General features: G+C 60.0%; 58 protein-coding genes and 3 tRNA genes (2 of these 61 running past the window's edge). 27 read left to right on the top strand and 34 right to left on the bottom strand.

All coding sequences use genetic code 11. The annotated features are described in order from the left end of the window. Positions 1-312, top strand: the 3' portion of a protein-coding gene (locus tag ACQZ60_RS09775) for a histidine phosphatase family protein (RefSeq protein WP_020812237.1). Its footprint begins 276 nt before the window's first position; only the last 312 of its 588 coding nucleotides appear in the window; the start codon falls outside the window, past its left edge; its stop codon occupies positions 310-312. Positions 313-544: 232 nt separating this feature from the next. Here ACQZ60_RS09775 and tuf read toward each other — a convergent pair whose 3' ends face one another. Further along, complete coding sequence (gene tuf / locus ACQZ60_RS09780) at positions 545-1,720, bottom strand: elongation factor Tu (protein WP_003525183.1); 1,176 nt, start codon at positions 1,718-1,720, stop codon at positions 545-547. Positions 1,721-2,122: 402 nt separating this feature from the next. Here tuf and ACQZ60_RS09785 point away from each other — a divergent pair, with 402 nt between their 5' ends. Beyond that, complete coding sequence (locus tag ACQZ60_RS09785) at positions 2,123-2,755, top strand: TerC family protein (RefSeq protein ID WP_035263395.1); 633 nt, start codon at positions 2,123-2,125, stop codon at positions 2,753-2,755. A gap of 472 nt (positions 2,756-3,227) precedes the next feature. Here the strand turns inward: ACQZ60_RS09785 and ACQZ60_RS09790 are convergent, their stop codons facing one another. Together ACQZ60_RS09790 and ACQZ60_RS09795 are read right to left on the bottom strand one after the other, a co-directional pair. Further along, a complete protein-coding gene (locus ACQZ60_RS09790; protein ID WP_035263393.1) occupies positions 3,228-3,596 on the bottom strand; it encodes an MliC family protein in 369 nt (122 codons plus the stop codon). A 628-nt stretch (positions 3,597-4,224) separates the two neighbouring features. Beyond that, complete coding sequence (locus tag ACQZ60_RS09795) at positions 4,225-4,674, bottom strand: hypothetical protein (RefSeq protein ID WP_035263391.1); 450 nt, start codon at positions 4,672-4,674, stop codon at positions 4,225-4,227. Positions 4,675-4,991: 317 nt separating this feature from the next. On the opposite strand from ACQZ60_RS09795, the gene ACQZ60_RS09800 reads away from it, so the two are divergent. Next, positions 4,992-5,318 carry a BA14K family protein gene (locus ACQZ60_RS09800; protein ID WP_035263389.1) on the top strand — a complete coding sequence of 109 codons (327 nt, stop codon included), beginning with the start codon at positions 4,992-4,994 and terminating at the stop codon, positions 5,316-5,318. Between the two features lie 129 nt (positions 5,319-5,447). Further along, positions 5,448-5,642 (top strand): hypothetical protein, encoded by a 195-nt coding sequence (locus ACQZ60_RS09805; protein ID WP_035263387.1) that lies wholly within the window; start codon positions 5,448-5,450, stop codon positions 5,640-5,642. A gap of 177 nt (positions 5,643-5,819) precedes the next feature. Here ACQZ60_RS09805 and ACQZ60_RS09810 read toward each other — a convergent pair. Together ACQZ60_RS09810 and ACQZ60_RS09815 are read right to left on the bottom strand one after the other, a co-directional pair. Beyond that, positions 5,820-5,893, bottom strand: a tRNA-Gly gene (locus tag ACQZ60_RS09810). Between the two features lie 25 nt (positions 5,894-5,918). Next, positions 5,919-6,003: transfer RNA gene (locus tag ACQZ60_RS09815), tRNA-Tyr, on the bottom strand. 209 nt (positions 6,004-6,212) lie between these two features. Here ACQZ60_RS09815 and rlmB point away from each other — a divergent pair. Together rlmB and ACQZ60_RS09825 are read left to right on the top strand one after the other, a co-directional pair. Beyond that, complete coding sequence (gene rlmB, locus ACQZ60_RS09820; RefSeq protein ID WP_035263385.1) at positions 6,213-7,100, top strand: 23S rRNA (guanosine(2251)-2'-O)-methyltransferase RlmB; 888 nt, start codon at positions 6,213-6,215, stop codon at positions 7,098-7,100. 76 nt (positions 7,101-7,176) lie between these two features. Then, positions 7,177-7,569, top strand: coding sequence for an acyl-CoA thioesterase (locus ACQZ60_RS09825; protein ID WP_035263398.1), 393 nt, complete (start codon positions 7,177-7,179; stop codon positions 7,567-7,569). A gap of 83 nt (positions 7,570-7,652) precedes the next feature. On the opposite strand, the gene ACQZ60_RS09830 is transcribed toward ACQZ60_RS09825, so the two are convergent. Continuing rightward, on the bottom strand, positions 7,653-8,312 hold the full coding sequence (locus tag ACQZ60_RS09830) for a glycosyltransferase family protein (RefSeq protein ID WP_183044079.1): 660 nt from the start codon (positions 8,310-8,312) through the stop codon (positions 7,653-7,655). Between the two features lie 340 nt (positions 8,313-8,652). Between ACQZ60_RS09830 and ACQZ60_RS09835 the strand changes: the two genes are divergently transcribed. Together ACQZ60_RS09835 and ACQZ60_RS09840 are read left to right on the top strand one after the other, a co-directional pair. Further along, complete coding sequence (locus ACQZ60_RS09835; protein WP_448735147.1) at positions 8,653-9,057, top strand: DUF2946 family protein; 405 nt, start codon at positions 8,653-8,655, stop codon at positions 9,055-9,057. Between the two features lie 47 nt (positions 9,058-9,104). After that, positions 9,105-10,469 carry a PepSY-associated TM helix domain-containing protein gene (locus ACQZ60_RS09840; RefSeq protein ID WP_448735148.1) on the top strand — a complete coding sequence of 455 codons (1,365 nt, stop codon included), beginning with the start codon at positions 9,105-9,107 and terminating at the stop codon, positions 10,467-10,469. 67 nt (positions 10,470-10,536) lie between these two features. Here ACQZ60_RS09840 and ACQZ60_RS09845 read toward each other — a convergent pair whose 3' ends face one another. Continuing rightward, a complete protein-coding gene (locus tag ACQZ60_RS09845; RefSeq protein ID WP_448735149.1) occupies positions 10,537-11,013 on the bottom strand; it encodes a nuclear transport factor 2 family protein in 477 nt (158 codons plus the stop codon). 12 nt (positions 11,014-11,025) lie between these two features. Further along, the gene (locus ACQZ60_RS09850; RefSeq protein ID WP_448735150.1) at positions 11,026-11,637 is read right to left on the bottom strand and encodes an NAD(P)-dependent oxidoreductase; all 612 of its coding nucleotides are present in this window, start codon (positions 11,635-11,637) and stop codon (positions 11,026-11,028) included. A gap of 154 nt (positions 11,638-11,791) precedes the next feature. Between ACQZ60_RS09850 and ACQZ60_RS09855 the strand changes: the two genes are divergently transcribed. After that, positions 11,792-12,175 carry a winged helix-turn-helix transcriptional regulator gene (locus ACQZ60_RS09855; RefSeq protein ID WP_059759567.1) on the top strand — a complete coding sequence of 128 codons (384 nt, stop codon included), beginning with the start codon at positions 11,792-11,794 and terminating at the stop codon, positions 12,173-12,175. A gap of 17 nt (positions 12,176-12,192) precedes the next feature. Here the strand turns inward: ACQZ60_RS09855 and ACQZ60_RS09860 are convergent, their stop codons facing one another. Both ACQZ60_RS09860 and ACQZ60_RS09865 read right to left on the bottom strand, forming a co-directional pair. Continuing rightward, a complete protein-coding gene (locus ACQZ60_RS09860; RefSeq protein WP_448735329.1) occupies positions 12,193-12,615 on the bottom strand; it encodes a GNAT family N-acetyltransferase in 423 nt (140 codons plus the stop codon). Positions 12,616-12,722: 107 nt separating this feature from the next. Further along, positions 12,723-13,076 carry a DMT family protein gene (locus ACQZ60_RS09865; RefSeq protein WP_003507620.1) on the bottom strand — a complete coding sequence of 118 codons (354 nt, stop codon included), beginning with the start codon at positions 13,074-13,076 and terminating at the stop codon, positions 12,723-12,725. Between the two features lie 268 nt (positions 13,077-13,344). On the opposite strand from ACQZ60_RS09865, the gene uvrB reads away from it, so the two are divergent. Beyond that, positions 13,345-16,311 (top strand): excinuclease ABC subunit UvrB, encoded by a 2,967-nt coding sequence (uvrB, locus tag ACQZ60_RS09870; protein WP_425647115.1) that lies wholly within the window; start codon positions 13,345-13,347, stop codon positions 16,309-16,311. An 83-nt stretch (positions 16,312-16,394) separates the two neighbouring features. Here the strand turns inward: uvrB and ACQZ60_RS09875 are convergent, their stop codons facing one another. Next, positions 16,395-17,171 (bottom strand): hypothetical protein, encoded by a 777-nt coding sequence (locus tag ACQZ60_RS09875; RefSeq protein WP_448735151.1) that lies wholly within the window; start codon positions 17,169-17,171, stop codon positions 16,395-16,397. Between ACQZ60_RS09875 and ACQZ60_RS09880 the strand changes: the two genes are divergently transcribed. Further along, on the top strand, positions 17,170-18,138 hold the full coding sequence (locus tag ACQZ60_RS09880; RefSeq protein WP_448735152.1) for an alpha/beta hydrolase: 969 nt from the start codon (positions 17,170-17,172) through the stop codon (positions 18,136-18,138). The genes ACQZ60_RS09875 and ACQZ60_RS09880 overlap by 2 nt on opposite strands. Positions 18,139-18,173: 35 nt before the next feature. On the opposite strand, the gene ACQZ60_RS09885 is transcribed toward ACQZ60_RS09880, so the two are convergent. After that, entirely contained in the window at positions 18,174-18,599 is a 426-nt protein-coding gene (locus ACQZ60_RS09885; RefSeq protein ID WP_059759580.1) for a DUF1801 domain-containing protein, read from the bottom strand. A 141-nt stretch (positions 18,600-18,740) separates the two neighbouring features. Between ACQZ60_RS09885 and ACQZ60_RS09890 the strand changes: the two genes are divergently transcribed. Beyond that, complete coding sequence (locus tag ACQZ60_RS09890; RefSeq protein ID WP_065655866.1) at positions 18,741-19,196, top strand: PRC-barrel domain-containing protein; 456 nt, start codon at positions 18,741-18,743, stop codon at positions 19,194-19,196. 159 nt (positions 19,197-19,355) lie between these two features. Beyond that, positions 19,356-19,964, top strand: a complete 609-nt coding sequence (locus ACQZ60_RS09895; RefSeq protein WP_448735153.1) for a DUF922 domain-containing Zn-dependent protease — start codon at positions 19,356-19,358, stop codon at positions 19,962-19,964. Positions 19,965-19,972: 8 nt separating this feature from the next. Here ACQZ60_RS09895 and ACQZ60_RS09900 read toward each other — a convergent pair whose 3' ends face one another. Continuing rightward, entirely contained in the window at positions 19,973-20,575 is a 603-nt protein-coding gene (locus ACQZ60_RS09900) for a J domain-containing protein (protein WP_003522436.1), read from the bottom strand. Between the two features lie 396 nt (positions 20,576-20,971). On the opposite strand from ACQZ60_RS09900, the gene ACQZ60_RS09905 reads away from it, so the two are divergent. Beyond that, the gene (locus ACQZ60_RS09905) at positions 20,972-21,325 is read left to right on the top strand and encodes a nuclear transport factor 2 family protein (protein WP_003522435.1); all 354 of its coding nucleotides are present in this window, start codon (positions 20,972-20,974) and stop codon (positions 21,323-21,325) included. 90 nt (positions 21,326-21,415) lie between these two features. Here ACQZ60_RS09905 and ACQZ60_RS09910 read toward each other — a convergent pair whose 3' ends face one another. Both ACQZ60_RS09910 and ACQZ60_RS09915 read right to left on the bottom strand, forming a co-directional pair. Continuing rightward, the gene (locus ACQZ60_RS09910) at positions 21,416-21,985 is read right to left on the bottom strand and encodes a hypothetical protein (RefSeq protein ID WP_003522434.1); all 570 of its coding nucleotides are present in this window, start codon (positions 21,983-21,985) and stop codon (positions 21,416-21,418) included. A gap of 264 nt (positions 21,986-22,249) precedes the next feature. Beyond that, positions 22,250-22,325 (bottom strand) — tRNA-Thr (locus tag ACQZ60_RS09915). 213 nt (positions 22,326-22,538) lie between these two features. Between ACQZ60_RS09915 and ACQZ60_RS09920 the strand changes: the two genes are divergently transcribed. Further along, positions 22,539-24,278, top strand: coding sequence for a GGDEF domain-containing protein (locus ACQZ60_RS09920; RefSeq protein ID WP_035263364.1), 1,740 nt, complete (start codon positions 22,539-22,541; stop codon positions 24,276-24,278). 30 nt (positions 24,279-24,308) lie between these two features. Here ACQZ60_RS09920 and ACQZ60_RS09925 read toward each other — a convergent pair whose 3' ends face one another. From ACQZ60_RS09925 to ACQZ60_RS09945, 5 genes are all read right to left on the bottom strand, one after another. Next, complete coding sequence (locus ACQZ60_RS09925; RefSeq protein ID WP_003522405.1) at positions 24,309-25,418, bottom strand: endonuclease/exonuclease/phosphatase family protein; 1,110 nt, start codon at positions 25,416-25,418, stop codon at positions 24,309-24,311. Between the two features lie 215 nt (positions 25,419-25,633). Beyond that, complete coding sequence (locus ACQZ60_RS09930; RefSeq protein WP_035263362.1) at positions 25,634-26,662, bottom strand: ABC transporter ATP-binding protein; 1,029 nt, start codon at positions 26,660-26,662, stop codon at positions 25,634-25,636. Then, the gene (locus tag ACQZ60_RS09935) at positions 26,650-28,344 is read right to left on the bottom strand and encodes an ABC transporter permease (protein ID WP_448735154.1); all 1,695 of its coding nucleotides are present in this window, start codon (positions 28,342-28,344) and stop codon (positions 26,650-26,652) included. The genes ACQZ60_RS09930 and ACQZ60_RS09935 overlap by 13 nt, the downstream gene beginning before the upstream one ends. Before the next feature lie 9 nt (positions 28,345-28,353). Beyond that, positions 28,354-29,337: an ABC transporter substrate-binding protein gene (locus tag ACQZ60_RS09940; protein WP_035263358.1), complete on the bottom strand. Its 984-nt coding sequence runs from the start codon at positions 29,335-29,337 to the stop codon at positions 28,354-28,356. Between the two features lie 329 nt (positions 29,338-29,666). Further along, positions 29,667-30,911 (bottom strand): aminotransferase-like domain-containing protein, encoded by a 1,245-nt coding sequence (locus ACQZ60_RS09945; RefSeq protein WP_448735155.1) that lies wholly within the window; start codon positions 30,909-30,911, stop codon positions 29,667-29,669. A gap of 273 nt (positions 30,912-31,184) precedes the next feature. Between ACQZ60_RS09945 and ACQZ60_RS09950 the strand changes: the two genes are divergently transcribed. Then, entirely contained in the window at positions 31,185-31,637 is a 453-nt protein-coding gene (locus ACQZ60_RS09950; RefSeq protein ID WP_137453007.1) for an RbsD/FucU family protein, read from the top strand. Positions 31,638-31,745: 108 nt separating this feature from the next. After that, positions 31,746-32,777 carry an endonuclease/exonuclease/phosphatase family protein gene (locus tag ACQZ60_RS09955; RefSeq protein ID WP_448735156.1) on the top strand — a complete coding sequence of 344 codons (1,032 nt, stop codon included), beginning with the start codon at positions 31,746-31,748 and terminating at the stop codon, positions 32,775-32,777. 74 nt (positions 32,778-32,851) lie between these two features. On the opposite strand, the gene ilvC is transcribed toward ACQZ60_RS09955, so the two are convergent. From ilvC to ACQZ60_RS09970, 3 genes are all read right to left on the bottom strand, one after another. Further along, positions 32,852-33,871 carry a ketol-acid reductoisomerase gene (ilvC, locus tag ACQZ60_RS09960; protein WP_003495030.1) on the bottom strand — a complete coding sequence of 340 codons (1,020 nt, stop codon included), beginning with the start codon at positions 33,869-33,871 and terminating at the stop codon, positions 32,852-32,854. A 49-nt stretch (positions 33,872-33,920) separates the two neighbouring features. Further along, positions 33,921-34,574 (bottom strand): TetR/AcrR family transcriptional regulator, encoded by a 654-nt coding sequence (locus ACQZ60_RS09965; protein WP_448735157.1) that lies wholly within the window; start codon positions 34,572-34,574, stop codon positions 33,921-33,923. Positions 34,575-34,984: 410 nt separating this feature from the next. Continuing rightward, positions 34,985-35,893, bottom strand: a complete 909-nt coding sequence (locus ACQZ60_RS09970; protein WP_448735158.1) for an AraC family transcriptional regulator N-terminal domain-containing protein — start codon at positions 35,891-35,893, stop codon at positions 34,985-34,987. A 190-nt stretch (positions 35,894-36,083) separates the two neighbouring features. Here ACQZ60_RS09970 and ACQZ60_RS09975 point away from each other — a divergent pair, with 190 nt between their 5' ends. Further along, complete coding sequence (locus ACQZ60_RS09975) at positions 36,084-37,130, top strand: NAD(P)-dependent alcohol dehydrogenase (RefSeq protein ID WP_425647107.1); 1,047 nt, start codon at positions 36,084-36,086, stop codon at positions 37,128-37,130. Positions 37,131-37,355: 225 nt separating this feature from the next. Here the strand turns inward: ACQZ60_RS09975 and ACQZ60_RS09980 are convergent, their stop codons facing one another. After that, positions 37,356-38,621: an NAD(P)/FAD-dependent oxidoreductase gene (locus ACQZ60_RS09980; RefSeq protein WP_425647106.1), complete on the bottom strand. Its 1,266-nt coding sequence runs from the start codon at positions 38,619-38,621 to the stop codon at positions 37,356-37,358. A gap of 72 nt (positions 38,622-38,693) precedes the next feature. Next, a complete protein-coding gene (locus ACQZ60_RS09985) occupies positions 38,694-39,449 on the bottom strand; it encodes a pyridoxine 5'-phosphate synthase (protein ID WP_448735159.1) in 756 nt (251 codons plus the stop codon). Positions 39,450-39,685: 236 nt separating this feature from the next. Between ACQZ60_RS09985 and ACQZ60_RS09990 the strand changes: the two genes are divergently transcribed. Further along, a complete protein-coding gene (locus ACQZ60_RS09990) occupies positions 39,686-40,384 on the top strand; it encodes a MerR family transcriptional regulator (protein WP_080851513.1) in 699 nt (232 codons plus the stop codon). Positions 40,385-40,390: 6 nt separating this feature from the next. Here ACQZ60_RS09990 and ACQZ60_RS09995 read toward each other — a convergent pair whose 3' ends face one another. Next, the gene (locus ACQZ60_RS09995; protein WP_003522390.1) at positions 40,391-41,518 is read right to left on the bottom strand and encodes an ATP-dependent DNA helicase; all 1,128 of its coding nucleotides are present in this window, start codon (positions 41,516-41,518) and stop codon (positions 40,391-40,393) included. A 124-nt stretch (positions 41,519-41,642) separates the two neighbouring features. On the opposite strand from ACQZ60_RS09995, the gene ACQZ60_RS10000 reads away from it, so the two are divergent. Further along, on the top strand, positions 41,643-42,929 hold the full coding sequence (locus ACQZ60_RS10000) for an SDR family oxidoreductase (RefSeq protein WP_448735160.1): 1,287 nt from the start codon (positions 41,643-41,645) through the stop codon (positions 42,927-42,929). Then, on the top strand, positions 42,929-43,411 hold the full coding sequence (locus tag ACQZ60_RS10005) for a DUF2269 family protein (RefSeq protein WP_174039463.1): 483 nt from the start codon (positions 42,929-42,931) through the stop codon (positions 43,409-43,411). The genes ACQZ60_RS10000 and ACQZ60_RS10005 overlap by 1 nt, the downstream gene beginning before the upstream one ends. 18 nt (positions 43,412-43,429) lie before the next feature. Here ACQZ60_RS10005 and ACQZ60_RS10010 read toward each other — a convergent pair whose 3' ends face one another. Both ACQZ60_RS10010 and ACQZ60_RS10015 read right to left on the bottom strand, forming a co-directional pair. Beyond that, the gene (locus ACQZ60_RS10010; protein WP_448735161.1) at positions 43,430-43,900 is read right to left on the bottom strand and encodes an SRPBCC family protein; all 471 of its coding nucleotides are present in this window, start codon (positions 43,898-43,900) and stop codon (positions 43,430-43,432) included. Continuing rightward, positions 43,897-44,256 carry an ArsR/SmtB family transcription factor gene (locus tag ACQZ60_RS10015; protein ID WP_020810226.1) on the bottom strand — a complete coding sequence of 120 codons (360 nt, stop codon included), beginning with the start codon at positions 44,254-44,256 and terminating at the stop codon, positions 43,897-43,899. Before ACQZ60_RS10015 ends, ACQZ60_RS10010 begins: the two co-directional genes overlap by 4 nt. Before the next feature lie 141 nt (positions 44,257-44,397). Here ACQZ60_RS10015 and ACQZ60_RS10020 point away from each other — a divergent pair, with 141 nt between their 5' ends. From ACQZ60_RS10020 to ACQZ60_RS10030, 3 genes are read left to right on the top strand one after another with little or no spacing between them, the layout of a single operon-like run. Then, entirely contained in the window at positions 44,398-44,778 is a 381-nt protein-coding gene (locus ACQZ60_RS10020; protein WP_078051963.1) for a COG4315 family predicted lipoprotein, read from the top strand. Beyond that, on the top strand, positions 44,762-45,319 hold the full coding sequence (locus tag ACQZ60_RS10025; RefSeq protein ID WP_020810224.1) for an RNA polymerase sigma factor: 558 nt from the start codon (positions 44,762-44,764) through the stop codon (positions 45,317-45,319). The genes ACQZ60_RS10020 and ACQZ60_RS10025 overlap by 17 nt, the downstream gene beginning before the upstream one ends. Next, positions 45,316-46,104, top strand: coding sequence for an anti-sigma factor family protein (locus ACQZ60_RS10030; RefSeq protein ID WP_020810223.1), 789 nt, complete (start codon positions 45,316-45,318; stop codon positions 46,102-46,104). The genes ACQZ60_RS10025 and ACQZ60_RS10030 overlap by 4 nt, the downstream gene beginning before the upstream one ends. Before the next feature lie 6 nt (positions 46,105-46,110). On the opposite strand, the gene ACQZ60_RS10035 is transcribed toward ACQZ60_RS10030, so the two are convergent. Continuing rightward, entirely contained in the window at positions 46,111-46,704 is a 594-nt protein-coding gene (locus ACQZ60_RS10035; RefSeq protein ID WP_020810222.1) for a LysE family translocator, read from the bottom strand. Positions 46,705-46,868: 164 nt separating this feature from the next. On the opposite strand from ACQZ60_RS10035, the gene ACQZ60_RS10040 reads away from it, so the two are divergent. After that, positions 46,869-47,714, top strand: coding sequence for an aldo/keto reductase (locus ACQZ60_RS10040; RefSeq protein WP_020810221.1), 846 nt, complete (start codon positions 46,869-46,871; stop codon positions 47,712-47,714). 173 nt (positions 47,715-47,887) lie between these two features. Here the strand turns inward: ACQZ60_RS10040 and ACQZ60_RS10045 are convergent, their stop codons facing one another. The 4 genes from ACQZ60_RS10045 to ACQZ60_RS10060 all read right to left on the bottom strand — a co-directional run bounded on the left by ACQZ60_RS10045 (position 47,888) and on the right by ACQZ60_RS10060 (position 51,409). Beyond that, on the bottom strand, positions 47,888-48,418 hold the full coding sequence (locus ACQZ60_RS10045) for an SRPBCC family protein (RefSeq protein ID WP_031233869.1): 531 nt from the start codon (positions 48,416-48,418) through the stop codon (positions 47,888-47,890). Beyond that, positions 48,411-48,779: an ArsR/SmtB family transcription factor gene (locus ACQZ60_RS10050; RefSeq protein WP_031233868.1), complete on the bottom strand. Its 369-nt coding sequence runs from the start codon at positions 48,777-48,779 to the stop codon at positions 48,411-48,413. Before ACQZ60_RS10050 ends, ACQZ60_RS10045 begins: the two co-directional genes overlap by 8 nt. Positions 48,780-49,023: 244 nt before the next feature. After that, positions 49,024-49,596, bottom strand: a complete 573-nt coding sequence (ilvN, locus tag ACQZ60_RS10055) for an acetolactate synthase small subunit (protein ID WP_003522378.1) — start codon at positions 49,594-49,596, stop codon at positions 49,024-49,026. A gap of 19 nt (positions 49,597-49,615) precedes the next feature. Continuing rightward, on the bottom strand, positions 49,616-51,409 hold the full coding sequence (locus ACQZ60_RS10060) for an acetolactate synthase 3 large subunit (protein ID WP_035239227.1): 1,794 nt from the start codon (positions 51,407-51,409) through the stop codon (positions 49,616-49,618). Between the two features lie 382 nt (positions 51,410-51,791). Between ACQZ60_RS10060 and ACQZ60_RS10065 the strand changes: the two genes are divergently transcribed. Then, positions 51,792-53,801: an ATP-binding protein gene (locus ACQZ60_RS10065; RefSeq protein ID WP_448735162.1), complete on the top strand. Its 2,010-nt coding sequence runs from the start codon at positions 51,792-51,794 to the stop codon at positions 53,799-53,801. Positions 53,802-53,810: 9 nt separating this feature from the next. On the opposite strand, the gene miaA is transcribed toward ACQZ60_RS10065, so the two are convergent. Beyond that, positions 53,811-54,707 carry a tRNA (adenosine(37)-N6)-dimethylallyltransferase MiaA gene (gene miaA / locus ACQZ60_RS10070; protein ID WP_448735163.1) on the bottom strand — a complete coding sequence of 299 codons (897 nt, stop codon included), beginning with the start codon at positions 54,705-54,707 and terminating at the stop codon, positions 53,811-53,813. On the opposite strand from miaA, the gene serB reads away from it, so the two are divergent. Next, on the top strand, positions 54,706-54,728 hold the start of the coding sequence (gene serB / locus ACQZ60_RS10075) for a phosphoserine phosphatase SerB (RefSeq protein WP_020812045.1). It continues 868 nt past the right edge of the window; only the first 23 of its 891 coding nucleotides appear in the window; it begins with the start codon at positions 54,706-54,708; its stop codon lies off the right edge, out of view. The two genes, miaA and serB, sit on opposite strands and share 2 nt — an antisense overlap.

Raw genomic sequence — 54,728 nt, forward strand, 5'->3', positions numbered from 1 at the left:
GACGGCATGACGGATTACGAGATCGATTATGAATATCCCGGCATGCGCGACGGGCTGGATCGATACGAATGGTTCTTCCACGCGCCGGGCGGTGAGACGTTCGAAAGAATGACAAGCCGAGTGGCCCGCAGCCTGGAGACCATTCAGCAGAGACAGGCTCGCGATGCGATCGTCATCTGCCACGGCATCACCAGCCGCCTGTTGCGCGGCGTCTATGCGAACCTTCCAAAGGAGGAAGCATTGCGCCTCGATGTGCCGCAGGACGCATTCTTCCATCTCAAGGATGGCGACATCGTCCGCATCGACTGCTGAGAGTCCGTTTGGAAACTCGGCGGCGGAGAGCCGGCAGGTGATTTTTGTGTCTGGCAAGAAGAAGATCGAAGGCGATATCCGATGATATCGTCAAGATTTTCGACGCAGCCAGACGCAAAAAGCATCGCCGGATCGACCCGTCCGACGTTTTCAAACGGACTCTGACCCTTTCGGGCAATAAAAAACCCCGCTGTCTCCAGCGGGGTTTTCTCAAATCCCTTGCGGGAAAAGATTACTCGACGATCGAAGCCACGATGCCTGCGCCGACGGTACGGCCGCCTTCGCGGATAGCGAAGCGCAGCTTTTCTTCCATCGCGATCGGAACGATCAGCTCGACGTCAACGGTCACGTTGTCGCCAGGCATAACCATTTCCGTGCCTTCCGGAAGCGTAACGATGCCCGTTACGTCCGTCGTGCGGAAGTAGAACTGCGGACGGTAGTTCGTGAAGAACGGCGTATGACGGCCGCCTTCTTCCTTCGTCAGGATGTAGGCTTCAGCCTTGAACTTCTTGTGCGGCTTAACCGAACCCGGCTTGCACAGGATCTGACCACGCTCGACGCCGTCACGGTTAACACCGCGAACCAGTGCGCCGATGTTGTCGCCGGCCTGGCCCTGGTCGAGCAGCTTGCGGAACATTTCAACGCCGGTAACCGTCGTCTTCGAGGTCGGACGGATGCCGACGATTTCGACTTCTTCACCAACCTTGACGATACCGCGCTCAACGCGACCCGTCACAACCGTACCACGGCCGGAGATCGAGAACACGTCTTCGATCGGCATCAGGAACGGCTGGTCGATCGGACGCTCAGGCGTCGGGATGTAGGCGTCAACCGCAGCCATCAGCTCGCGGATCGCGTCTTCACCGATCTTCTTGTCGGAATCTTCAAGAGCGGCAAGTGCCGAACCCTTGATGATCGGGATATCGTCGCCCGGGAAGTCGTAGGACGACAGAAGTTCGCGAACTTCAAGCTCGACGAGCTCGAGAAGCTCGGCGTCGTCAACCTGGTCGACCTTGTTGAGGAACACGACGATCGCCGGAACGCCAACCTGACGGGCAAGCAGGATGTGCTCGCGGGTCTGCGGCATCGGGCCGTCAGCAGCCGAGCAAACCAGGATCGCGCCGTCCATCTGGGCAGCACCGGTGATCATGTTCTTCACGTAGTCGGCGTGGCCGGGGCAGTCGACGTGCGCATAGTGACGGGCAGGCGTTTCGTATTCAACGTGTGCCGTCGAAATCGTGATACCACGGGCCTTTTCTTCAGGCGCGGCGTCGATCTGGTCATACGCCTTGAATTCGCCGAAGAACTTCGTGATCGCTGCCGTCAGCGACGTCTTGCCATGGTCAACGTGACCGATCGTGCCAATGTTGACGTGCGGCTTATTGCGCTCAAACTTGCTCTTTGCCATGTGAATTGCTTCCTGTGAACGTGAAGTAGTTTCCCCGGCGTACCGGTTTGGTGTCGCCGTTTAAGGCTTTGTAAGCGAATGCGCAAGACTTAATTGTGAAAGCGTCTTCGCGCGCGCCCTAAGCGTGCCTTGAGGCCCGTATATGGTATCTGATTTGCGACATTCAAACCCTCGCGAGGGCGAAGCGGGCAACGGCCCAACGACCCCCTCCTCCGGAATGGCCGATCACTAAATAAGATATTTCTATCACAACTTCTTTACCTGCACCGGCATGATGGCTTAAGGACATTTCATCGCCGGGGGGAGACGGGCGACTGGAATCCGGCGTGGACGCGCCATCCCAAGCCATATCTCGATCCGTCGCTTCCCTCGCGACCTCTCTATCCGTTTCAGGACCATCCCATGGAAATCTTCACAGCCGCCGGTTTCACGGCATTCTTACAGGTCATCGCAATCGACCTCGTGCTGGCGGGCGACAACGCCATCGTCATCGGCCTTGCCGCTGCCGGTCTGCCCGCTCACCTCCGCCGCAAGGCGATCCTGGTCGGCATCATCGCCGCCACGGTTCTGCGCATCGGCTTTGCCGCCGTCACCGTGCAGCTTCTCGCCATTGTCGGCCTGCAATTGTTCGGCGGCCTGCTGCTCGCCTGGGTGTGCTGGAAGATGTGGGTCGAACTGCGTGAGGCCGCAGGCTCCATCGAAGACGAGGTGACGGACGAAGAGGCCGACCTGACCAAGGGTCACAAGACCTTCTTCCAGGCCGCGACCCAGATCGTCATCGCCGATGTTTCCATGTCGCTGGATAACGTCCTTGCCGTCGCCGGCGCCGCGCAGGAACATGTGACGGTGCTCATCATCGGCCTCGTCGTTTCGATTGCGCTCATGGGTCTTGCTGCCAACTTCGTCGCCAAGCTGCTGCACCGCTATCGCTGGATTTCCTATCTCGGCCTGATGGTCATCATCTATGTCGCCCTCAACATGCTGTATCACGGCACCCTCGAGGTTCTGCCCTATCTCCAGCCCTATCTGAGCTGAAACGACCAGCAGACACGCTTCTCCAGAAGGCCCGGAAACGCCAGTTTCCGGGCCTTTTTCATGGCCTGCGCCCATCAGGTCCCCTCACCCGATATGCCGTCGCAGGACAGGAAGAATCAATCGCCGCGCTTGCTGCAACATCGGGAGAAGACAGGGAAATCGTGAATTTTCGCCGATGGATTCTGACAATTGAGGTCAGCCACGGGCAAGCCTAGGGAGCTAGTCAATAAGTCATAATAATAAAAAGAAAGGTAAAGCTGCCAATGGCTTATGACTGGAGCGGCGGTCGTACCCGCCGCCTTCGCAGGGTGAGGCTCGGTGTTGTCGCCAGCTCTCTTATCCTGCTGGCGCTTCTTGCGTCGCTCGTTCTTGGCTGAACGCGCCGCGCGCGCACTCCCACGCTGACCGGCGGCATGGCAAGGTTTTCAAAAACCGCCCTGCCGCCGCTCCTTTGCGGTAAAGCTCCCGACGATCAGGACTTCTTCGCTTCCACGCAATGAACCGGCTTTTTCATCTCCGGATCCGCCATCAGATCGTAAAGATCCGCCTCCTCGCCCTTCGACCACCACACATAAATACCGCCCTGATATTTCGCGCCCGAGCCGGAAATGACATTTGCGGCAACGGTGACGCCATCCTTCAGCCCCAGCCGCACGAGGCTGATCTCACCGGCACTGAAATAGACGGCCTCCACCTTGTCGGCGGCGCATTGGTAGACGGTCTCCACCTTTTCAACCGTCGTGTCATTCGGAAGCGGAATCACCAGCTCTTCAGCCATGGCGCCGGTAACGACCGACATGGAGAAAGCTACAAGGCATGTCGCGGCAACGGATTTTTTCATGATGACCCTTTCCTGATTTCACCGAACCATAAGGTCACGCCAGCAAAGCCGAAATGGGGCGGCCGCCTCTCACCATATCAAATTTTCGGGAATATCGGCCTCGCAGGCATGTGGCAGCTTTATCGCCGCACAGGCCCTGCGGCACTTTCATTCAGGCCGGCAAGCTGTGATAAAACCTATCGAAACAGCCAATAAACGACGCCAAGGATCACCGTCCACATCAGCAGCGATATGGCCAGCACGGTGAGATAGTTTCGAAATCGTCTGGTCATCCGCCCACATTGCCGGCGAGCCGTCATCGGACAGCCGCAGCCGTTGAATTGCTGGATGCGGATCAAGCCGCAGGGTCAAGTCTTTCTATCAAGAGACTGAATCGCAAGCCATTCGCAGATTTTACCCGCCGGAAAACGGGGTTGCCCCATACCCCGCGTTTCCACCCATCAGGAAACGGACTCATCCGCGACCAAATCCTGATCGCGGATAGGAAGCGATATCCGCATCTGCCGGCGAATGGCGGCAAGGGGAAAAGGGGCCAAGGGCAAACGATCACGGTCGAATCGGCTCACGCGTTATCCGAAACCATGTCGGATAACGCGCCAGCGCCGGAGGTAATCCGCCCCTGCCTGTCTCAGCTCTTCAGGGCCGTGTTGCACAGGCTCCAGTAGCCGCCGCCCTTCTGGATCCATTTCAGATCGCCGAGCGTGCCGTCATTCTTGTTCTTGTGATAAGAGTCGACACAGGTTTTCAGGCGGGCCTTTGCGGGCGTCTCGCTTGAATATTTCTTATCGACAGCACTCGGGAAAGCGACGCCCTTCGGGGCCTTTGTCGTCGCTTTTGCGGGTTCTTTTTCGGTGGTGGCCGCGACCTGCTTGTCGTCGGCCGCATCCTCGGCTGCCGCCTCGCTGCCGCAGAACTTGGCGCGATAGTCGTTCCACTTGACGTCCTTGGCCGACCCGTCGGCTTTCGCCGCCTGATATTTCACGCTGCACTCCTTCATGGTGAGTGCGGCTGCGGGGGAGACAAACGCCGCCGATGCCAGCAGCGCAAAGGATGAGAGAATGACAACCCTGTTAAACATTGAAGACTCCCGTTTGCATGATTGCCGGCCGACTATCTGACCGGATTTTCCGCTTGTCAACGAGCAGTGCGAAAGGACGGAAAGTGAAGCAGGTGGGAATGGAACTTGCTTGCCGGACACACCGTCTTCCCGGTGAAGGCAGCATCGCACCGTCATCATGAAAGCCGCCGCAGGACGGAGAGCACCCCGAGATTGCCGCTTCAACCGCCTCCTGCGCCCAGCCCGGAGAATCACGTGTTCGTGTGACGTCAACCCTTCACCGGAACGAATTTCCTAAGTTTTCGTTAGCATACCGAACGAATAACGAGGATTTATCGATGTTGAGGATGCCGAAGACCATCTCCGCGCTCGCTCTTGGCGTCGCGATATCTGCCGCTGCTGTCGTGCCCGCCCAGGCGTTGAGCCTCATACAGCCGGCCTACGAAACACAGGCGCAGGCGCAGAATTCAGATCAGCGAGGTTACCCCGCGTCTGCCTTTGCGGCAGGGAAAGGCGAAGAAGCCACGCCCAACGGCTACGCCCTGTCTCAAGCCGAAATCGACCATATAAAATGGTGTGCAGCGCGTTACACATCCTACCATCCCACCGACAACAGCTATATGGCCCCTGCCGGCACGCGGACGCAGTGCCGCTCACCCTATTGATTCGGCTGAGGCCCGGGGAGCATCTCCAGCCCGGGCCGTCGCCGACAAGATAAAATTTACCTTAAATTCTACTGATCTGAACCTTTTGCCCGGCCAGCCGTTTGAAGGCGTGCCAACGGGGAAAACGCGATGTTTTGGAATCTGGAAAAGCTTGAACAGGAGCGACTTGATCTGATCGAGGTCATCACGGCCCTGCGTCGCGTGGAGCGCCTGTCGAAAACGGATCGCACCTCGATCTTTGAGGAAATCACGGCGCATATGGGAAGGCTGAGCGAACTGGACGCGGAGAAACTGCGGATCCAGTCGGCGCTGGAGCCATCCTGAAGACGCGTTCTGCATGGTGTGCCCCCCACAGACGCAGTCAGACCTCATAACAAGGCGCTCAGGAAGAACGCCCTTCCTACAGGTGGAAAAATGCCAGAAGACGGCAGCATGTTTCCGCCGAGGAAAAAGGCGGCAAAACAGCGCTAAAGAAACTTATTGATGATATTGGGGAGAAGGTGGAGCGGGTAGCGGGAATCGAACCCGCGTATTCAGCTTGGAAGGCTGCTGCTCTACCATTGAGCTATACCCGCGGTGGTGATTTCGATCCGTGCAGAATGGTGGAGGGAGTTGGATTTGAACCAACGTAGGCGTAGCCAACGGATTTACAGTCCGTCCCCTTTAACCACTCGGGCATCCCTCCAGCTTTCTGCTAGGATCGAGCGACCAAGCTCTTCAGATTTCGCTGCGGCGAAGCGCCGTTGCGTCGTCTGTGGCGCGTATATGACGGCCTCGTTCGTTTCTGTCAACACGCCCTTTCACGAATTTTCGGGAAAAAATTCAAACCTCTTTACGGCCCTGTGGATTATCGCGGGGGCTGGTGCGCGCCTTCCGGCAGAGATATAAGGCGCCATGAGCAAAGACGATCCCAAGAACAAATCCACCCGCGACACGCACTATGCCAACCTGCGCCGCGCCGTGCGCGACGCCAAGCGCGAGCGTGGCGAAATTCCGACCCCGCAGCAACAGAAGCGCAAGAACCGCGGCGCGGACGACTGGAAGCCGCCGCAGCTTGCGCCGGATCAGGTGCATCTTTACGGCCTGCATACCGTGCGTGCGGCACTCGCCAATCCCGAACGGCAGATCGTCAAGCTCTCCGTCACCCAGAACGCCTTTGCGCGTCTCGATATCGGCGAGGCCGATGCCCAACCCTTCCCAGTCGAGATGGTTTCGCCGCAGGATATCGACCGTGTGCTCGGCCCCGAAGCCATCCACCAGGGCGTGATGCTGGAAACCCGGCCGCTGCCGGTCAAGCGTCTCGGCGCGCTGAAGGACAGCCCGCTCATTCTCGTGCTCGATCAGGTCACCGATCCGCACAATGTCGGCGCCATCATGCGCTCGGCGGTCGCCTTCAACGCCGGCGCCGTCATCACCACCATGCGCCACAGCCCGACCGAGTCGGGCGTGCTGGCGAAATCGGCTTCCGGTGCGCTGGAACTCATTCCCTATATCCAGATCACCAATCTGGCCGATGCGCTGGGCGAGCTGCACAAGCTCGGCTTCTTCTCCGTCGGTCTGGATTCCGAAGGCCCCGCCCCCATCGAGCAGACGTTCAGCGGTGAAAAAATCGCGCTGGTGCTGGGCGCCGAAGGCAAGGGCCTGCGCCAGAAAACGCGCGAAACCGTCTCGGCGCTCGCCCGTCTCGATATGCCCGGCGAGATCAAATCGCTCAACGTTTCGAATGCGGCAGCGATCGCCCTTTATGCAACGCAGCAATTTCTGGGCAAAGCGTCGTCCTGACGCTTCGCCTTCCTTGCGAAATCGCAAAGCGCAACGCATGCTGCGCCTTTATCATTCGCACGGAGCAAATCTCAACATGACCGACCAGACCATCAAACCGACCGGCGAGCTGACGCTCAGAACGCTCGCCATGCCGGCCGACGCCAATCCGGCCGGCGATATTTTCGGCGGCTGGGTCATGTCGCAGATGGACTTGGCGAGCGGCATCCGTGCAGCGGAGCGTTCCCGCTGTCGCGTGGTCACCGCGGCGGTCAAGGAAATGGCCTTCGAGTTGCCGGTGAAGATCGGCGATACGCTGTCCATCTATACCGACATCGCCCGTGTTGGCCGCACCTCCATCACGCTGACGGTGGAAGCCTGGGCGCAGCGGTCGCGTTATGACAAGCTGGAAAAAGTCACCGCCGGAACCTTCATCATGGTGGCGATGGACGAAACCGGACAACCCACGCCCATTCCGGCAGCGGAATAAGCGCGCTGCGGCGCTGGGCTCCAGCGCCGCTCTCCATTTAGCATATATCCGGCAAACAACGTCGGCCCACCCGCGTTGCCGGATCATTCTTCGCGGGAAAGCCGGGGTTGCGGGAAGGCAGCGCAATAGACGCCGATATTGGCTTTGAACCGCTCCGCAAAATGCAGGGTGAATGAATTCTCGAGCGGAAACGGGCTTTGCAGCACCTGCCACGGCAGTTGCTTGAAGAGACCAGACTGGCCGTATTTCGGCAAGATGTTAATCGCGAAACTGCCCTGCTCATAGGCTGCTCCCGCCCACCGCGCATCCCTGCACCGCCAGCCGTTCTCGTGCTTTTCCCATTGATCAGGCTGATACAGTGCCGCCCATTCGAGCATAAGGTCCAGCGCTATGATCCCCTTGCACATGAATACGCCTGCATTGAAGGGACTGCGCCAGACAGGATTGTCGGACGCGTAGATGAAAACTTCATCGCCCGCGAAAAACCGGGTGACCGGTATCGCAAGATCGTGGACGACCGCGTCGGTATCCAACCACAATACAATATCGTAGCCGGATTTCAGATAGAACATCACGACATGGGGCTTTGCCCAAAATGGCGGAATTTCCATCCCCAACTGGTTGACGAAAAAGTGCTCATAACCGTGCTGTCTTGCATAGTGCGAATTGCGGACGATCAATGACGCAAGAAACCCAAGCGTATCGAGTGGACGGCTATCGAACTGCACCACGGCTATTTTCATGAAAGATACCCTGCGACCGCCATTTATTGCCTCACAAGGCGCGCCGAATTGAAGAAATCGCTGATCACCATCACTGCATGGAGTGAAGCACATATGAATTAATTCTGAAATTTACTTTCTTAAGTGAAATAAAATAACATAATAATATTCTTTATTATCAAATAAAAAATACAGATCACGAGTGAAATACACGGATTCTCACTTGTGAGTCCAATTAAAATCGAAAGTAATTGGACAATATAAACATACAACTGGGATCAGGGTGCGCGCGCTTGTTGCCCCTCCCATCCCGTCATTGTGTCGCGGTGACATTTCGCCGCAAATATGACATTCCGGTTGCATGGGATTCATTCGCAGGATCATGCAGGACAGAAGTTCGGCTGGCGCCATCGCCATGCTGGCGGTTCTGCTTTTCCTTTTGCAGGGTCTCGCCAACGGCCTGACCAGCGGCAATATGGCGATGGCCACGCTGGCGGCGGATGAAATCATCTGTTCCAGCCATATGCCGGAAGGCGGCTCCGGCAAGCAGAACCCGGCCGGCAAGATCGCCGATGACTGTTGCGGCACGCTCTGCCGTCTGGCCTCGGCCACGGCCGCCGCTCTTCCGGTTATTCCCATCGAGCGCGCGGACAATATTCTCCCCGCGGTCGAAGTCGCCTTCCTGAACGTCGACGCGGTATTGCCGCCATCGCCGCCCAATCTGGAATCGCGCCCACGCGCACCTCCCTCCGCTCCGCAGCGCTAGAACACTGTCCGGCCTGCCGGAAAATCAATTCTCTTGCGGAGACATCCATGTCCGTTACGACCTCTTTCGAGGGCGAGCGTGCGCCTGCGCATTCCTCGTCCGCAAATCTTTACCGTGCCGTATGGCGCTGGCATTTCTACGCCGGTCTGCTCGTCCTGCCCTTCATGATATCGCTCGCCGTCACCGGTGCGCTTTATCTCTTCCGGGACGAGTTCGATAATCTCATCCATTCAGACCTCAAGCGGATCGAAGTGGTGCAAAATGCGCCGAAAGCGCTGCCTTCCGAGATCGTGAGTGCAGCTCTTGCGGCCGTTCCCGGCACAGCCGTCAAATATACCACACCCGCCGATCCCGGCGCGTCGACGGAAATCACCGTCAATACGGCGGATGGAAAGCGGGCCGTCTATGTCAACACCTATACCGGAGAGGTAGCGGGCTCCCTGCCGGATCGCGGCACCGTCATGTGGACGATCCGCTATCTCCACAGCCTGAAATATTTCGGTACCTATGCCCGCTATCTGATCGAGATCGCTGCCGGCTGGTCCATCCTTCTTGTCGCCACCGGCATCTATCTCTGGTGGCCGCGAAAGCAGACCGGCGGTGTCGTGACCGTGCGCGGCACGCCGAAAAAGCGGGTGTTCTGGCGCGACACCCATGCCGTCACCGGCATTTTCGTCGGCTTTTTCATCGTTTTCCTTGCGGTCACCGGCATGCCCTGGTCGGGCGTCTGGGGTGCGAAAATCAATGAATGGGCGAATGGCAGCAACTTCGGATATCCGGCGGGCATCCGCACCGATGTTCCGATGTCGGGCGAACATCTCGATCACGTGGCGAAGACGAGCTGGTCGCTGGAGCAGGCGAAAATACCGGAATCCACTCATTTTGCCGAAGGCCAGCCAATCGGGATCGACGAGGCGATAGCGCGTTTCGACGCGCTCGGTCTTGCCGCCGGTTACGCTGTCTCCTTGCCGGGAAAACCGACGGGCGTTTATAGTGGCTCCGTCTATCCCGACGATCTGGCGCAGCAACGTGTCGTCCATCTCGATCAATATAGCGGCGAGCCGCTGATCGATATGAGCTACGCCGATTACGGCCCGCTCGGCAAAGCGCTGGAATGGGGCATCAACGTGCATCTGGGCCAGCAATATGGCCTCGCCAACCAGATCGTGCTTCTGGCGACCTGTATCGGCATTGTGCTGCTTGCCGTGTCTGCCGGCATCATGTGGTGGAAACGCCGTCCGAAAGGGTCACTCGGCGTGCCACCCCTGCCGCAGGAAAAACGCGTCCTGCACGGTCTGCTCGCCATACTCGCCATCGGCGGCATCATTTTCCCGCTGGTGGGCGCGAGCCTGCTGGCCATGCTGGTGCTGGATTTGATCGTACAGTCCCGCCAGAAACGACGTGCAATCTGAAAATGAAAACAGCCGGGCGAAAATCCCGGCTGTTTCCCTGTTATCAGCAATGCGACGGCGACAGCCCTCAGAACATCGTATTGTTGTTCGCCGCCTTTTCCGGCACCTCCTGGATCACGTCCCAGTGCTCGGTGATCTTGCCGTCGGTGACGCGGAAGATATCGACGATGGCCCTGCCGCGATCGCCTTCATTTTCCGTCGAATGGATGTGCAGATAGACTAGATCGCCATCCGTGGCGCTACGCACGATCCGCGCTTTCGACTGCGGATTCTCCTTGAAGAAGCCGGTAAAATAATTGACGAACGGCGCCTTGCCGTCCGGCACCATCGGGTTGTGCTGCTTGTAGCTGTCGACGAGGACGGCGGCGCCCTTCGCCACATCATGCTTGTTGAAGACCGTGTCGTAAAACTCGATCACCAGTTTGCGATTGGCTTCTTCCTGCGCGAAATCCCGCGTTGCGGTTTGCGCCAAAACCGGTGCGGCCATCAGCGCGGGTGCAAGGGCAAGGGTGGCGACGGCAAGACGGCGTGTTACGAAATTCATGGGTGATACCTCTCAATAACCGACGGTGAAACGCTGGCGGGAATGCTGCGGCTTCTCGATTTCATCGACAAGCGCGATGGCATAGTCTTCGAAGGAAATGCGGCTGCCCTCATCGTTGCTGAGGAGATTATCCTTGCCGATGCGGAATTTGCCCGTTCTTTCGCCCGGCACGAATTCGGCGGATGGCGACAGGAAGGTCCAGTCGAGCTGCTTTTCCTGTTTCAGCCGGTCCAGCAACTCCGCACCCTTGGTAGCCTCAGCCTTGTAGGCGGCCGGGAAATCCGGCAGGTCGACCACACGCTGGCCCGGCGCGATTTCAAGGCTGCCGGCGCCGCCGACGACGAGATAGCGCTGAACGCCGGAGGCGCGCACGGCCTCGATCAGCGTTGCCGGATCGCTGGCGGTGAAATGCACCGAGCTGATCACGGCATCGTGACCCTTCAGCAGTTCCGAAAGCCCTGCCTGATCGAAAACATCGCCCTTCTTTGCCACCACATTCGGCAGGCTGGCGATCTTTTCGGGATTGCGGGCGATTGCCGTCACCTGATGTCCCCGGTCGGAAAGTTCCTTCAGAATACGGGACCCGGCATTGCCGGAAGCGCCGATGAGCGCGATTTTAGCCATGGCTTCTTTCCTCTTGTCACTATCGTTACCGGTCTAGATTATAGACCGCAAAGAAGAGCTATGGTATCGCAGCCGTAGCCGCAAGAAGTCAGCGGCGGCTGATCTGGTCACATGGCGATGACCTGCAAGGGTAAAAAGGGCAAGGGGTAAGAACATGGCGGATACGCAGACGAAAGAGGTTTTTGCCTTCGACCAGCCCTGCCCCATCCGCGACGTGCTGGACCGTATCGGCGATCAATGGAGCCTTTTGGTTCTGGAAGCCCTGCAGGGCGGCGTGCTGCGCTTCAACGAGTTGAACCGCAGGATCGACGATATTTCCAAGCAGATGTTGTCCCGCACGCTGAAACGGCTGGAAGAAGATGGCTTCATCCGCCGCACGCTTTATGCCGAGGTGCCGCCGCGCGTGGAATATGAACTGACCAATCTCGGCCGCTCGTTTCTGGTGCCGATGCAATTGCTGGTGCAATGGGCTGACGAGAACCACGTTCGCATCTGCAAGGCCCGCCTGCAATATTCCGAAAACGACAGTCGCGGCTGACCGGAAGCAAACCGCGTCTAGCCCAGCCGGTAAACCTTGCAGACCAGCCCCGCCGGCTGGCGATAGGTCATAAATCCCATGGCTTCGTAATAGCTTTGCCCGAGCATGTTGTCCGCGCCGATGCTGGCGTCGATATTTTTAAGGCCACGCGCCTCCGCCGCCCTGCGCGTTGCCGCGAAGAGGGCGGATCCCACACCTCTTCGCGCCGCCTGCGGGCTGACATGGGTGCCGATGATGCCCCAGCCTTCCGCCACGCCATAGGGATTGTCCGTCCGCGCATAACGCAGCGACTGGAAGCCCAGGATACGCCCGTCGTCATCCTCGGCGACCGAGCATTCGATACGGTCGGCGTGCTGGATGTAATTCTCCAGCACCGCCATAATGTCCGTTGGCGCTTTTCGGAGGCCGGCCGAGAATATCTCGTTCTGAACCGCCGCCATTCCGGTTGCATCGTCAACTGTCGCAGGCCGTATTTTCATCGATACATCACCTCATATCCGTTGCGACTGGTTCCGGGCCGGCAAGACGCCGGGGTATCTATTCCTTTTCAGGAGCGGAAAATGAAGGAAGCGCCGAAAGCGATCAACGCAAAACCGATCACGTGATTGATGGTGATGCTTTCCTTCAGCCAGAAGATCGAAAACAGCGCGAAGACCGCGAGCGTGATGACTTCCTGAATGGTCTTGAGCTGCGCGGTGGAATAGACCTCCGAACCGATGCGGTTCGCGGGAACGGCAAGCACATATTCGAAGAAGGCGATGCCCCAGCTTGCGACAATCGCCAGGAAGAGCGCGCTGCCCTTGTGCTTGAGGTGGCCGTACCAGGCGAAGGTCATGAAAACATTGGAGGCGATAAGCATCAGGACAGGCCAGATATGGGCAGGGCTGATTGAGAACGGCATGATGGGTCCTGGAAAAAAGGGAGGGATGTCATGAAATGCGGCAGGAGAAGGCAGTCAGAAGGGAACCCTCATTCCGCCCGTATGGATTTGCTCTAGCGCATCCGCCCGAAAACCGGAATCGATTTCCTACGGATTTGAACAAAGCTGTCTTCAGCCGCTACGCAACGCATCCGGCCGAATTTTGTTCCGCACGCTTCGTTTCCTTTTTGTACTCATTTTTTCACCGCATCCCCTTCCCTTTATGCGTGACTCCCTCCATATTTCGCCCATGGCCAGATCACCGAAAAACTCCACCTCCTCGCCCTCGGGCTTCGAGGAAGCTCCGCAATCGTCCTTCGAAGGCGCGCCGCTCAGCGGCAGCGTCGCCGATTGGGTGAAGCAGCTTGAGGCGGAAGCGGAGGCGTCCTCCGTGGAAACCCAGCGCGAAATCGCCTCGAAGGCAGGCAAGCACCGCAAGAAGATCGAGATCGAGGCGCGCAAGGAGGCCCAGAAAGCCCCCCCGAAGACGGCCAAGAACACCACGGCCTCCAAGACTGCACGCGGCGTTTCCATCGGCGCATCGAGCGATCCGAAAACCCGCGCCGCCGCCGGTCTCAATCCAGTCGCCGGCATGGACGTATCGCTGGAGGATGCCGCCAACCTCGCGCCGGGCGCCGTCACCGCAACGGTGGACGCGCTGTCGAAACTGATCGAGAGCGGCAATCCGCTGTTCAAGGACGGCAAGCTGTGGACGCCGCACCGGCCCGCCCGGCCACCGAAATCGGAAGGTGGCGTCGCCATCCGCATGGCCTCGGACTACCAGCCCGCCGGCGACCAGCCGACGGCCATCAACGACCTTGTGGAAGGCATCAATTCCGGCGAACGCAGCCAGGTGCTGCTCGGCGTCACCGGCTCGGGCAAGACCTTCACCATGGCCAAGGTGATCGAGGCGACGCAGCGCCCGGCTGTCATCCTCGCCCCCAACAAGACGCTGGCCGCGCAGCTCTATTCGGAGTTCAAGAACTTCTTCCCCGACAATGCGGTGGAATATTTCGTCTCCTATTACGATTATTACCAGCCGGAAGCCTATGTGCCGCGCTCCGACACCTTCATCGAGAAGGAATCCTCGATCAACGAACAGATCGACCGGATGCGCCACTCCGCCACCCGCTCGCTGCTGGAACGCGACGACTGCATCATCGTCGCCTCGGTTTCCTGCATCTACGGTATCGGTTCGGTCGAGACCTATACGGCCATGACCTTCCAGATGCAGGTGGGTGACCGGCTGGACCAGCGCCAGCTTCTGGCCGACCTCGTGGCCCAGCAATACAAACGCCGCGACATGGATTTCCAGCGCGGCTCGTTCCGCGTGCGCGGCGATACCATCGAAATCTTCCCCGCCCACCTTGAAGATGCCGCCTGGCGCATCTCGATGTTCGGCGACGAGATCGATTCCATCACCGAATTCGACCCGCTGAGCGGCCAGAAGACCGGCGAGCTGCAATCCGTCAAGATTTACGCCAATTCGCACTATGTCACCCCGCGCCCGACGCTCAACGGCGCGATCAAGTCGATCAAGGAAGAATTGAAGGGCCGCCTCGCCGAGCTGGAAAAGGCCGGACGCCTGCTGGAAGCCCAGCGGCTGGAACAGCGCACCCGCTACGATGTGGAAATGCTGGAGGCGACCGGCTCCTGCGCCGGCATCGAGAACTATTCGCGTTATCTCACCGGCCGCAATCCCGGCGAACCGCCGCCGACCCTGTTCGAATATATCCCTGATAACGCATTGCTGTTCATCGACGAAAGCCACGTCTCCGTCAGCCAGATCGGCGGCATGTATCGCGGCGACTTCAGGCGCAAGGCGACGCTGGCCGAATACGGCTTCCGCCTGCCCTCCTGCATGGATAACCGGCCGCTGCGCTTCGAGGAATGGGACGCGATGCGCCCGCTCACCGTGGCGGTTTCGGCAACCCCCGGCTCATGGGAGATGGAACAGTCCGGCGGCGTCTTTGCCGAACAGGTCATCCGCCCGACCGGCCTCATCGATCCGCCGGTGGAAGTGCGCTCCGCCCGCAGCCAGGTCGACGACGTTCTCGGCGAAATCCGCGAGACCGCCGCCAAGGGTTACCGCACGCTCTGCACCGTGCTGACCAAACGCATGGCCGAGGACCTGACCGAATATCTGCATGAACAGGGCGTCCGCGTCCGTTACATGCACTCGGATATCGACACGCTGGAGCGCATCGAGATCATCCGCGACCTGCGCCTCGGCGCTTTCGACGTGCTTGTCGGTATCAACCTCTTGCGCGAGGGTCTCGATATTCCCGAATGCGGTTTCGTCGCCATCCTCGATGCCGACAAGGAAGGCTTCCTGCGCTCGGAAACCTCGCTGATCCAGACCATCGGCCGCGCCGCCCGTAACGTCGACGGCAAGGTTATCCTTTATGCCGACAATATCACCGGCTCGATGAAGCGGGCGATGGAGGAAACCTCCCGCCGCCGCGAAAAGCAGATGGCCTATAATGCCGAACACGGCATCACGCCGGAATCGGTCAAGGCGAAGATTTCCGACATTCTTGATTCTGTTTATGAGCGCGATCACGTAAGGGCCGATATTTCTGGCGTTTCCGGCAAGGGCTTCGCCGATGGCGGCCATCTGGTCGGCAACAATCTGCAGGCCCATCTCAACGCGCTGGAAAAATCCATGCGCGACGCCGCCGCCGATCTCGACTTCGAAAAAGCCGCCCGCCTGCGCGACGAAATCAAACGCCTCAAGGCCGCCGAACTGGCGACCATGGACGACCCGATGGCCAAGGAGGAGGCCCGCGCCATCGAAGGCGGCGGAAAAAACAACAGACGCAGCCACTTGTCGATCTCCCCGCCGGAGGGTGAGACATCCGGCAGGACGGAGGCGGGCACCGCAGCGAACGAAAGCGGCAAATCCCTCTTCGCCAAACCCTCGCTCGACGAAATGGGCCCCGGCTCGGATGCGGGAAAACCGCTTTTCCGCAGGAACACGCTGGACGAGATGACGGTGGGCAGGACCGAAAAACCCGTGCGCGGCGCAGTGCCCGACAAGCCCGAGACCGAGCCCGGCAAACGGTTCTCACCGTTGCTGGAGGGGCAGCCGGAGCGCGCGACGGACGATCCGCGACCGCTGGTGCGCGGCAAGATCGGCGCGGGTTCCTATGAGGATGCCGGCGAGCAGAAGCGCAAGAGCCGAACCAAGGGCAAGACGGGCCGGCCGGGGCGCTGATACACGCATCGGCGATATTCGACGCCAGGCATGTCTATTGCGAAAAACATGACCGGAGCACCCGCGCGCTCCGGCAACGGCGATCAGCTTTCGCACTGCCTGAGCCGCGCTGCGACCTGGCCCGCACCAAAAACTTTCACCAGATCGGCATCCAGGGCCATGGCAATGTAGTCCTCATTTTCCGCCGGCTTGATGTAAGTCGAGAAATAGATCGGCCCGGTCCGGAGGACGCCCGCGACACAGGCGCGCAATATCTCGATCTCCGTGCTTCCCCTGATGCGTGGCCCCTCGATGCGGGAACGGCGCACCTTCTCCTGCAAGGTTGTAAGCCTTGAAACCTCCTCGGGCTTTATTCTCCACACGCTTGTGGCGGTTCCCGCCCGCTTTTCCGCGTGGAACTGCGCGCGGGCAGCCGCGTCTGCATCCTCGATCAACGCAAATGTCTCGACAGTCTCGCCCCTTACGCCATCTGTAGCGCTGCGAATAATCATCACCGCATCACCGGAACCTAACGACAGATGGGCAGGAAGCTGCAGCCCCACCCGCACATGCTCGAAATTCATTGTCAGAAAATCGAGCCGCATGAGCTTGGGAATGCTGGAAATCGGCACTGTCATGCAGCCGGAAAGAAGCAGGAGCAAAACAAGCAATCGTGTGAAATGCAATAATATCAATTTTATCATGATCAAAACCTGAAAAGCTGCAGCGATGCGGAAGGGCCGCCGGATCGGGTTTTCCGAAGCCGTTGCATCGCGCGCAAACTTGCGCGGGCGACATTGCCGCAACATTACGGGTTCCGGAACGCCCAGTGCGCGCGCACGTTGATATGTTCTGGAAATGGCAGCAAGGAGCGACCGCATGTATCGAAAAAATATGGCGACGTTCTGCCTCCTCGTCACCTGCACCCCGGCCTTTGCCGGACAGATCGAGGATGCGACCTTCCATAGTCCCGCCCTGAACGCGCCGCTTCCCGTCAACATCTATCGCCCGGACGGCGCGCCGCCGGAAAACGGCTGGCCGGTGCTTTACCTCCTGCACGGCCATGATGGCGACCAGAACAGCTGGCGCGATCTCGGCAATATCGAAAAGACGCTCGATACGCTCATCGCTGCCGGTGCCATCCGCCCGCTGGTTGTCGTCATGCCGGGCGTCAAGAACAGCTGGTATGTGGATTCCGCCGCTGTCGGCGGCCCCGGCGATTACGAAACCGCCCTGACCGGCGATCTGCGCCACCAGATCGAAAAAACGCTGCCGGTGCGGAAAGATCGGGAAGGCCGCGCCATCGCCGGCCTCTCCATGGGCGGTTTCGGCGCCCTGCATCTCGCCTATGGCCATGAAGACCTCTATGGCGCCGTCGCCAGCCTGTCGGGCGCCATCTGGCAGAATGTCCCCGCCTCCGATCTCGACAAGACACCCGCCGAACTCAAGCTCATTCAGGACAGCGCCTTTTTCCACCGGGTCGACCGCACCACCGTCACCAGCGGCATCGTGCTTCCCTCAACCGGCGACCATTTCTCCGGCGCCTTCGGCACACCTTTCGATGCAAGGCTCTTCAACGAAAAGAACGTCTTCACCCTCGTGGCGCAGCATGTCGCCGAAAGCCAGGATTTGCCCGCCACCTACCTGACCGTCGGCGACGATGACGGCTTCTTCCTCTGGCGCGGCGCCATCGCTCTGCACGAGACGCTGCAAGCCGACAAGCGCAAATCCGAGCTGCGAGTGACCGACGGCGATCACGTCTGGTCGGTGTGGAAGGTCTCGATTATCGACGCGCTGAAGTTCATCGATGGGGAATGGGACAAGGCTGCCGACAAAGCCAAGGATTGAGGCGTGGGCCTCTTTCTCGTCGCCGGATAGATCCATTACTTTCCGGCCCGCTTTTTCCCGCTCTTCCCCACCGCGTTCAACGCCACCGCCGCCCGGATCAGCGCCGCCAGCGCCTCCTCATCCACGACATCCCCCTCGTGGAAATCAATCGCCCGCCGCATATTGCCCTCAAGGCTCGAATTGAACAGCCCCGCCGGGTCCTCCAGCGAGGCTCCCTTGGCAAATGTCATCTTCACCGCGCTCTTGTAGGTTTCGCCGGTGCAGAGGATGCCCGCATGCGACCAGACCGGCACGCCGCGCCATTTCACCTCTTCCACCACCTCCGGATCGGCCTTCCTGATCACCGCGCGAATATGCGCGAGCGTCTCGCCGCGCCAGTCGCCGAGCTCCGCAATCTTCCGGTCGATGAAGTCCGCTGGTGCGGTCTCCTCCGCATCTTTCGTCACCGTGTTTTTCGCCATGGCATCCTCCCGATTTCGACGCACGTCTGTTCCTTTTTTCAGCATAGACGAAATTTTCCTGTCCTCCCATGAGGAACCAAATCCGCCTCCCGTCGTTTCCTCCCCGAACGCAACGTTCAGCATACAAAGGGAAGAAACATCATGAAAATCAATGTCATCGCTCTCGCTGCGGCAGCAGCGCTCTCCTCTTCCGTGGCTTTTGCCCAGACGGCCACTACTGCTCCTGCTGCTGGCGCGGACGCCACTTTGTCCGGCCCCGGCATTACCATGGGCACCAAGGCCAGCGGCCCGCTGAAGTTCGTCAATGTCCAGAAGACCGACCTCACCGCCTCCCAGCTCGATGGCATGGACATCTATAACGCCCAGAACGAAAACATCGGCGAAATCGAGGATGTCGTCATCGGTGACGGCAAGTCGGTGATCGGCCTTGTGGCCAGCGTCGGCGGCTTCCTCGGCATCGATAAGAGCTATGTGGTGCTCGACCCGGCTTCCGTCGCGGTCCACAACGACAACGGCACCTGGAAGGCCTATGTCGACACCACCAAGGAAGCGCTTCAGAACGCCCCGAAGCTCGATTACGACAAGCTGGACGACTGATTACCCCTGCAGTCCGCAAGCTTGTCCCCCCGCGCCCTGTCGCGGGGGTTTTCATATGTGGCGACCTATCGGAAAACCCGGCACTCCCCGCCGGAGGGCCCTTGCCTGACGGCGCGCCTCTCGCCTATCTTCGGCGCGCAAATCACCAAGGATCGCTGCGTGCCCGCCAATAGCCTCTTTTCCTTTGCCATCAGCACCGCCATCGCGCTCAGCGCCCTGCCGCTGTCAGCGCAGGCGGCCGACTGGAAACCGGCCGAGCAGATAAAAACCTATGCCATCAGCGGCAATACGGGCGGTGCGCTTTATCAATCGATTGGCGAGCGCGGTCCGACCGCCGGCGTGCAGGCCATTGCCCACACCACCTTCAAGCTGACATGGCGGCGGGATTACCGTCCGCAGCCGGATGGCGCCTGCGTGCTGGCCACCGCGAAGCCCAATCTCACCATCATCTACACCTGGCCGAAAGCGCCAGCCAATCTGCCGTCCGCCGTCGCCGCCAGCTGGAAGACATTTATCTCCGGCGTGGAAACCCATGAACGCGTCCATGGTGACCATATTCTCGACATGGTGAAAAAGATCGAAGCCTTCAGCATCGGGCTGAGGGCGGAGAACGATGCCAAATGCCAGAAGGTGCGCGCCGTTCTGCAACAGCGTCTGGGTGAGCTTTCCAACGAGCAGCGCCAGCGCGGCCGCGATTTCGATCGGGACGAGCTTTCCCCCGGCGGACGGGTGCATCAACTCATCCTCGCCCTCGTCAACGGCCCCTGAACGGCCGCCTATTCCGCCGCCTCGCCTTTCAGCAAAGGCTCGGCCAGCGTCACGCTTTCCAGCTCATAGGAATAACCTTCGAGCATCGTATAAGCCTGTTCGATTGCCTCGATCTGGGCTTCGGCGTTACGGATGGCTTCGGCGATGGACTGGCTGCGGGCGCGCAGCATCGAACTCAGCACATCGGTTTCCGGCTTGCGGCCCAGACGGTCCATATGTTTGCGAACCCGGGTGCGGTGCCGTTCCAGCTCGAGAATATGGAAACGGCTTTTCAGAATATCGTCGGTCAGCTTGCGGCGCATGGCGGCCACGGGGTCGAAACTGCCGGGTTCGCGTTCGTCCAGAATGAATTCATTCACCAGCGTTTCCAACATCAGCAGGCCCTTGAGGTCCTTGGCGTCGGCAAGCTGCGGATCGTAGCCGGTATCGTCGAATACCTTACGGCGCACCGGATCTTTCAGCAGCTCATAGGCCGTCTGCAGGCGCGCGAATTGCTCGGCATCGCCGCCGCTATCGGGATGCGCGGCCTTGGCCACCTTGCGGTAGGCCGACTTGATCGCCGCCTCGTCGGCATCGCGCTCCACGCCAAGCAAAACATAGGGATCAATCACAAAAACACCTTCAAACGCAAACTGTTACCCGCATGCCCAACACCGCTCCCGTCTGGCACGCGGGCGGATCATAGGCCAATTCCGCCCGGCGCGGCACCCCGCCCGGGCGGTTAAACCGGCAAAGCCCACACAAAGCCTCGCGGCGCGCCGCATCAAAACGGGCGGAAAAGCCCTTGATGCCGAAATTTGTCGGACCCAAGGCGACTATAATGACAGGCAGGACAAAATTGTGGAAAGCGGCGGCAAAACATGCCGCACGGTTTCGCACAGCGCCTGCCGCAGCCGGCGGGAAAACACCGCAGGAAGAAGCGTAACCAGCGCGTTTTCAGGGGGTTATGGTGGAAAGACGTCAACGGGTGTAAGCTTGGCCTTTGGATTAGAAGGGAGGATGATCCGATGCCGCAAACGATTACCCAGACCGTCACGGACTATGTCCATGCCATGGCCTATGCGGATGAGAGCCTGATGCGTGACGTTTTCGACCCACGCGCCAGCATCGTCGGAACCTTCGAAGGCGAAATCGAATGGCTGTCACTGGAGGACTTTGTCGACCAGATGCGCAAAAGCGAACGCGGCCTCCCCGATCACGATCCCGCTTTTGAAATCATGGGCATCGACAAGGAAGGCGACAGCGCCTCGGTGAAGCTGACGACCCGTTTCGACGGGATGGATTTTTACGAATATCTGTCCCTGCTGGAACGCGACGGCAACTGGTCTATCGTGCACAAGCTCTATCACATAAAACCGTAGGCGATCATCGAAACCGCCACCCCGCATTGTGCGCTTGCGCGTTCCACTCGCAGCCTCGGCTCGCGATCCGGTTATTTTGCCGCTGAGGAGCTAGAACAGGTCGCTGTAGATCGCCGTTATCCAGAGCGCGTTAAAGAAGAGCCAGATAACACCGAGCCACATGATTTTGCGGCTGCTATCGGTTCTCATCGCCACAATCGCGATAAGCAGACCGCCGACGATCCTTGCCAGATACCATGGCCCGAGCTGTTCGAAGTGTTCCCTGCCCTTGATGTAGGTGTCCACCAGATCGAAGACGAACGAGGCGGCAAACAGGGCAAAGAACGCATGTCGCCTGCGCACGAAAAAACTTTCCCGTTCGGACAATTCCTGAATGTGATCGGGATAAAGCAACGTCGACATCAAAAAGAACAGCGACGTGTAGACCAGAACGAAAATGTAAATCCAGAAATTCCAGTTGTGGATGAGCCGCAAGGCAAACTCCCACCACCAGAAATGCACCGCTCCGAGAAGCAGGACAATCGACCAGACGATCTGCGCGTGCATGCGGTCGGTTTTCTGCGGCTCCTGCAGCCTTCTGGAAAGACCGGACAACACCCTGGTAATGGCCAGGCCGAGGATGAGGCTTACCAATATCCGCAAATGACCATATGCATCCATTGAAAGCGCCCGCTGTTGCTCAACTTATCCGCCGAACAATATGCTTAAACCTTCGGGCTTTACAACTCTGGCGGATGCCACGCCCTTCCCGATCTCGCCTTCTAGTGGGCTGAACCGGCTTCCCAATGCGAAAGTTCCCCGGGCTGGCAGGCCGAAACCGGTCACTCCAGTTTCATCAGGGCTCAACCGAAGGCAGCGGCAGACACAAAGCGTCAACCGGTGCATTCAACCGAATAGATTTCAGGATTAAGCGATTGATTTTACTGGTGCCCCCGGCAGGGTTCGAACCCGCGACCCCCTGATTACAAATCAGGTGCTCTACCAACTGAGCTACAAGGGCAAGCCAGTGCCTTGCCAACTATCAGATTCTGACTTGGTGTAAAGCAAAAACTAACGCCGCGGCATCCACAGACCGCTTTTCCACACCGTGGCCGGCCGGGCTGTCCGCATGATCGCAATTGTAGCAAAAGGCCCGGAAAATAAGCGAAGTATTTACGCAGCACCAATAGAATGGCGATGAAACATAACCATTCCAGTGAGAACAACGCATCATATGCGCGCGAGCATACAGAAAATCCAGCTGACGGGCACGATCATCATCGCCGTAAGCTCCATCCTGCTGGCAACCCTTGCCGCGCTGCCCAGCGTCTACAATTTTCTGCGTTATCGCACCAATGCCGCGCAGCTCACCCGCTTTGAAACCGCTCTCCAGTCCGCATGGCTGGTGTCGGCCGAGCGAGGCCCCGCCAATAATCTGATGGGCGCATCTGTGCCGGATGCTAGGCTGGCCGAAGGGCTTGCCGCCGCGCGAAAGGCAACGGACGACAAGCTGTCAGAGCTGGAGAAATCCTTCGCCGACGATATCAGGACACAGCCTGAACTGGCGAAGTCACTTGCTGAAACCCGCCAGAAGCTCGAGCAATCGCGGGAGCTGGTCGATCAGGTTGCCGCGCTCCCCCCTGACGCGCGTAACCACGGCGCAATGTCCAACGCGATTTCATCGATGTTCAAGGCGGCGGACAGTGTCAATCTGCTTCGCGGCAGGGCCGCACGCGCCATCATCAAGGTGACACCCGACGTGGCGATTGACATCGCACTGACGGGCACGGCGGGCGTGATGCGGGACCGTATCGGCCGCCTCGGTTCCTATGTGATCATGAGTCTCAAGGCGAACAGGCAGGAAAAGCTCGGTTATCGCACCAAATTCGATACCGAAATGCAGAGCCTGCTGTCACTAAGGGCATCGCTGATCAATTATACCGCCGCTTATCTCTCGACGCCGCAACTGGACGAGGCATTGCGCGATCTCGAAACCTATTATTTTGGCCAGGCTTTGCGTTACGCGCAGAACACGATCGTAATGGCCGTGCCATCCGCCCAACCAAGCGCACTTGAATTCTCCAGAAACTATATCGACGGCATGCGGTCGTCCGACACCCTGCGCGACCTTATTCTGTCCGAAACGCGCGCGCGGATCGAAAAGAAAAAGCAGGAGGCCCTGATCTACGGCGGAACCTCGCTCTTTCTCGCCGGCATCGCGGTTCTGGTGCTGTTGCGGCTGACATCCGTTTACAAAACCGCGCTGTTCCGTCCCATGCAATCCGTCCAGGCGCAGATCGCCGCCATCGCCGGCGGTGATCTTTCCGAGAGCAATCATGAGGACAGGGTTGCTCCGGAAGTGAAGAAGATGTTCGAGGAACTGGATTTCCTGCGTGAACAGCTTCGCCAGAAGGGCGAAATGGAAAACCAGCAGCGTGCGCTGGCCGAACAGCTGCGCACCCTTTCCGAAACCGATGCGCTGACCGGCGTCTTCAACCGCCGCGCACTCGAAAAGGCGGTTCGCTCCATATTGACGGGCGAGGAGCAATGTCAGTCGCTCGGCGTGATGATTGTCGATATCGACCATTTCAAATCGATCAACGACCGTTATGGCCATGCCATGGGTGACATCGCGCTTCAGAAGACCGCGGGCCTGTTGCGCAGCGCATTGCGCAAGGACGACATTCTTGCCCGATATGGCGGTGAGGAATTCGTCGTCGTGTTGCAGGATGTCAGCCACGCCACGGCGACGGCCACGGCCGACCGCCTTCGCCGCCTGATCGAAGCCCAGACCATCGACGAGCAAAGCAGCCTTTCGCTGACGGCAAGTTTCGGCGTGGTCTGGCAGGAAGCGCGTGCGATCAACAGCTGGGACGAATTGATCGCCATCGCCGACGACCGGCTTTACGAAGCCAAGCGTGCGGGCCGCAACCGGGTCTGGGCAACCTATTTCCCGAAGGTCGCGAACGGCTAAGAACATCGCCGGCGGCGGACTTCGCCTCGACTAGATCAAATCCAGCGTCATGACCACGGGGCAATGATCGGAAGCCTTCGGGCGATCCCAGCCGGTGCGGGGATAACGTTCGACCTCCTGCCCCGGTGGGAATATCGTCCGGAAAGGCTGTCCATTGCGAATGATTTCGGGAACATGCGTGGCGTTCGTCTCCGCCAGACGCGGGGACAGCCAGATATAGTCGAGCTGGCACAGATGCTGCTCCTGCGGCCCGCGTGAATGGTAGAGCGTCCAGCGATCCATGACATCACGGCGCATCATCGGATTGACCACGAAACCATCCGCCGAGAGGATATCGAGCGCGCTGCGCTCCTCCTCGACGGGCGTGAAGCTGTAACCGCTGCGCCTGTCGCCGGAAATCGCGACGCGCTCCTGATAATCGTTCAGATCGCCGCAGATGGCGAAATTCTTATTGCGGGTATTGCCCACACCCCAGCGGTTCTCAATGATACGGCGCACGGCCATGGCTTCCGCCTCGCGGATCGGCATGGTGGCGATGCGGGCGTCGACCGCATCGCGGGCATTGGTCATGGATTTGAAATGCGTGACGTAAAGCGTCAGCGGCTTGCCGCCGATCCTCAAATCGATTTCCAGGCAATCCCGTTTGAAGATCTTGTCGTCGATCTGGTTTGTGGCGGCAAGCGCGGGATTGAAGAGATCGAGATTGCGATAGGTCAGCGCCGCATGGCTCTTGATATCGACCACCTCGATCCTGTCGCCGTCCCGCGTCTCCTCGCGCATGACAACGGCGACATCGATACCGCGGCTGTCATTGCCCTCGACCAGATATTTCTGCAGGTAGCCATTGCCGACCATGCGATAGAGATAGCCATATTCGAACGCCTGCAGCGCGGCCATGTTGTCCACTTCCTGCAGGCAGAGAATATCGGCATCCGCATCCGCGATGGCGAGCGCCGACAGCTGGCGCGTATCGTCGGTGGAAGACACCATCCGCGCGCTTTCCAGCGCCTGATAGGTCGCCTCGTCCCTGATATCGAAAAGCTGGATCGCCCTGTCGCGCCGCGTCTGGTTGCGAAAGCCGGTGAAATCGAAACGGGTGAGGAGATTTTCGATATTGAAGGTGGCAAGCCGAAGCGACATGAATCAATCCTATTGCTACAGGGGAAGCTTAGCCGGTGTCGCGCCACCTCGCCAGTAGCGAGGGCCACGTCCTTTACCCTCCCTCATTCCTGTGCTTGTCACAGGAATCCAGTCAGCCCAAGTCCTTGGGCTAAAAGGACTCTTTTCGCCGCGCAGACGCGCGTCGGCTGGATCCCTGTGACAAGCACAGGGATGAGGGAAGTACACTTATCGCACTAAAGCCGCCACGCCGCGCGAATGACCACTGGCAGACGGTCTCCGACGTCAACCGCTTCGCGCGAATAGGCTCTGAGCGCCTGCCCATCCGGCAGGTCGAGACGCAGGGCATAACGCTCGCCCTCGTAGAGAACCGAGGTGACGGTGCAGGCAATGCCCTCCGCATCCCGCACCACATCCTGCGGCCGCACGAGAATATCCGCCTGCGGCAATCGCCTGCCGCTCTCCATCGTTGCCCGAAGTTCTGCCCAATCAAGGTCGCGCGAAGTCCCTTCCGGCACCGGCAAGGTCAAGATCGCCCCCTGCCCCACCAGCGAGCCGACCAGCCTGCCTTCGGGCCGCGCATAAAGCGCCGCCGGTGGCGCGACCTGCAACAGCTTGCCCTGCGACATCACGGCGACATCGGTTGCCAGCGCCATGGCTTCCGCCTGATCATGGGTGACATAGATCATCGTTGCGCCCGAGCGAATATGGAACTCGCGGAATGTCTCCTCCATCTCCTGCCGCAGATGCCGGTCGAGATTGGCGAGCGGCTCGTCGAGCAGCACCACGTCGGGCTCGGTAACGAGGCAGCGGGCGAGCGCCACGCGCTGCCGCTGGCCACCGGACAATTCAGCGGGACGGCGATCGGCGAAGCTCTCGAGGCGGACGGCGGCAAGCGCCTGGCGCACCTTGTCACGATATTTCTCACCCGAAATACCGCGCACCTTCAAGGGATAACCGGCATTGTCGGCAACCGACATATGCGGCCACAGCGCATAGGACTGGAACACCATCGCCATGTTGCGCCGCTCCGGCGGCACCATGCTGCCGGCATCGGCCAGCACCCGCTCGCCGAGCAGGATGGAACCGTCAGTCGGCTGTTCGAAACCGGCGATCATGCGCAGCACCGTCGTCTTGCCGCAGCCGGAAGGGCCGAGCAGAGCGAGAAAACCGCCTTCCCGCACGGTGAGCGACACATCGTCCACGGCGGGTTTCGAACCGGCACCGAAACTCTTCGACAGGCGGTTGAGGATCAGTTTCGCCAAGGGACCACTCCTTTCGGTAGATAGCGCCCCAGAATTTCCAGCAGAGCCATGAGGAAAATCACCATGATGACGACAAGCACCGAAAGTGCCGAGGCAAGATCGAAGCTGCCGCTGTCATCGAGATTGTAGATAAGCACGCCGAGCGTCTGGGTGCCGGCCGACCACAGCAGCGCCGAGACCGTCAGCTCATTGCAGGCGATGAGGAAAACAAGGATGACCGATGCCCCCGCCGCAGGCCCGACCAGCGGCAGGATGATATCCTTCAACCGTCGCCAGAAACCGGCACCGGAGAGTCTTGCCGCCTCTTCCAGCGACGGATCGAATTGCAGGAAGGCGCTGACCATCGGTTTCAGGCTGACGGCGAAGAAGGAGGAGAAATAGGCGAGCAGAATGATCCAGATCGTGCCGTAAAGCGTGATGCCGACAAGCGGAATGGGAGCCGCGAAAAGCAACACGAAGGAGACGGAAATCACCACCCCCGGCAGCGCATAGGGAATATCGACCAGCGCCGAAAGCAGGAACATGAAACGGCTTTTGCCGCGCACCAGAAAATAGGCCGTCAGCACCGTCACTGCCAGCAGGCAAAGCGAGGTGGCGGTCGCCAGAAACAACGAGTTGCGGAAGGCGGTACGCGTCACGCTCTGGCGGTAAAGCAATTCCTCATAGGCATGCAGCGTCGCCGTCTTGAGGCTGAGCGGCACGCCATAGGCAGGCGCGAGCGAGCTTGCCACCAGCGCCGTCAGCGGCGCCACCAGCATGAAGAAAAGCACGAGCCACAGGGCAAGCTCCGCCGGCACCCGCCACAGCCCAAGCCGGAAGGTCGCCGCTTTGCCGGAAAGGCCGATGATGCGATAGTCCCTGCCCTTCATCGCCCGTTCCTGAAGCGCAAGCCCGGCGACGGAGATGATGGCGATCATGGTGGAGAGGATGGCGATATCGCCGAAGGTGCTGGTGCCGAAACTGGCAAAACGGCTGTAGATCAGCGTCGGCAAGGTGAAGATCGAGGCGGGAATGCCGAGGATCGCCGGAATGCCGAAATTGCCGACACTGGACACGAAGGAAATTGCCGCCCCGGCGATCAATCCCGGCGTCGACAGCGGCAGGATGATATCGAACAGCACACGGCGCGGCGAAACGCCTGACAGCTTGGCCGCCTCGATGCCGTCCTGCGGCAAGGCCAGCAGACCGGCGCGCAGCGACAGATAGACGAGCGGAGCATGCTGCACGCCGAGCAGAAGCGCGATGCCCGCAATCGAATAAAGCGGCTGCGGCGATCCCATCGGCGGCGCAAGGCCGGTGGCCTTCAACAGCGTGCTCGACGGGCCTGTCATGCCGATCCACGACAGGGCCGTCACCTGCGGCGGGATCATCATCGGCAGCATGAACAGGAAGCTTAAGATCGACTTGCCGCGGATGTCGCAAAGCGTCAGCGAAAGCGCGAAAGCGCCGCCGATCAAAAGCGAAATCAGCATGCCGAAAAACGATGTGGAGAGCGTGTTCAGCGCCGCGTCCCAAAGGGCCGGATCGGCCAGAAGCCGCCATATGTCACCGTTAAGTGACGAGATGATACCGGTATAGGCGAGCCGCCCGAGCGGCAGGGCGCTGAGCGCAAAAACAACGCTGACCACAAAAGGAAACAGCCAGCGCGGCTGGCTGCTTCCATAGGCATTGGAACGGGACATGCCGCTATATCAGCCCTTGGAGCCGAAGGTATCGGAGAAGGTCTTCAGGTCCTGTTCCGAATTCTTCAGCGCATCGGCAGCGTTGAGCGGCAGAACCTTGATCTTGTCGCGAGCCGGGAAACCTTCCGGCATGCCGGCATCGGCACGAACCGGGATGTAACCGAGCTTGACGAAGCCCTGCTGGCCCTTTTCGGACAGCACGTAATCGACGAACTTCTTCGCCGCTTCCTCATGCTTGGTGCCCTTGATGATCGCGACCGGCTCGGTGACGGCCGAAACGCCCTCTTCCGGGAAAACGAACTCAACCGGCGCGCCCTTCGCCTTTTCGCGGATCGGCATGTAATCGACGACCACGCCATAGGCCTTTTCGCCCGATGCAACGGACTTCAGAACCGCACCGTTGCCGCCGCCGGCAATGGCTTCATTGGCCTTCAGCTGCTTGTAGTAATCCCAGCCGAGGCCGTTTGCGGCGGCAAGCGTCTGCGCATGGATCAACGCCGCACCGGACGTCAGCGGGCTTGGCATGGTCACCAGACCCTTGGCTTCCGCCTTGGCCAGATCCTTCCAGCTCGTCGGCTTCATTGCGGCGGCAGTGTTATACATGATGCCGGTGGTGATGAGCTTGGTGGAATAATAGAAGCCGTCCGCATCGTAGAGCGAGGCATCGATGTTCTTGGCTTCCGCGGACTTGTAGGCGAGAAGCTGGCCAGCCTGCTTCATGCGCTCCAGCGTCACGGTGTCGGCGATCAGCAGCACGTCGGCAACCGGATTGCCGGCATTGATCTCCGCCATCAGCTTGGCCATGATCTTCGGCGTTCCGTCACGCACCCATTCAACCTCGAGACCGGGATTGGCGGCCTTGAAACCATCAACGGTCGCCTGCGCGTCCTCGTTGGGCTGGCTGGTGTAGAGCACCAGATCGGCGGCATTGGCGGCGGTGGCGATGAAGCCGAGCGACACGATGGCGGTGAAAGCGGAGAGCAGCGTTTTCATGGGTCCAGTCCCTGTTGTTTGGTGGGACCGCTAAAACATGATTGCATAACATGTATGTGACAGGCAGGATTTTTGGGTGTGATCTGTTGGGGCCATCGCGGTTAGGAGTAACAATGCCCCTTGGCGCTTGCGGTTTACCCCCTCTGCCCTGCCGGGCATCTCCCCCTCAAGGGGGGAGATCGGCAAGAGGCGCTGACACCACTTCGGTCTCAAACATCGAGATGGGCGAAACCTGCCCGCGAGTCGATCTCCCCCCTTGAGGGGGAGATGTCCGGCAGGACAGAGGGGGGTGAAACCGCACCCTCCGTCAATACCGTAAGCCGCCGCCCTCAAATCGCCGGCAGCGCCTCACCCGTTTCCGCCTGCGCCGTCGCGATCAACCGGCCAAGCCGCTTCATGCCTTCCTCGATCATCGCCTCATTGGCGCAGGAGAAGCTGATGCGCAGCGTATTCGTGCCGGAGCCATCCGCGAAGAAAGCGCGACCAGGAACGAAGGCGACCTTTTCCGTGGCGATGGATTTCGCCAGCAGAGCTGCGCCATCCATTCCCTCAGGCAACGTCACCCAGATGAACATGCCACCTTCCGGCTTCGTCCAGCGCGTGCCTTTCGGCATGTATCTGTCGAGCGCGGACAGCATCGCGTCGCGGCGGGCGCTGTAAGCGGCCTTGATCTTGGCGACCTGCTTGTCGAAGCCGCGCGAGGCGACACGTTCGATGGCGATCTGGTTGATGGTCGAGGAATGCAGATCGGCGGCCTGCTTCATCAGCACCAGTTTGCGGATGACCGGCGCGGAAGCGACGATGTAACCGACGCGAAGGCCGGGTGCGAGCGTCTTCGAAAAGCTGCCGCAGTAGATGGTGCGGGTGTTCTCGATGCCGCCCGAGCGGGCGATGTCCAGCGCCATGATCGGCGGAACAGCCTCGCCATCGTAACGCAGCGACTGATAGGCGGCGTCTTCGATGACGGCGATATCGAGTTCATCGGCCAGCGCCAGAACCTTTTCGCGGCCGGCCAGATCGACGGTTTCGCCGGTCGGATTGGAGAAATCGGCTGAAAGATAAGCGAATTTCACTGCACCGCCGAGCTTGGCGGCATTCTCACGGTAAGTCTCGGGCGTGCGGTTGCCGCCGGGGTTCAGCTGGTCGTAATTCGGCTCATAGGCGTTGAAGGCGGAAAGTGCGCCGAGATAGGTCGGCCACGTCACCAGCGCCGTATCCTTCGGCGACAGGAACAGCTTGCCGAGATAATCGAGACCCTGCTGCGAACCGGAAACGATGAAGACGTTGTCGGCGGTGCAGTCGATGCCGATCTCGGCCATTTCGCCCGCCAGCCATTCGCGCAGCGGCTTGTAACCTTCGCTCACCGAATATTGCAGCGCGGAGTTGACCTGCGAACCCGAAAAAATTTCCGCATAAGCCTGCTGGAACTCCTCTGCGGGGAAAAGAGCCGGGTCAGGAATACCGCCGGCAAAGGAGATGATATCGGGCTGCTCGAGCAGCTTCAGCAACTCACGGATTTCGGACGCTTTCATGCGCGAAGAGCGCGTGGCGAAAATTTGCTCCCAATTGAGCATGGGTACGTTTCCTCTTGTGTCGTTTTTATGCGTGCATCTTTACAGAAATGTCGATACGTCAGCAATACTGACTTATCAGTTTTTCGAATTATTTCTGCCTCCCTGCACATTGCCCGCAACCGACCTGCCTTAAGGCCCGATTTTGCGGACAAAGCCAAATACACCCTTGCGCAAAGCTTCACAATCACACCTTTGCGATTGACGCGGCATGGTTTTCCGGCTGGATTGCGCGCGCGCCGCAACACGGCGAAAGCATCATGGGAGTTTGACGACATGCTGAAAAATATCGACCCGGCGTTGAATGCCGATGTCCTGCACGCGCTGCGCGCCATGGGGCATGGCGATACGCTGGTAATTTCCGATACCAACTTCCCTTCCGATTCCGTTGCCCGCCACACGACCGTCGGCAAGGTGCTGCATATCGACAACGTCTCGGCAGCCCGCGCCATGAAGGCGATCCTCTCCGTCCTGCCGCTCGACACGCCGCTGCAGCCTTCCGTCGGCCGCATGGAAGTGATGGGCGCGCCGGATCAGCTGGAGCCGGTACAGGTGGAAGTGCAGAAGGAAATCGACGCGGCGGAGGGAAAATCCGCACCCATGTATGGCATCGAGCGCTTCGCCTTCTACGAACAGGCGAAAAAAGCCTATTGCGTCATCACCACGGGCGAAACCCGGTTTTATGGCTGCTTCCTTCTGACGAAGGGTGTCATCCCGCCGGCGACGTAAGGCCAAAAACGGGAAAATTGCGCCGGCCGCCCACCTTCATGACAATTTCAAGTTGTTATGGCAAAAACTTCCACTAGGCTTGAAAAACCAACCGGAGGTGTGCGGATCATGACCCAATATGTCCTGGCGTTCTGGAATGTCGAAAACCTGTTTGCGCCGGAGGGTTATCCGGCGCGCGAGCCGTGGATTGCCGAACGGCTGAAGAACGATCTGAAAGGCTGGACCGAGGACCTGTTCAAAACCAAGGTCAAGCAGCTCGGCCTGATCATAAGCCAGATCGGCGGCGCGGGACCGGATCTGCTCGGTGTCTGCGAAGTCGAGAACCGTTTCGTTCTGGAGACGCTGGCGGAACATCTGAACGACCTCATGCCCGCGCGCTCCTACCGGGTCGTGCATGCCGATTCCAGCAAGGACCAGCGCGGTATCGATACCGCCTTCATCTATGACAGTAAAAAGCTGCTGATCAACGAGAACGAGATTTTCAGCCATTTCGTGATGCGCCGCACCGGCACGCGCGACATTACCCAGTGCACTTTCATCACCAAGGGCGGCCGCCAGCTTATCGCGCTCTCCAATCACTGGCCGTCGCGCTCGGGCGGCGCGGTGGAAAGTGCCGGTTTTCGCATGACGGCCGGTGAAACGCTGGGCTACTGGCACCAGCGTATCCGGGAAGAGAAAGGCAACGACATCGCCGTCGTCGCCTTCGGCGACTTCAACGACGATCCTTCCGATGCCTCGCTACGCTACCACGCCAATTCCACCCGCGAGCGCGACGATGTCGAAAACTCGCAATCGGCCATGTTCTACAATCTCACCTGGAATTATCTGCGCCAGCCGGTGTTCGATTCAGTCGGCACGGCAAGAACGATCTACGGCACGCTCTATTTCAACGGAGACGCCAATATCTTCGATCAGATCCTCGTTTCCCGATCGCTTCTGACCGGCAGCAGCGGCTTCAAGGCGCGTGAGGAGACGGCAAAAATCGAAGCCATTGCCGCCATGGTCAGCCACAGCAAGAATGAGGGGCCGATCCGCTTCGGCCTGTCGAAAGGCGATGCGGTCAAAAACGTCAATCTCGGTGGCTTTTCCGATCACTTCCCGGTTTCGGTGGTTATCGAAGAAGAAGACGCCATCGTGTGATCGAGCACCAGGCACGATGCAAAAAAGGCCGGCGCTTTCGCCCCGGCCTTCCAATCTTCTGCAAGCAATGAAGCTTAGTTGACGGCCTTGTCGACCAGCTTGTTCTTGCCGATCCAGGGCATCATGCCGCGCAGCTTGGCGCCGACTTCTTCGATCTGGTGGGAGTCGTTGTTGCGACGGATACCCTTGAAGCGGGCGCCGCCGGCCTTCCATTCCTGCATCCACTCGGAGGTGAACTTGCCGGTCTGGATGTCGTGCAGAACGCGCTTCATTTCAGCCTTGGTGTCGGCGGTGATGATACGCGGACCGGTGACGTATTCGCCCCACTCGGCCGTGTTGGAGATCGAGTAGTTCATGTTGGCGATGCCGCCTTCATAGATCAGGTCGACGATCAGCTTTACTTCGTGCAGGCACTCGAAATAGGCCATTTCCGGTGCGTAACCGGCTTCGACCAAGGTTTCGAAACCGGCGCGGATGAGTTCGACGAGACCGCCGCACAGAACGACCTGTTCGCCGAAGAGGTCGGTTTCGCACTCTTCCTTGAAGTTGGTTTCGATGATGCCCGAACGGCCGCCACCAACGCCGCAGGCGTAGGAGAGAGCGAGTTCAAGCGCGTTGCCGGAAGCGTTCTGATGAACGGCAACGAGGCAGGGAACGCCGCCGCCCTTCTGGTATTCGCCGCGAACCGTGTGGCCAGGGCCCTTCGGTGCGATCATGACGACGTCGAGCGATGCCTTCGGCTCGATGAGGCCGAAGTGAACATTGAGGCCGTGTGCGAAAGCAATTGCTGCGCCATCACGGATGTTGCCGGCGATGTCGGCCTTGTAGATGTCGGCCTGGAGTTCGTCCGGCGTCGCCATCATCAGAAGGTCGCCCCACTTGGCGGCTTCGGCAACGGTCATGACCTTGAAGCCGTCGGCTTCGGCCTTCTTGACGGTCGGCGAACCGGCCTTCAGAGCGATGACGACGTTCTTGGCGCCGGAATCCTTGAGGTTCAGCGCATGGGCGCGGCCCTGGGAACCGTAGCCGACAACGACGACATTCTTGGACTTGATGAGATTGAGATCGGCATCACGATCATAATAAACGCGCATTTTATGGTCCTTCCCTAATGCTTGTCTCTCAGTTGTCTGAACCGGAATGTCAGGCGGGTTTGCCGCTGAGTTCCGAATGTACCTTTTCCGTGCCGTAGAGGGTCAGAAAGGCGACGACCGCCTTCTTCGCCCGGGCGGAAAAATCCCTGTCCGGCGCCTCGCCCAAAAGCATGCGCACATGCAGATCCGAAACGATGAGGCCGTAAAAACTGCGATATGCCTCCTCGGCATCATCGAAACGCAGATAGCCGGAACGGCGACCCGCCTCGATCAGCCCACGGGCGCGGCGGTCGATCTGGCGACGGCCGCGTTCCAAGAGCAGATCGCCGAGCTTCGAACCGTCACGGCTCGCCTGCCCTATCGCCAGACGGTTAAGCGCCAGCGACACATCGCCCGCCAGCACATCCAGCAGATCATGCGCGAAAACCTCGAGGTGATCGGCAAGCTGCGGTGCGGAAACGCGGTCGCCCGCCTTTTCGAAGGTGCGGACCTTGCTCTGCTGAAAGGTGATCATCGCCGCCAGCAGGCCGTCGCGATCGCCGAACCACTTGTAGAGGCTTTCCTTGGAACAGTTGGCGGCGCGCGCCAGCCCGGATGTGGTAAGCGCCTTCTCTCCGCCCTCGACCAATAGACGCAATGCCTGGTCCAGAACGGCGTTCTGGCGCGGCGAAAATTCCTGCGCTGTGATCGGGTCGGAAGCCAAGTCTTTTTCACTCCAGGGGCTCGATTAATGTACCGTACGGTACGGTTCGAGCGCCATTTAAGCGGAGGCAGCGTTGGGGTCAAGCGGATTCTTCAGGAGAGGACGAGAATTGACGCGGTGCGGTGCAGCGTGAATGCCGGCCTGGAGAGCTTTATCAGGAGGTTTTGTGTTGGTGGCAGATCGATGGTGGGTGGGGCTTACCCCCCTCTGCCCTGCCGGGCATCTCCCCCTCAAAGGGGGGAGATCGACTCGTGGATAGGTCTCGCCTATCACGACGTTTGCGAATGAAGCGGTGGTAGCGCCTCCTGCCGATCTCCCCCCTTGAGGGGGAGATGCCCGGCAGGGCAGAGGGGGTAAAGCCCCACGCGCCTCGGTCCGCTATCAATAAACAACTTTCCCAAAGACCCAATCTACCCAGCCGCACTGATCTCCCGCGAGGCGTCGATATCCCGCGACGGCGATAACCCGTAGAAACGGCTATATTCGCGGCTGAACTGCGACGGGCTCTGATAACCGACGCGATGGCCGGCGGTGCCCGCATCCAGCCGCTCCAGCAGCATCAACCGCCGCGCCTCATGCAGCCGCAGTTGTTTCTGGTACTGAACCGGTGTCATGGCCGTGATCGTCTTGAAGTGATGGTGGAAGGACGAGACGCTCATGCCGATATGATCGGCGAGATCCTCGATACGCAGCTGGCGTGCGAAATTCTCGCGCAGCCAGGCAATGGCGCGGGCAATGCGGTTGCCATGACTGCCCGCCGCGATGATGTTCATAAGCTGCCCGCCCGCCGGTCCGGTCAGGATGCGGTAGAGGATTTCCTGTTCGATCAGCGGCGCCATGGCCGCGATGTCCGCCGGACGGTCAAGCAGGCGCAACAGGCGGATAGCCGCGTCGAGAAGTTCCGGCGTGGCCGTATTGACGACGATGCCGCGCTGGGCGTTCGCCTGCTCCGCAGGCGGATCGATGGGCACACGCCGCATGAGATCGAGCAGCTTTTCGCTGTCGATGGCAAGAGCGATGCAGAAATGCGGCACCTCCCTGCTCGCCTCCACCACCCGCCATGCAACCGGCAGATCAAGCGAGGTCAGGAGATAATCCCCCGCGCCATAATTGATGGTGTCCGTTCCCAATTGAACGCTTTTCGAGCCCTGGATCACCAGCGCGAGACAGGGGCGATAGCTGCCGTGGCATGGGGCGCTCGGCGTCGTGCGCCTGCTGATGCCGAGGGAGTCGATTGCCGTCTGCACCTCGCCGTCCTGGGCGGCATGCCGCGCGGCGATGGAGGCGATCTCCTGATAGACATTGAACGGCAAGGACATAGGGGAAATCCCTTAACTGAAGGAAGAGATGCGTCTGATTGCCTTTTATCTAGAAAGCCGCGCGGCCCGCGCAAAGAGCGCGCCACCATATTTTTGCAGGATCGTGCAAAAAGCTCGGAGGATCGCTCTAACGCCGCGTCCCTCTTCCATCGCATATTCCGTCGTCCCCAACTCCCGAAAGGATATTCAGATGGCTATTGCTAGAGGTTACGCTGCGACCGATGCGTCGAAGCCGCTTACCCCGTTCACCTTCGAACGCCGCGAGCCGAACGATGACGACGTCGTCATCGATATCAAATATGCCGGCATCTGCCACTCGGACATCCACACCGTCCGCAACGAATGGAAGAACGCCGTCTACCCGATCGTTCCCGGCCATGAGATCGCCGGTGTCGTGAAGGCCGTCGGTTCCAAGGTCACGAAGTTCAAGGTCGGCGATCATGTCGGCGTCGGCTGCTTCGTCGATTCCTGCGTCGGCTGCGCCACCCGCGATCTCGACAACGAGCACTACATGCCCGGCCTCGTCCAGACCTATAACGACGTCGATCCCTTCACGAAAACCGCGACCCATGGCGGCTACTCCGACTCGATCGTCGTCAAGGAAGGTTATGTCCTGTCGATCCCGGACAACCTGCCGCTCGACGCTTCCGCACCGCTTCTCTGCGCCGGCATCACGCTCTATTCGCCGCTGCGCCGCTGGAATGCCGGTCCCGGCCAGAAGGTCGCGATCGTCGGCATGGGCGGCCTCGGTCATATGGGCGTCAAGCTCGGCGCGGCCATGGGCGCGGATATCACCGTTCTCTCCCAGACCCTGTCGAAGAAGGAAGACGGCCTGAAACTCGGCGCGAAGGAATATTACGCCACCAGCGACGCCTCGACATTCGAGAAGCTGGCCGGCACTTTCGACCTGATCATCTGCACGGCCGGCGTCGCCATCGACTGGAACGCCTATCTCGGCCTGCTGAAGCCCAAGGGCAGCATGGTCGTCGTCGGTGCGCCGGAGCATGCAATCCCGGTGCACGCCTTCTCGCTCATCATCGGCGCGAAGAACCTGTCCGGCTCGATGATCGGTTCGATCAAGGAAACCCAGGACATGCTGGATTTCTGCGGCGAGCACAACATCGTCTCGGAGATCGAGACGATCAACATCCAGGACGTCAACGAAGCCTATGAGCGCGTGCTGAAGAGCGATGTGCGGTATCGCTTCGTCATCGATATGGCGTCGCTCGACGCGTGAGCGTTGGATAGGGCACACACGCCACATCCCCACTCCGTCACCCCGGACTAGATCCGGGGTCCAGCGCGATCAAGTCTTTGATCGAAAAAGACTCTTTTCACGGCGCAGACGCGCCGTGGCTGGATGCCGGATCTAGTCCGGCATGACGGAGGAGAGGTTGGGCGCGCCTACAGAAGCACGGGGGCGGGAAGCGCAGGCTTCCCGCCCTTTGCCTTACCCCTGACCTCAGGCCTCGTCCTTCAGCGTCTCTTTCTGGGTAATCAGCCGCGCGCTGTGCTGGCCGCTTAAGTAAATCCACAGCCAGCTCCACGCCACCGCCAGCCGCGACCGGGTTCCGATCAGGAAGTAGATGTGGGCAAGCCCCCATATCCACCACGCCAGCACGCCCTTGAGCTTGAACCTGCCGAAATCGATTACCGCCGCGCGTTTGCCGATGGTCGCCAGATTGCCCTGATGGCTGTAGCGGAACGGCGGTGGTGACGGCTGGCCGGCCAGCCGCGCCTTGATGACTTTCGCGACATAGGCGCCCTGCTGCTTTGCCGCGGGTGCGATGCCCGGCACCGGCTTGCCGTTTTCCTGATTGACGGCGGCCGTATCGCCGATGACGAAGATATTCGGGTCGTCTTCCAGATTGAGATGAGGCCCGACAATGGTCCGCCCCGCCCGGTCGGCGGCGGCGTTAAGCCATTTCGCGGCTGGCGACGCCTGCACGCCGGCGGCCCAGACAACGGTGCGGCAGGGGTAATAGGTCTCGCCCACCGTCACGCCCTCATCGCTGCACGCCGTCACCGGCGTGCCGAGCAGAACCTCGACGCCAAGTTTTTCGAGCGCTTCCTTCGCATAGGCAGAAAGGTCTTCCGTGAAGACCGGTAGAACGCGAGGGCCAGCCTCGACGAGCAGCACCCGGGTCTTTCTGGTATCCACATTGCGGAATTCCGCCGGCAGCGCCTTGTGGGCCAGTTCGGCAATCATGCCTGCCATTTCCACGCCCGTCGGCCCTGCACCGATGATAACGAAGGTCAGCAGCGCCTGCCGTTCTTCTTCACTGGTGGCGAGTTCGGCCCGCTCGAAAGCCAGAAGCAGGCGGCGGCGGATTGTCGTCGCATCTTCGAGCGTCTTGAGACCGGGGGCGGAACGCTCCCACTCGTCGCGGCCGAAATAGGCGTGGCGGGCGCCGGTGGCCAGCACCAGCGTATCGAAGCCGATAACCTGACCCGAACTTAAATGCACGGTCCGCGCCGCACGGTCCACGCCGGTCACCTCCGCAAGCAGGGTCGTAACCTCCTTGCGGTCGCGATAGAGATGGCGGATCGGCCAGGCGATTTCGGATGTCGCCAGAGCCGTCGTCGCAACCTGATAAAGCAATGGCTGGAACAGGTGGTGATTGCGACGATCTATCAATGTGATGCGGACAGGGGCCCCCTCCAGCCCGTGTACCAGTTGCAAACCGCCGAAGCCTCCACCCACGACGACAACATGATGTTCTTGCATATGTCTTCTGCCTTCATAAGCTCGCGCACGGAGCATGCGCCGGCAAACTATAGGCAAAAAAATTGACTTTGGTTATGAAATAGCCTGACCGCAGGCGTGACAAAAACGCCGGACTGTTTCAGCCATGCCATATTCAAGCGCATCCGCCGTCAGCCCGTGACCGATGGAAACCTCGGCCAGATAAGGGATGCGTTTCATCAGCCTGGGCAGGTTTGCGACGGTGAGGTCATGGCCGGCATTGACGGCAAGCCCGAGCGATCTCGCATGATCCGCCGTCTGCCCGAGCTTTTCGAGAAGCGCCTCACCCTTTTGCGGATCGTCAAAACAGCCGCCATAGGGGCCGGTGTAAAGTTCGATGCGCGCCGCCCCCGTCTCGGCCGCCAGTTCCGCCGGCTCGCGTTCGCCATCGCCATCGGCAAAAAGCGAGACGCGCATGCCGCCGGCCTTCAGGCGCCCCACCACGTCTTTCAGGAAAACGCCGTGTTTGCGGAAATCCCAGCCGTGGTCGGAGGTTGCCTGCGACGGATCGTCGGGCACCAGCGTCACCTGCTCCGGTTGGGTCTTTTCGCAAAGAACGAGGAAATCCTCGGTCGGATAACCTTCGATGTTGAATTCCGCGCCGGGAAAACTGTCGTCGATCAGGGCTCGCAGCACCGGCAGATCGGAAAAGCGGATATGGCGCTGATCCGGCCGCGGGTGTACAGTCAGCCCGCTTGCCCCCGCCGCCAGTGCAATATGCCCGAAATGCGCGACATCCGGCCATGGAAGATCGCGGCGGTTGCGTAACATGGCAATTGCGTTCAGATTGACAGAAAGTTTTGCGGGCATGGCATCGGGGCTCCGGTTCGGAATTGACATCCTGTTTCACGCAGGTTGAGGCCAATCGCAAGAAGGCCGGCGAATTTTTTATTATTACGGGAACGAAAACAGGCAATACACGTTACGGTTCTGATGTAGCGTTTGGCATGAGGTCTTGATCGGAAAACATGCCCGTCTTGGGGGAACAAGCAACGGGCACCTTTAAAAAGGCAGGCACACTGTCAAAGAGCGCGAAGGGGGAGACAATGCAGGATGGCCGGATGCCGTTCGAAAGTCACGGCGACGAGGACAAACCCAATCTAAGGATCAGCAGCTTTCTACCGGATATAAGCCTGCCCTCCTCCCTGCCCGCGGAACCCGTGCCCATCGCCGACATGGCCAATATCTTCGGGGTGACCCATCGGACGCTGCATTTTTACGAGGAAAAGGCGCTGCTGACCTCGAAGCGCATCGGCCAGATGCGGGTCTATACCCACCGCAATGTCCAGCGCATGGCCGTCATCAACGTCTGCCGCGAAGTGGGCATTTCCGTCGCCGCCATTACCGAGATCATGGAAAAATTCGTCCGTTCGCTCTCGCAAAGCGAGGCGGACGATATATTCCACGCCGCGCTGCGGCAGCGGAAGCGGGAATTGACGGCCGAGCTTTCCACCCTTCAGCGCCAGGCCCAGCAGATCGAGGAACTGCTGGTCGCCGACACGGATGCGGACGGCATGGATGGCGCGGAACGGGCCCCGGCAAAGGACATCGCCCTCACCGACACCGAACGAAAATGTCTGGAACTGATGGCGGAGGGTTACGCCCCGGTGAGGCTCGCCCGCGCCCTTGGTCTTTCGGGCAGCGATCTCAATGTTCTCGAGGCGAAGATCATCGGCAAGTTCAATGCCAGCAACCGTTTTCAGGCGGTCGCCAAGGCGGTTCTGCTCGGCGTCATCCGTGCATAGTCACGATCAACGGACGATTGTCAGTGTCTCCGCCGCGCGGGTAATGGCGGTGTAAAGCCACCTCTCGCGCGAGTCCCGGAAAGCATAGCTCTCGTCGAAGAGAACCACATTGTTCCACTGCGAACCCTGCGCCTTGTGCACGGTCAGCGCATAGCCGAAATCGAATTCGTCATAACGCTTGCGGGTGGACCACGGAATTTCCGTCTCCACATCCTCGAAGGCCGCCTTCAGCAATTTGATCTTGGCAGCACCACGATCCATATCGTCGTCTTCAGGCCGGATCATCAGGTTGATGCCGGGCTTCACCGTCTCGCGCGAAGAACTCATCACCTGCCAGAGCGAACCGTTGAGCAGCCCCTTGGCCGGATCGTTCCGGAGGCAGACCAGCTTGTCGCCGGATTGCGGGTAATCGGCGGTAAAACCCTTCAGTTCGCGAAGCCGCTGATTGTAGCGGCGGCGGGTTCGGTTGGTGCCGACCAGCACCTGATCGGCATCGAGAACCAGCGACTGCGTCACCTCGGATTTGGAAATCACCTGCGCGGTCCCGTAGTCGCCGCGCATGATCTCCCGGCCTTCCCGCACATCCATGGCGAGATGGATGATGGGATTGTCCTTGGCCTGCCGATGGATTTCCGACAGCAGATAATCCGGCTCCTGCTCGGTAAAGAAGCCGCCGCCCGAAACCGGCGGCAGCTGGCCGGGATCGCCGAGCACGAGGATGGGCGTGCCGAAGCTCATCAGGTCCCTGCCGAGCTGCTCGTCCACCATCGAACATTCATCGATGATGATGAGCGCCGCCTTGGCGAGCGGGCTCTGGCGGTTGATGGAGAACATCGGCGCAATCGAAGTCTTGCCGGTTTCCTCGTCTTCCACGGTTTCTTCGCCGCGCGGGCGATAGATCAGCGAATGGATGGTGCGGGCATTGGTCGCCCCGCGCGAGCGCAGCACCTGCGCCGCCTTGCCGGTGAAGGCCGCAAACAGCACCTCGCCATCGACATTTTCCGCGAAATGCTTGGCAAGCGTCGTCTTGCCCGTTCCGGCATAACCGAACAGCCGGAAAACCGGCGTCCGGCCTTCCTTCAGCCAGCGGGAAACAGCCTTCAGCGCTTCGTCCTGTTGCGGTGAAAATAACATGCGCCCTCATCGCAGGATTCGAGCGTCATGCGCAACAGAAAAAGAACGAAAGATGAATCGTCGTGTGAGAATGCGGCAATAAAACACGGCTGGTTTTTAAGCCGTGGTCGCTATCATCCCTCGTATGAAGATATTGATTCTCGGCGCAACAGGTTTCATCGGTTCGGAGGTTCTCAAAAGCCTGCACCTCCGCGGGCATGCCGTGACGGGGCTAGCGCGTTCTGTCACCCGCGCCCGCGACAAATGGCCTTTCGCCAACTGGGTCTCAGCCGATCTTTCCAGGATGACGCACGCGACAGACTGGTCATCGCTCGTCCATGACCATGCCGCCATTGTCAATTGCGCGGGCGCGCTGCAGGACGGCCTGTCGGATGACCTTGCCGCGACGCAGGAAAAGGCGATGCTGGCGCTCTATGAAGCAACGGCGCAGGCGGGCGGCAGAAGGATAATCCAGATATCGGCCCGCACGGCGGGGGCGGCATCCGGCCTGCCCTTCCTCGCCACCAAACGCCGCGCGGATGAGGCGCTCGCCGCAAGCGGTCTGCCTCACGTCATTCTGCGCCCCGCGCTGGTGGTTGGGCGAAACGCGCACGGCGGCACGGCACTTGTGCGTGCGCTTGCAGGCTTTGCCTTCGTGGTGCCGCTCGTCAATGGACGAATCGCCGTCCGGACGGTCGCGGTGGAGGATGTGGCAACCGTGGTATGCGCGGCGATCGACGGCGAAATCCCGCCGGGCAGCGATCTCGAACTCGCCGCGAAGGAAACGCTGACATTGCAGGACGTGGTCGCCAGACACCGGCAATGGCTGGGCCTGCCCCGTGCTCCGATCATAAATCTTCCCGCCGCCTTCATGCGCCCCGTCGCCCTCGTGGCGGATGCCGCGGGCAAACTCGGCTGGCGGTCGCCGCTGCGTTCGACCGCCATGACGGTCATGTCGGAAGGCATCGTAACGGAGAATGAAGCAGGACCGGCGATGGCGTCACTCAAGACCCTGGAACAGACGCTGGCCGCCCACCCTTCCGGCGTGCAGGACCTGTGGTTTGCCAGATTATATCTGCTGAAACCCCTGATCGTTCTCTGCCTGTCTTTATTCTGGCTGCTGTCCGGCCTCATACCGCTGCTGAATATCACTGGAGCAGCCGCGCATTTCCTGCGCTTTATGCCGCACACGCCGGCTGTCATTCTCACGCTCGCCACCTGCCTCGTCGATATAGGCCTCGGCATCGCCGTCCTGCTGCGGCCGCTCGCCAGAAAGGCGCTTGTCGCCATGCTGCTGGTCAGCGCCGCTTATCTGGCCGGCGGCAGCCTGCTGGAACCGACCCTTTGGCTCGATCCGCTCGGTCCTCTGGTCAAGGTTCTGCCTTCCGTCGCCCTGACGCTCGTTGCCCTCGCCACCTTGGATGAACGTTGATGACACTTGAGGAACTGCTGCGGCTTGCCCATGTCATCGGCGCGACGGTGCTGTTCGGCACCGGCGCGGGCATTGCCTTTTTCATGGTGATGGCACGGCGGACGGCCAGCCCGGCGCTGATCGCCCATGTCTCAGGCACCGTCGTCATCGCCGACACGGTCTTTACCGCCACCGCCGCGATCATCCAACCGGTCACCGGATATTTTCTCGCGCGCATCATCGGCTGGCCGCTGACCGAGGGCTGGATCGCGCTTTCGCTCGCCCTTTATGTCTTCACCGGCATTTTCTGGCTGCCGGTGGTGTGGATACAGATCAGACTGCGCGATATCGCCCGCGACTGCGCCGCCACCGGACAGGCCCTGCCGGCGCAATGGTTCCGGCTTTACCGCATCTGGTTCGCCTGTGGTTTTCCCGCCTTTTTCGCGGTTCTCGGCATCATCTGGCTCATGCTCAACAAGCCGGACATTCCCCTGTTCGGCTGATGCGGCTCAATTGACCGCCTATCGCTCGACAAGCTGCGCCAGCTGCTCCGCAACCGTGTTCCAACCGTCGAAGAAACCCATCTCCGCGTGCCTGTCGCGATCCTCAAGATTGTTGTGCATGGCATAGGCCTCATATTCCATGCCGTCGGGGTGATCGCGAAATGTCATCACGGCGGTGAGGAACGGCTGGGCGGAGGGGCGAAAACCCGCCGTCAGCGCATCGGTGAAAACCAGACGCTGCTCATGATCCACCGCCAGAAAACATCCTTTGACATGCGGACCGAAGGCCGTGCCGTCCTCGCTATAGCGCGTTTCGAAGGCGCCGCCGGGATGGAGCTCCATGCGGTCGACCCGGCATTGGCCGGGATGCGGCACCCACCATTGTTCGAGGCTGGCCTTGTCCGTCCAGGCATTCCAGACGAGCCGGCGCGGCGCCCTGATGATGCGTGAAACCTTCAGGTCGAGATCGGGATTGAAAGTCTCGGTCATTGGTCATTCTCCCCTTTGCTGGACATCCTGTCCTGCTGCGCCATGACGAATTGTTCGAGCCGGTCGGTGCGGCCTTCCCAGATGGCGCGTTGTTGCGACAACCAGCCATCGAGCATGGAGAACCTCTGTTTCTCCAGCGAGCAGAACCGGACACGCCCCTGCTTGCGCGTCACGATCAGCCCCGCCTCTTCCAGCTGGCGGATATGTTTCATGAAGGATGGCAGGGCCATGTCGAAGGGCTCGGCCAGCGTTCCGATACTCGCCTCCCCGCCGCCCAGCCGCAGGATCACCGCCCTGCGGGTCGGATCGGCAAGAGACTGGAAGATATCGTCGAGCGCGTCTGAATAGTTTTCCATAAGGCTAACTATCATATCGAAATAGTTAGCTCAATGGATAAGTTTAAAAATCGCGAAAATTCGTTGCCGCAGGGAATAATCCGTCGGGCTGCGGTGTCTCTTGATGTGCTGGCGGCAGAGGCCGCCCGAACCAAGGAGGATATGTCCATGAAGATCCGCTTTATCGTTCCCGCCCTCGTTCTGGCTTTTGCCGGAACGGCCTATGCCGCCCCTATGGTCGAAACCGTCAAGACTGCCAAGGGCGATGTGCTGGCGGGCGAAAAAGGCATGACGCTCTACACTTTCAAGAACGACAAGAAGGGCGTATCCAATTGTTATGACAAATGCGCGGTGAACTGGCCGCCGTTTTTCGCAGCCGCCAGCGACAAGGCCGAGGGCGCCTATTCCCTCGTGAAGCGCAAGGACGGCAAGATGCAATGGGCGAAGGATGGCATGCCGCTTTATTACTGGGTCAAGGACACGAAAAAAGGCGACGCCACCGGCGACGGTATGAACGGTGTATGGGATGCCGCAAAACCCTGATGGCATGACGGATGAAAAGCGGGGGAACCATTCCCCCGCAGCCGGCAGCTTCGAAACGGAGATGCTCGCGCTGATGCCCATGCTGCGCCGTTATTCCCGCAGCCTTTCCCGTTCAGATGCCGATGGCGAAGACCTCTTGCAGGACTGCGTGGAAAAGGCGCTGGCCAATAAAAGGCAATGGCGCGGAACGGGTTTGAAATCATGGGCTTACACGATAATGACGAATCTTTATCGTAACCGCCACCGCGCCGAGAAACGCCACCCGTCCGAGAGCCTGGACGGCCATGAGAGCATCGCCGGCGCGGAGACGCTCTCCGACACGCTGGAGAACGACCGGTTGCACGGCGCACTCGCCCTTCTTTCGCCGGACATGCGCGCCGTGCTGATGCTGGTGACGGTGGAAGGCTACAGCTATCAGGAGGCGGCAGAGACATTGTCGATCCCGCTCGGCACCGTCATGTCCAGACTGTCCCGCGCCCGCGAAACCCTTCGCCAGCATCTGGCGGCGGATAATATCATACCCTTGCGGAGACCAAGATGAAACGGCTAGAGGCCATAACCGAAGACGATCTGCACGCCTATGTCGACGGACTTCTTTCCGACGATGACCGCGCGGCTGTCGAGGCCTGGCTGGCGGAAAGGCCGGAAGAGCAGGCCCGTGTGGAGGAATGGAGAAAACAGGCCGATATTCTGCGCAATGCCTTCGCCTCCTATGCCGCCGCACATCCGCATGACGCATCGATGCTCAGCCCGCAAAAGAGGGACCGCGCATGGCGAGCAAAACCGGTTCTCCTGCAAACAGCGGCCGCCCTTTTGATCTTCGTGGCGGGTGCTGCGGCGGGCAGGCTTCTGCCGCCGTCTTTTTCCACGCCGCAGGACGTGACCCTGGCGTCGCTGACGACGGATATTCCGGCGCAGGCGAAATCCGCCTATCTCATCTATGCGAGCGAGGTGCGCCATCCCGTCGAAGTCGGCGCAGGAGAACAGCAGCATCTCGCCACATGGCTCGGCAAGCGGCTCGGTTACCCCTTCACCATCCCCGATCTCTCGAAGATCGGATACGACCTCGTCGGCGGGCGTCTTATCCCCGTCAGCGGCAAACCGGGCGCAATGTTGATGTATCAGGACAAGACCGGCCGCCGGGTGACGGTGCTGATCGGCCACAACGAGGAAAACCGCACCACCAGCTTCCGCATGGCCAGCGCCGACGGCATCGAGACCTTCTACTGGATCGACAATGAACTGGGTTACGCCGTGTCCGCCGAGCTGACGCGCGACGAGGTGCAGGCAATCGCCGAGGAATGCTACCGGCAGTTCCCGACGTGAAGACTGTTATTTCAGCATCGGCCAGAGGCTGATGACGAGAAGCACGGCCATGGTGATATTGAACCATTTGAGCCGGACCGGCACAGCCAGCCATTCCCGCAATGCCGAACCGAAACCCGCCCAGGTGGAAACGCTGGGAAGATTGACCGCGGCGAAGGCCACGCCAACGAGAAGCACGGTGAGGAAATATTGCCGCTCATCCGTATAGGTCGCCATTGCCGTCACCGCCATCACCCACGCCTTGGGATTGACCCACTGAAAGGCGGCCGCGGCAAGGAAACTCATCGGCTCCGCTGCGGCCGAACCCTCGCTCAGGCTGCGGGAGGTGCCGATCTTCCACGCAATCCAGACGAGATAAAGCCCGCCTGCGAATTTCAGCCCGGTGTAAAGCAGGGGCACCGAATGCAGCAACGCGCCGAGACCTAAGCCGACCCCGATCAGCAGCGACAGGAACCCCGCCCCGATGCCCAGCATATGCGGGATGGTGCGGCGGAATCCGAAATTCACGCCGGAGGCAAAAAGCATCATATTGTTCGGGCCGGGCGTGATGGATGTGGTGAAGGCAAACAGCACCAGCGCGACAAGAGTTTCGACAGTCATGATTTCTCCTTGAGCCGAAATCCTATCCGTCGGGCCAACATCAGGCCACCCCGCCGGATCGATGGCCGAGGTCAATTTTTTTGATGGATCGATCCTCTCCATGCCGGCTTTGAGAAGTCGGAACAAAGTTCTATTGTCCGATCACCAACCGCTGGAGCGAACCCATGTATGACGATATTCCTTCCGTCACCCTGCCCTCCGGAAAAGAGGTTCCCGCCCTTGGCCTCGGCACCTGGAACATGGGGGAGACGAGATCATCCGCGCCGCAGGAGGTCGAAAGCATCCGCAAGGCGATCGATCTCGGCATGACGCTGATCGACACCGCGGAAATGTATGCGGACGGCAGATCGGAAGAGGTGGTCGGCACGGCCATCGCCGGCCGTCGACAGGACGTGTTTCTGGTCAGCAAGGTCTATCCCTGGAACGCCAGCGAAAGAGGCACGGCGGAGGCCTGCGAGCGCAGCCTTGCAAGGCTCGGCACCGACCATATCGACCTCTATCTGCTGCACTGGCGCGGCGAGCATTCGCTTGCGGAAACCGTGGCGGCTTTCGAAAGGCTGAAGAGCGACGGCAAGATCGGCGACTGGGGCGTCTCCAATTTCGACACCGACGACATGGAGGAGCTTTTCGCGGTTCCCGGCGGCAAGAACTGCGCCGCCAATCAGGTGCTCTACAATCTGTCCCGGCGTGGGCCGGAGTTTTCGCTGCTGCCCTGGTGCCAGGAGCGCGGCGTGCCGCTGATGGCCTATTCCCCCATCGAGCAGGGCCGCATCTTGAAGAACCACGAACTCATCCGCATCGCCAAGGCCTATCAGGCGACACCGGCGCAACTGGCGCTCGCCTTTCTTCTGGAAAGGGACAGCGTCATCGCCATCCCGAAATCCGCCAGCGTTTCCCGTGTCGAGGAAAATCGCGGCGCGACCGATCTTGAAATAACCGAGGAAGACTGGGCCGCTCTCGACGCCGTCTTCCCGCCGCCAACGCGCAAGACCTCGCTGGAAATGCTGTGAGGTAACAGAGGGTTACGAAACACTTCAGAATCAATCGCTCAAGCGGTTGAATCGGAATGTGAACGCCACGCCGAAAAGCAGGCCCATTGTTCAGGGATGCGTCATCAGTCCCGGACCGGAAGAAACGGCGCGACAAGCCGCGCCGTCAAATCATGAGAACGCACCGCGCTTCATTACGGTATGCGGTGCTCATATTCCTCTTTCAGCCCCAGCCAGGTATCCCAGAAGGGTCCCGGCTCCTCTTCCTGAAGTCGGGCAGCGAGAATATCGAGGTGCACGTGCCAGCCGGCGCTGACATTGAGCTTGGTCGTGCGATCCGCAAGCCGGCGATGGATCAGCGTCAGAAGCACGTCCTTGCCCAGAGCCTGAAGCTCGATGGACACCTCCGCGCCCTCGCCCCAACTGAAGACAAGGCGGTGTGGCGGAACGACGGTGATGATGCGGGACGCCATTCTGTGCTCTTCGGAAAAGCCTTCCGGGCGACGGCCCGGCGGATCGGAAAGCTCATCGTTACGCCAGACGAGTTCGAACGGCGCATCGGGCGCAAGCCGCATTTCGCCGGAAGCCAGCCAGCGACGGCGAAGCTCGCTTTGTGTCAGATAGGCCCATACCCGCTCGATCGGCCCCGGCAGCAGCCGTTCGATCTTCAGGGTTGTCGGTTCGACAAGACGGCCATAGGCGTCAGGCATTGCAATATCAGCCATTGTCATTTCCTCCATCTGCAGGGATTTTTCCCTGATCATCCTCCCTGAGCATCTGCTCAAGAATATCGAGGCGGCTGCCCCAGAACTGTCGGTAGAAATCGAGCCATTCATGCGCCTCTGCCAAGGGTTCCGGCGCAAGGCGACAGACATGGATGCGCCCCCTCACCTCGCGGCGGATAAGCCCCGCATTTTCCAGCGCCTTGATATGTTTCGAGGCGGCAGCGAGCGATATGTCGAACGGCCGGGCCAACTGGCTCACCGTTCGCTCACCAAGGGAAAGATCGCGTAGCATCGTGCGCCGCGTAGCGTCGCCAAGGGCATGAAAGACGGTATCGAGATGTGAAGCGGATAATTCAACCATGTTGTTGAATATAGACTGCCGCCCCAGAAAGTCAACCATATGGTTGAATATCAATCCGCGAAGCGAATTCCATAAAAAAACCCGCGGCGAACCGCGGGTCAGACTGCTGACAAAGGTTAAATACCTCTCATCCGTCATCCTCGCCCTTGAGGCGAGGATCCACAGCCGTTAAAGGTATGGATCCTCGGGTCGAGCCCGAGGATGACGTCGGTTTAGCGAGAAGCCTGTCGCAAGCTTGCGTCGCTCACATCCCCTGCGGGCCGCGATTCATCGCCGCGATACCGGTGCGGCAAATCTCGATCAGGCCGAGCGGCTTGATGATCGCCACGAACTGGTCGATCTTCGACGACTTGCCGGTGATCTCGAAGATGAAATGCTCCACGGTCGCATCCACCACCTTGGCCTGAAACGCATCGGCAAGGCGCAGCGTCTCTGCACGGTCCTCGCCGGAACCGGCGACCTTGATAAGCGCCACTTCGCGCTCGATAGGCCGTTCCTGACCGAGTTCGCGGGCGCGAACGGTGAGATCGAGAACCCGGTGCACCGGCACGATGCGCTCAAGCTGCGCCTTGATCTGCTCCAGCACGATGGGTGTGCCGCGCGTGACGATGGTGATGCGCGACAGATGCGCCTCATGTTCCGTTTCCGAAACCGTCAGGCTTTCGATGTTGTAGCCGCGGCCGGAAAACAGGCCGATGACCCGGGCGAGGACGCCCGGCTCGTTGCTGACGAGAACCGACAGCGTGTGATTTTCGACGGCAGCCGTTTCCTTCTGGATGAAATAGGCCGAGCCGGTGGGTTGTAGGTGTGCGTTCATGTCCTTTTCCTCTCCCGGCTCAGACTAGCTGACGGCCCTTGGCGTCAATGGCGTTGGCAACCGCTTCATCCGTCGCCTCATCCGGCAACAGCATCTCGTTGTGAGCCTTACCAGACGGGATCATCGGGAAGCAATTGGCAAGATTGGCGACGCGGCAATCGAAAATGACCGGCTTCTTGACCGCGATCATTTCTGCAATCTTGTCGTCCAGTTCCTTCGGGTCGTCGCAATACATGCCGACCGCGCCATAGGCCTCCGCCAGCTTGACGAAATCGGGCATGGCTTCCGTATAGGAGTTGGACAGGCGGTTGCCATGCAGCAGCTGCTGCCATTGGCGCACCATGCCCATATACTGGTTGTTGAGGATGAAGATTTTCACCGGCAGACCGTACTGGATGGCGCAGGACATTTCCTGAATGCACATCTGGATCGAGGCGTCACCGGCAATGTCGATGACCAGCGCGTCCGGATGCGCGACCTGAACGCCGATGGCCGCCGGCAGGCCGTAGCCCATGGTGCCGAGACCGCCCGAGGTCATCCAGTGGTTCGGCTCCTCGAAACCGAAGAACTGCGCCGCCCACATCTGATGCTGGCCAACTTCAGTGGTGATATAGGTGTCGCGGCCCTTCGAAGCCTCATAAAGCCGCTGCAAGGCATATTGCGGCATGATGACGTCGTTGGAGTTCTTGTAGGCGAAGGAATTGCGGGCGCGCCAGCGCTCGATCTGCGCCCACCAGTCAGCCGTCTGCGCCTTCTCAACCTTCTTCGGCAGAGCGCGCCACAGGCGAACCATATCTTCCAGAACATGGCTGACATCGCCAATGATCGGCACGTCGACGCGAACCGTCTTGTTGATCGAGGACGGGTCGATATCGATATGGATCTTCTTGGAATTCGGCGAAAACGCATTGATGCGGCCGGTAATTCGGTCGTCGAAACGCGCGCCGACGCAGACCAGAACGTCGCAATCATGCATCGTCATATTGGCTTCGTAGGAACCGTGCATGCCCAGCATGCCGAGCCAGTTCTTGCCGGAAGCCGGATAGGCGCCGAGACCCATCAGCGTCGAGGTGATCGGGAAGCCGGTCAGCTCGACCAGTTCGCGCAGCAGCCGGGTTGCCTCCGGGCCGGAATTGATGACGCCGCCGCCGGTATAGAAAACCGGCTTCTTCGCCTTCGACATCAGGTCGATGGCGGCATGAATGGCGTTCAGATCGCCCTGAACCTTCGGCTTGTAGCTCTCATGCTGGGTGGCGGCGGAGGGCGGCGTGTAGGTGCCGGTGGCGAACTGGATGTCCTTCGGAATATCGACGACGACAGGACCGGGACGACCCGTCTGCGCGATACGGAAGGCTTCATGGATGATGCCCGCCAACTCGTTGACGTCCTTGACCAGCCAGTTGTGCTTGGTGCAGGGGCGCGTGATACCGACGGTATCGCATTCCTGGAACGCGTCGGAACCGATGAGCGTGGTGGGAACCTGGCCGGATAGGCAGACGAGCGGAATGGAATCCATCAGCGCATCCTGCAGCGGGGTGACCGCATTGGTCGCGCCGGGGCCGGAGGTGACGAGCATGACGCCGACCTTGCCGGTGGAACGGGCATAACCTTCGGCGGCATGGCCAGCGCCCTGCTCGTGGCGCACGAGGATATGCTGGATGTCTTCCTGCTGGAAAATCTCGTCATAGATCGGAAGCACGGCACCGCCAGGATAACCGAAGATGTGCTCGACGCCATTGTCCTTCAGCGCCTGCAGAACGATCTCCGCACCTGTCATGCGATTGCTGTTTTCCGTATTGTCCTTATCCGTCATTGCCTGTTTCCATCCCGCTTTGGCTTTGGATATCGAGGAGCCCGAGGGCCTGTTTGAAGACATAAAAAAAGGCCCCTAGAGGAGCCTCGTTCAGCGCATGGGTGCTTTCGCCGGATGGTTACACCATCCTGCCCATGCGCCGTCCCACCACGATAAGTACGTTAAGATTTTTCATGGGCCGGAGTGTTAGCCACAAAAGCGCCAGCCGTCAACGCATATTGCAGGAAAAAATCGCCGCCGCCTTCTTTTATTACCCGAAAGGCTGCTTCGGCGAAATTTTCGAACGCAGCCGGTACACATGTTGTTAAGCATAATCTTTTAATATCGAGAACGCAGATACTGCCCGAACCACCGCGATCATCCGCATGTACCGGGAAAAAATGTGAGTAACGACACGTTTCATAATGCGTCCCGCATGGACGAAAACGAACGGCGATCCGGCCAGCAGCCGGCGAACCGCATGCTGGGCCGCGTCATCGTCTGTAACGGTGCGCATGCCACCATCGCCGCCGAAACGGAACCCGGCACCACCGATGTCTCGCAGCTCTGGTCCGTCGGACGCCTGATCTCCATCGAAATGGGTACGAGCCGTGTGGCGGCGCTGGTTTTTTCCATGCGAACCGGCGAGGACTATTGGGCGGCGGACAGGCCGAACAGGCTGCTGATCGAGGTTGAACTGGTTGGCGAAGTCTATCGCACCGAGGACGGCAGCGAGCGCTTTTCCACCGGCATTTCCCGTTACCCCTATCTCGGTGCGGTGGCGCATCGTATCCGCACCAGCGATCTTGCCAAGATTTACGACAGCGGCAAGCGCGACGCCTGCACGATCGGCAGGCTGACGCAGGACGACACGATCAACGCCACCATCAGCATTCCCCAGATGCTCGCCAAACATTTCGCCGTCGTCGGCTCGACGGGTGTGGGCAAGACCACCGCCGTCTCGCTGCTTCTGAACAAGGCGATCGAGGCCGACCCGAAGTTGCGCGTCCTCATTCTCGATCCGCACAATGAATTCGCGGCCGCCTTTCCCGATCATTCGGTCGTCATCGACACCGATACGCTGGATCTTCCCTTCTGGCTGATGCGCCTTGAGGAATTTGCGGAAGTGATTTTCCGCGGCCGCAAACCCGTGCCGGAAGAAATGGATGTCCTTCGTGACCTCGTTCCGGAAGCGAAAAAAGCATTTCGCGGCACCGAGGGTTCCGCCGTGCGCCGCACGTCCGACAAGAGCGCGATCACGCCGGATACGCCGGTGCCCTATCGCATGGCCGATCTTCTCGCCCTCATCGACGAGCGTATCGGCCGGCTGGAAGGGCGTGGCGAAAAACCCGCGCTGCGCTCGCTGAAAGGCCGCATCCTCTCGGCCATCAACGACACCCGCTACAATTTCATGTTCTCCAGCAATACGATCAGCGACACCATTCTGGAGACGGTGGCGCATATTTTCCGCATTCCCGGGGAAGGCAAACCGATTTCGGTGTTCCAGCTCTCCGGCATCCCCTCCGAAGTGGTGAATTCGGTGGTCTCCGTCCTCTGCCGCATGTCCTTCGAACTGGCGGTGCTGGCGCGCGGCTCGCTGCATATGCTTGTCGTCTGCGAAGAAGCGCACCGTTATGTGCCCGCCGACCCCGAGCGCGGTTTTTTCCCCACCCGGCAATCCATTGCCCAGATCGCCAAGGAAGGCCGCAAATACGGCATTTCGCTCGGCGTCATCAGCCAGCGGCCAAGCGAGCTGGACCAGACCATCCTGTCGCAATGCTCGACCGTTTTCGCCATGCGGCTGTCGAACGAGATCGACCAGAAGATCATTCTCTCCGCCGTACCGAACGCATCGACCTCGACCACCAGCTTTCTGTCTTCCATCGGCAATGGCGAGGCCATCGCCTTCGGCGAGGCCGTCAATGTGCCGATGCGCATGCGTTTCGACCGCGTGGTCACGGCCAAATTGCCGAAAGCAAGCGGCACCATCAGCCATACGAACCATGAAACCCCTGACACGGTCGATCTGAACAACATCGTCACCCGCATGCGCGCCACGGCCAAGCCTGTTATCACCGGCTTCCAGCAAAGCGTCGAAGCAGCCTTTTCCGATCTGCCGGAGCCGGCAGCAGCACCACGGGAGACGGACGACATCGACCGCTGGAAGCGGGAACTGGGAACGGCCACACCGGAGGGATACGAGCCCTACCGCCCGGACATGCTGCCCGGCCGCACGCTCTCCCCATCGCCAAATTCGGCGGCACCCGATGCCGCCTCCGGCGCCGTCAACGAATTGCGCAAGGCCAGTTTCCAGATGCAGGCACAGAATGGCCCGCCGCCCGGCGATGCACGTCCGTCGCTCCGCGAAAGCCTGCTGAAGAAGCCGCTCGGCAGTCTCTACCGGAAAGACTGATGGACGCTCTCACGGCTGGATACGTGTCCAGTCGTCGCCCATCTGGTTGCGGAACCAGGTCATCTGCCGTTTGGCATATTGACGGGTCGCGGCCGCCGATTTTTCGATGACCTCCGCCTCGCCGATGCGCCCGGCCAGCATATCGGCAATCTGGGTAACGCCGATCGCCTTCATTGCGGTGGCATCGGATGCGAGGTTGAGCGCGAGAAGCGCCTGCACCTCCTCCACCGCCCCGCTATCCATCATCATCTCGAAACGCCGGTTGATGCGGTCATGCAGCACCGGCCTTTCCGGCAGGACGACGAATTTTTGCGCCCGGTCGGGATCGACGATCATCGGGCCGCTGGCGCGCTGAAAATCCCGGATCGACTTTCCGGTCGCCTTGAGCACCTCCAGCGCCCGGACGATGCGCTGGCCGTCTCCCGGCTGCAGCATATCCGCCATGGCCGGATCGTGCCGTGCGAGCTCCGCATGGAGCGCAGCCGCCCCCTCCCCGATCAGCCGGGCACGCAGCCCATCGCGGATGTCATCGGGAATGGCGGGCATGTCGGAAAGCCCGCCCGTCAGCGCCTTGAAATAAAGCCCCGTACCGCCGACGATGACGGGCAAACGCCCCTGCCCGCGCAAATCCGCAAGCAGGGCGGAAATCTCCCGCAGCCATTCGCCGGTTGAGTAGAGGCTGCTCGCCGGCACATGGCCGTAGAGAAGATGCGGCACGCCCTCCATCTCGTCGTCGGACGGCCGCGCGGTCAGCACCCGCAGCGTGTCGTAAACCTGCATGCTGTCGGCATTGATGACGACGCCGTCCCGCTCCCGCGCGAGACGAAGCGCAAGCGCGGACTTGCCGCTTGCCGTCGGGCCGGTTATCAGGATCGCATCAAAATTCTCATCAAGGTTTTTCATCATGGCTCTCGTTGCCACGCTTAT

This window comes from Agrobacterium sp. 22-223-1 (assembly GCF_053522385.1).

Bases quoted from the DNA above. Each gene is read 5' to 3' on its own strand.
- ACQZ60_RS09920 (WP_035263364.1), top strand. From the start codon at position 22,539: ATGCGCGCGAGCATACAGAAAATCCAGCTGACGGGCACGATCATCATC.
- ACQZ60_RS10005 (WP_174039463.1), top strand. From the start codon at position 42,929: ATGACACTTGAGGAACTGCTGCGGCTTGCCCATGTCATCGGCGCGACG.
- tuf (WP_003525183.1), bottom strand. From the start codon at position 1,720: ATGGCAAAGAGCAAGTTTGAGCGCAATAAGCCGCACGTCAACATTGGC.
- ilvC (WP_003495030.1), bottom strand. From the start codon at position 33,871: ATGCGCGTTTATTATGATCGTGATGCCGATCTCAATCTCATCAAGTCC.
- ACQZ60_RS09835 (WP_448735147.1), top strand. From the start codon at position 8,653: ATGGGATTCATTCGCAGGATCATGCAGGACAGAAGTTCGGCTGGCGCC.
- ACQZ60_RS09865 (WP_003507620.1), bottom strand. From the start codon at position 13,076: ATGCCGTTCTCAATCAGCCCTGCCCATATCTGGCCTGTCCTGATGCTT.
- ACQZ60_RS09990 (WP_080851513.1), top strand. From the start codon at position 39,686: ATGCAGGATGGCCGGATGCCGTTCGAAAGTCACGGCGACGAGGACAAA.
- ACQZ60_RS09985 (WP_448735159.1), bottom strand. From the start codon at position 39,449: ATGCCCGCAAAACTTTCTGTCAATCTGAACGCAATTGCCATGTTACGC.
- ACQZ60_RS10015 (WP_020810226.1), bottom strand. From the start codon at position 44,256: ATGGAAAACTATTCAGACGCGCTCGACGATATCTTCCAGTCTCTTGCC.
- ACQZ60_RS09790 (WP_035263393.1), bottom strand. From the start codon at position 3,596: ATGAAAAAATCCGTTGCCGCGACATGCCTTGTAGCTTTCTCCATGTCG.
- ACQZ60_RS09855 (WP_059759567.1), top strand. From the start codon at position 11,792: ATGGCGGATACGCAGACGAAAGAGGTTTTTGCCTTCGACCAGCCCTGC.
- rlmB (WP_035263385.1), top strand. From the start codon at position 6,213: ATGAGCAAAGACGATCCCAAGAACAAATCCACCCGCGACACGCACTAT.
- ACQZ60_RS09935 (WP_448735154.1), bottom strand. From the start codon at position 28,344: ATGTCCCGTTCCAATGCCTATGGAAGCAGCCAGCCGCGCTGGCTGTTT.
- ACQZ60_RS09905 (WP_003522435.1), top strand. From the start codon at position 20,972: ATGCCGCAAACGATTACCCAGACCGTCACGGACTATGTCCATGCCATG.
- ACQZ60_RS09805 (WP_035263387.1), top strand. From the start codon at position 5,448: ATGTTTTGGAATCTGGAAAAGCTTGAACAGGAGCGACTTGATCTGATC.
- ACQZ60_RS09940 (WP_035263358.1), bottom strand. From the start codon at position 29,337: ATGAAAACGCTGCTCTCCGCTTTCACCGCCATCGTGTCGCTCGGCTTC.
- ACQZ60_RS10035 (WP_020810222.1), bottom strand. From the start codon at position 46,704: ATGACTGTCGAAACTCTTGTCGCGCTGGTGCTGTTTGCCTTCACCACA.
- ACQZ60_RS09885 (WP_059759580.1), bottom strand. From the start codon at position 18,599: ATGGCGAAAAACACGGTGACGAAAGATGCGGAGGAGACCGCACCAGCG.
- ACQZ60_RS09995 (WP_003522390.1), bottom strand. From the start codon at position 41,518: ATGTTATTTTCACCGCAACAGGACGAAGCGCTGAAGGCTGTTTCCCGC.
- ACQZ60_RS10060 (WP_035239227.1), bottom strand. From the start codon at position 51,409: ATGACGGATAAGGACAATACGGAAAACAGCAATCGCATGACAGGTGCG.
- ACQZ60_RS09970 (WP_448735158.1), bottom strand. From the start codon at position 35,893: ATGTCCTTGCCGTTCAATGTCTATCAGGAGATCGCCTCCATCGCCGCG.
- ACQZ60_RS10025 (WP_020810224.1), top strand. From the start codon at position 44,762: ATGCCGCAAAACCCTGATGGCATGACGGATGAAAAGCGGGGGAACCAT.
- ACQZ60_RS10010 (WP_448735161.1), bottom strand. From the start codon at position 43,900: ATGACCGAGACTTTCAATCCCGATCTCGACCTGAAGGTTTCACGCATC.
- ACQZ60_RS09800 (WP_035263389.1), top strand. From the start codon at position 4,992: ATGTTGAGGATGCCGAAGACCATCTCCGCGCTCGCTCTTGGCGTCGCG.
- ACQZ60_RS09785 (WP_035263395.1), top strand. From the start codon at position 2,123: ATGGAAATCTTCACAGCCGCCGGTTTCACGGCATTCTTACAGGTCATC.
- ACQZ60_RS09890 (WP_065655866.1), top strand. From the start codon at position 18,741: ATGAAAATCAATGTCATCGCTCTCGCTGCGGCAGCAGCGCTCTCCTCT.
- ACQZ60_RS09825 (WP_035263398.1), top strand. From the start codon at position 7,177: ATGACCGACCAGACCATCAAACCGACCGGCGAGCTGACGCTCAGAACG.
- ACQZ60_RS09945 (WP_448735155.1), bottom strand. From the start codon at position 30,911: ATGCTCAATTGGGAGCAAATTTTCGCCACGCGCTCTTCGCGCATGAAA.
- ACQZ60_RS09875 (WP_448735151.1), bottom strand. From the start codon at position 17,171: ATGCGGTCGCTCCTTGCTGCCATTTCCAGAACATATCAACGTGCGCGC.
- ACQZ60_RS09975 (WP_425647107.1), top strand. From the start codon at position 36,084: ATGGCTATTGCTAGAGGTTACGCTGCGACCGATGCGTCGAAGCCGCTT.
- ACQZ60_RS09845 (WP_448735149.1), bottom strand. From the start codon at position 11,013: ATGAATTTCGTAACACGCCGTCTTGCCGTCGCCACCCTTGCCCTTGCA.
- ACQZ60_RS09955 (WP_448735156.1), top strand. From the start codon at position 31,746: ATGACCCAATATGTCCTGGCGTTCTGGAATGTCGAAAACCTGTTTGCG.
- miaA (WP_448735163.1), bottom strand. From the start codon at position 54,707: ATGATGAAAAACCTTGATGAGAATTTTGATGCGATCCTGATAACCGGC.
- ACQZ60_RS10050 (WP_031233868.1), bottom strand. From the start codon at position 48,779: ATGGTTGAATTATCCGCTTCACATCTCGATACCGTCTTTCATGCCCTT.
- ACQZ60_RS09880 (WP_448735152.1), top strand. From the start codon at position 17,170: ATGTATCGAAAAAATATGGCGACGTTCTGCCTCCTCGTCACCTGCACC.
- ACQZ60_RS09840 (WP_448735148.1), top strand. From the start codon at position 9,105: ATGTCCGTTACGACCTCTTTCGAGGGCGAGCGTGCGCCTGCGCATTCC.
- uvrB (WP_425647115.1), top strand. From the start codon at position 13,345: ATGGCCAGATCACCGAAAAACTCCACCTCCTCGCCCTCGGGCTTCGAG.
- ACQZ60_RS09850 (WP_448735150.1), bottom strand. From the start codon at position 11,637: ATGGCTAAAATCGCGCTCATCGGCGCTTCCGGCAATGCCGGGTCCCGT.
- ACQZ60_RS09795 (WP_035263391.1), bottom strand. From the start codon at position 4,674: ATGTTTAACAGGGTTGTCATTCTCTCATCCTTTGCGCTGCTGGCATCG.
- ACQZ60_RS09950 (WP_137453007.1), top strand. From the start codon at position 31,185: ATGCTGAAAAATATCGACCCGGCGTTGAATGCCGATGTCCTGCACGCG.
- ACQZ60_RS09910 (WP_003522434.1), bottom strand. From the start codon at position 21,985: ATGGATGCATATGGTCATTTGCGGATATTGGTAAGCCTCATCCTCGGC.
- ACQZ60_RS09980 (WP_425647106.1), bottom strand. From the start codon at position 38,621: ATGCAAGAACATCATGTTGTCGTCGTGGGTGGAGGCTTCGGCGGTTTG.
- ACQZ60_RS10000 (WP_448735160.1), top strand. From the start codon at position 41,643: ATGAAGATATTGATTCTCGGCGCAACAGGTTTCATCGGTTCGGAGGTT.
- ACQZ60_RS09860 (WP_448735329.1), bottom strand. From the start codon at position 12,615: ATGGCGGCGGTTCAGAACGAGATATTCTCGGCCGGCCTCCGAAAAGCG.
- ilvN (WP_003522378.1), bottom strand. From the start codon at position 49,596: ATGAACGCACACCTACAACCCACCGGCTCGGCCTATTTCATCCAGAAG.
- ACQZ60_RS10030 (WP_020810223.1), top strand. From the start codon at position 45,316: ATGAAACGGCTAGAGGCCATAACCGAAGACGATCTGCACGCCTATGTC.
- ACQZ60_RS10040 (WP_020810221.1), top strand. From the start codon at position 46,869: ATGTATGACGATATTCCTTCCGTCACCCTGCCCTCCGGAAAAGAGGTT.
- ACQZ60_RS10020 (WP_078051963.1), top strand. From the start codon at position 44,398: ATGTCCATGAAGATCCGCTTTATCGTTCCCGCCCTCGTTCTGGCTTTT.
- ACQZ60_RS10045 (WP_031233869.1), bottom strand. From the start codon at position 48,418: ATGGCTGATATTGCAATGCCTGACGCCTATGGCCGTCTTGTCGAACCG.
- ACQZ60_RS09925 (WP_003522405.1), bottom strand. From the start codon at position 25,418: ATGTCGCTTCGGCTTGCCACCTTCAATATCGAAAATCTCCTCACCCGT.
- ACQZ60_RS09830 (WP_183044079.1), bottom strand. From the start codon at position 8,312: ATGAAAATAGCCGTGGTGCAGTTCGATAGCCGTCCACTCGATACGCTT.